This window comes from Cocleimonas sp. KMM 6892, from assembly GCF_035798195.1.
GTDB lineage: Bacteria > Pseudomonadota > Gammaproteobacteria > Thiotrichales > Thiotrichaceae > Cocleimonas > Cocleimonas flava.
Genome location: NZ_JAPFBV010000006.1, coordinates 346,028 through 401,713, shown reverse-complemented (window position 1 = coordinate 401,713; position 55,686 = coordinate 346,028). Strand labels below are relative to the sequence as shown.

At 40.1% G+C, this 55,686-nt stretch carries 47 protein-coding genes (1 of these 47 running past the window's edge); 24 read left to right on the top strand and 23 right to left on the bottom strand.

Annotated features, from left to right (window positions below):
* Together OO007_RS17590 and OO007_RS17585 are read right to left on the bottom strand one after the other, a co-directional pair.
* The coding region (locus OO007_RS17590) for a hypothetical protein (protein WP_325809784.1) at positions 1-211 on the bottom strand (211 nt) is incomplete at its 3' end.
* A gap of 146 nt (positions 212-357) precedes the next feature.
* Positions 358-1,131 (bottom strand): ferredoxin--NADP reductase, encoded by a 774-nt coding sequence (locus OO007_RS17585; RefSeq protein WP_131906362.1) that lies wholly within the window; start codon positions 1,129-1,131, stop codon positions 358-360.
* A gap of 300 nt (positions 1,132-1,431) precedes the next feature.
* On the opposite strand from OO007_RS17585, the gene OO007_RS17580 reads away from it, so the two are divergent.
* A complete protein-coding gene (locus tag OO007_RS17580) occupies positions 1,432-2,994 on the top strand; it encodes a choice-of-anchor I family protein (protein WP_325809783.1) in 1,563 nt (520 codons plus the stop codon).
* A 157-nt stretch (positions 2,995-3,151) separates the two neighbouring features.
* Here the strand turns inward: OO007_RS17580 and OO007_RS17575 are convergent, their stop codons facing one another.
* On the bottom strand, positions 3,152-4,042 hold the full coding sequence (locus tag OO007_RS17575; protein ID WP_325809782.1) for an EamA family transporter: 891 nt from the start codon (positions 4,040-4,042) through the stop codon (positions 3,152-3,154).
* 333 nt (positions 4,043-4,375) lie between these two features.
* Between OO007_RS17575 and OO007_RS17570 the strand changes: the two genes are divergently transcribed.
* Positions 4,376-5,191: an HAD-IIB family hydrolase gene (locus OO007_RS17570; protein ID WP_325809781.1), complete on the top strand. Its 816-nt coding sequence runs from the start codon at positions 4,376-4,378 to the stop codon at positions 5,189-5,191.
* Between the two features lie 61 nt (positions 5,192-5,252).
* A complete protein-coding gene (locus OO007_RS17565) occupies positions 5,253-6,467 on the top strand; it encodes a glycosyl transferase (RefSeq protein WP_131906366.1) in 1,215 nt (404 codons plus the stop codon).
* A gap of 49 nt (positions 6,468-6,516) precedes the next feature.
* Here the strand turns inward: OO007_RS17565 and OO007_RS17560 are convergent, their stop codons facing one another.
* Positions 6,517-8,292, bottom strand: a complete 1,776-nt coding sequence (locus OO007_RS17560) for a sugar phosphorylase (protein WP_325809780.1) — start codon at positions 8,290-8,292, stop codon at positions 6,517-6,519.
* A 433-nt stretch (positions 8,293-8,725) separates the two neighbouring features.
* Here OO007_RS17560 and OO007_RS17555 point away from each other — a divergent pair, with 433 nt between their 5' ends.
* Entirely contained in the window at positions 8,726-9,592 is an 867-nt protein-coding gene (locus OO007_RS17555; RefSeq protein WP_325809779.1) for a hypothetical protein, read from the top strand.
* A gap of 201 nt (positions 9,593-9,793) precedes the next feature.
* On the opposite strand, the gene OO007_RS17550 is transcribed toward OO007_RS17555, so the two are convergent.
* Complete coding sequence (locus tag OO007_RS17550; protein WP_325809778.1) at positions 9,794-10,582, bottom strand: DUF1287 domain-containing protein; 789 nt, start codon at positions 10,580-10,582, stop codon at positions 9,794-9,796.
* Positions 10,583-10,765: 183 nt separating this feature from the next.
* Between OO007_RS17550 and OO007_RS17545 the strand changes: the two genes are divergently transcribed.
* Entirely contained in the window at positions 10,766-11,479 is a 714-nt protein-coding gene (locus tag OO007_RS17545; RefSeq protein WP_325809777.1) for a hypothetical protein, read from the top strand.
* 29 nt (positions 11,480-11,508) lie between these two features.
* Positions 11,509-12,216: a hypothetical protein gene (locus tag OO007_RS17540; protein ID WP_131906371.1), complete on the top strand. Its 708-nt coding sequence runs from the start codon at positions 11,509-11,511 to the stop codon at positions 12,214-12,216.
* 71 nt (positions 12,217-12,287) lie between these two features.
* Here OO007_RS17540 and OO007_RS17535 read toward each other — a convergent pair whose 3' ends face one another.
* A complete protein-coding gene (locus OO007_RS17535; protein WP_325809776.1) occupies positions 12,288-13,751 on the bottom strand; it encodes a hypothetical protein in 1,464 nt (487 codons plus the stop codon).
* Between the two features lie 415 nt (positions 13,752-14,166).
* On the opposite strand from OO007_RS17535, the gene budA reads away from it, so the two are divergent.
* Positions 14,167-16,050 (top strand): acetolactate decarboxylase, encoded by a 1,884-nt coding sequence (budA, locus tag OO007_RS17530; RefSeq protein WP_325809775.1) that lies wholly within the window; start codon positions 14,167-14,169, stop codon positions 16,048-16,050.
* 226 nt (positions 16,051-16,276) lie between these two features.
* Here budA and OO007_RS17525 read toward each other — a convergent pair whose 3' ends face one another.
* A complete protein-coding gene (locus tag OO007_RS17525) occupies positions 16,277-16,870 on the bottom strand; it encodes a hypothetical protein (protein ID WP_325809774.1) in 594 nt (197 codons plus the stop codon).
* A gap of 308 nt (positions 16,871-17,178) precedes the next feature.
* On the opposite strand from OO007_RS17525, the gene OO007_RS17520 reads away from it, so the two are divergent.
* The gene (locus tag OO007_RS17520; protein ID WP_325809773.1) at positions 17,179-17,667 is read left to right on the top strand and encodes a YcxB family protein; all 489 of its coding nucleotides are present in this window, start codon (positions 17,179-17,181) and stop codon (positions 17,665-17,667) included.
* Positions 17,668-17,725: 58 nt separating this feature from the next.
* On the opposite strand, the gene OO007_RS17515 is transcribed toward OO007_RS17520, so the two are convergent.
* The 3 genes from OO007_RS17515 to OO007_RS17505 form a co-directional block, all read right to left on the bottom strand.
* Positions 17,726-18,928, bottom strand: coding sequence for a DUF1287 domain-containing protein (locus OO007_RS17515; protein ID WP_325809772.1), 1,203 nt, complete (start codon positions 18,926-18,928; stop codon positions 17,726-17,728).
* A 185-nt stretch (positions 18,929-19,113) separates the two neighbouring features.
* The gene (locus OO007_RS17510; protein WP_325809771.1) at positions 19,114-19,779 is read right to left on the bottom strand and encodes an AP2/ERF family transcription factor; all 666 of its coding nucleotides are present in this window, start codon (positions 19,777-19,779) and stop codon (positions 19,114-19,116) included.
* 443 nt (positions 19,780-20,222) lie between these two features.
* Entirely contained in the window at positions 20,223-20,636 is a 414-nt protein-coding gene (locus tag OO007_RS17505; RefSeq protein WP_325809770.1) for a hypothetical protein, read from the bottom strand.
* A gap of 438 nt (positions 20,637-21,074) precedes the next feature.
* Between OO007_RS17505 and OO007_RS17500 the strand changes: the two genes are divergently transcribed.
* The gene (locus OO007_RS17500; RefSeq protein ID WP_325809769.1) at positions 21,075-21,653 is read left to right on the top strand and encodes a pseudouridine synthase; all 579 of its coding nucleotides are present in this window, start codon (positions 21,075-21,077) and stop codon (positions 21,651-21,653) included.
* 144 nt (positions 21,654-21,797) lie between these two features.
* Here OO007_RS17500 and OO007_RS17495 read toward each other — a convergent pair whose 3' ends face one another.
* From OO007_RS17495 to OO007_RS17470, 6 genes are all read right to left on the bottom strand, one after another.
* The gene (locus OO007_RS17495) at positions 21,798-22,097 is read right to left on the bottom strand and encodes a type II toxin-antitoxin system RelE/ParE family toxin (RefSeq protein WP_325809768.1); all 300 of its coding nucleotides are present in this window, start codon (positions 22,095-22,097) and stop codon (positions 21,798-21,800) included.
* On the bottom strand, positions 22,098-22,367 hold the full coding sequence (locus OO007_RS17490) for a type II toxin-antitoxin system Phd/YefM family antitoxin (protein ID WP_325809767.1): 270 nt from the start codon (positions 22,365-22,367) through the stop codon (positions 22,098-22,100).
* 405 nt (positions 22,368-22,772) lie between these two features.
* Complete coding sequence (locus tag OO007_RS17485) at positions 22,773-24,089, bottom strand: phospholipase D-like domain-containing protein (protein WP_325809766.1); 1,317 nt, start codon at positions 24,087-24,089, stop codon at positions 22,773-22,775.
* A gap of 113 nt (positions 24,090-24,202) precedes the next feature.
* Positions 24,203-25,621, bottom strand: a complete 1,419-nt coding sequence (locus tag OO007_RS17480; protein ID WP_325809765.1) for a UvrD-helicase domain-containing protein — start codon at positions 25,619-25,621, stop codon at positions 24,203-24,205.
* Positions 25,618-27,474 (bottom strand): ATP-dependent nuclease, encoded by a 1,857-nt coding sequence (locus OO007_RS17475; protein WP_325809764.1) that lies wholly within the window; start codon positions 27,472-27,474, stop codon positions 25,618-25,620. The genes OO007_RS17480 and OO007_RS17475 overlap by 4 nt, the downstream gene beginning before the upstream one ends.
* 157 nt (positions 27,475-27,631) lie before the next feature.
* Positions 27,632-28,396 (bottom strand): hypothetical protein, encoded by a 765-nt coding sequence (locus OO007_RS17470; RefSeq protein WP_325809763.1) that lies wholly within the window; start codon positions 28,394-28,396, stop codon positions 27,632-27,634.
* 427 nt (positions 28,397-28,823) lie between these two features.
* On the opposite strand from OO007_RS17470, the gene OO007_RS17465 reads away from it, so the two are divergent.
* From OO007_RS17465 to OO007_RS17450, 4 genes are all read left to right on the top strand, one after another.
* A complete protein-coding gene (locus OO007_RS17465; RefSeq protein WP_325809762.1) occupies positions 28,824-30,569 on the top strand; it encodes an Ig-like domain-containing protein in 1,746 nt (581 codons plus the stop codon).
* 311 nt (positions 30,570-30,880) lie between these two features.
* Complete coding sequence (locus OO007_RS17460) at positions 30,881-31,420, top strand: RNA polymerase sigma factor (protein WP_325809761.1); 540 nt, start codon at positions 30,881-30,883, stop codon at positions 31,418-31,420.
* A complete protein-coding gene (locus OO007_RS17455) occupies positions 31,417-33,726 on the top strand; it encodes a vWA domain-containing protein (protein ID WP_325809760.1) in 2,310 nt (769 codons plus the stop codon). Before OO007_RS17460 ends, OO007_RS17455 begins: the two co-directional genes overlap by 4 nt.
* Positions 33,727-34,098: 372 nt before the next feature.
* Positions 34,099-34,707 carry a hypothetical protein gene (locus OO007_RS17450; RefSeq protein ID WP_325809759.1) on the top strand — a complete coding sequence of 203 codons (609 nt, stop codon included), beginning with the start codon at positions 34,099-34,101 and terminating at the stop codon, positions 34,705-34,707.
* Between the two features lie 131 nt (positions 34,708-34,838).
* Here the strand turns inward: OO007_RS17450 and OO007_RS17445 are convergent, their stop codons facing one another.
* The gene (locus OO007_RS17445; RefSeq protein WP_131906389.1) at positions 34,839-35,525 is read right to left on the bottom strand and encodes a winged helix-turn-helix transcriptional regulator; all 687 of its coding nucleotides are present in this window, start codon (positions 35,523-35,525) and stop codon (positions 34,839-34,841) included.
* A 181-nt stretch (positions 35,526-35,706) separates the two neighbouring features.
* Between OO007_RS17445 and OO007_RS17440 the strand changes: the two genes are divergently transcribed.
* On the top strand, positions 35,707-35,931 hold the full coding sequence (locus OO007_RS17440) for a tautomerase family protein (RefSeq protein ID WP_325809758.1): 225 nt from the start codon (positions 35,707-35,709) through the stop codon (positions 35,929-35,931).
* A gap of 252 nt (positions 35,932-36,183) precedes the next feature.
* On the opposite strand, the gene recD is transcribed toward OO007_RS17440, so the two are convergent.
* Together recD and recB are read right to left on the bottom strand one after the other, a co-directional pair.
* Complete coding sequence (recD, locus tag OO007_RS17435) at positions 36,184-38,100, bottom strand: exodeoxyribonuclease V subunit alpha (RefSeq protein WP_325809757.1); 1,917 nt, start codon at positions 38,098-38,100, stop codon at positions 36,184-36,186.
* Entirely contained in the window at positions 38,100-41,843 is a 3,744-nt protein-coding gene (recB, locus tag OO007_RS17430; RefSeq protein ID WP_325809756.1) for an exodeoxyribonuclease V subunit beta, read from the bottom strand. The genes recD and recB overlap by 1 nt, the downstream gene beginning before the upstream one ends.
* A 154-nt stretch (positions 41,844-41,997) precedes the next feature.
* Between recB and OO007_RS17425 the strand changes: the two genes are divergently transcribed.
* The 5 genes from OO007_RS17425 (at position 41,998) to rlmB (ending at position 47,004) form a co-directional block, all read left to right on the top strand.
* The gene (locus OO007_RS17425; RefSeq protein ID WP_325809755.1) at positions 41,998-42,777 is read left to right on the top strand and encodes a sialate O-acetylesterase; all 780 of its coding nucleotides are present in this window, start codon (positions 41,998-42,000) and stop codon (positions 42,775-42,777) included.
* A gap of 265 nt (positions 42,778-43,042) precedes the next feature.
* Entirely contained in the window at positions 43,043-43,414 is a 372-nt protein-coding gene (locus OO007_RS17420; protein WP_325809754.1) for a hypothetical protein, read from the top strand.
* A 149-nt stretch (positions 43,415-43,563) separates the two neighbouring features.
* A complete protein-coding gene (rnr, locus tag OO007_RS17415) occupies positions 43,564-45,951 on the top strand; it encodes a ribonuclease R (RefSeq protein ID WP_325809753.1) in 2,388 nt (795 codons plus the stop codon).
* A 9-nt stretch (positions 45,952-45,960) separates the two neighbouring features.
* The gene (locus tag OO007_RS17410; protein ID WP_131906396.1) at positions 45,961-46,263 is read left to right on the top strand and encodes an antibiotic biosynthesis monooxygenase family protein; all 303 of its coding nucleotides are present in this window, start codon (positions 45,961-45,963) and stop codon (positions 46,261-46,263) included.
* 3 nt (positions 46,264-46,266) lie between these two features.
* Positions 46,267-47,004, top strand: coding sequence for a 23S rRNA (guanosine(2251)-2'-O)-methyltransferase RlmB (gene rlmB, locus OO007_RS17405; RefSeq protein WP_131906397.1), 738 nt, complete (start codon positions 46,267-46,269; stop codon positions 47,002-47,004).
* 100 nt (positions 47,005-47,104) lie between these two features.
* On the opposite strand, the gene OO007_RS17400 is transcribed toward rlmB, so the two are convergent.
* Complete coding sequence (locus OO007_RS17400; RefSeq protein ID WP_325809752.1) at positions 47,105-47,710, bottom strand: hypothetical protein; 606 nt, start codon at positions 47,708-47,710, stop codon at positions 47,105-47,107.
* A gap of 301 nt (positions 47,711-48,011) precedes the next feature.
* On the opposite strand from OO007_RS17400, the gene OO007_RS17395 reads away from it, so the two are divergent.
* The gene (locus OO007_RS17395; protein WP_325809751.1) at positions 48,012-48,677 is read left to right on the top strand and encodes a glutathione S-transferase N-terminal domain-containing protein; all 666 of its coding nucleotides are present in this window, start codon (positions 48,012-48,014) and stop codon (positions 48,675-48,677) included.
* Positions 48,678-48,700: 23 nt separating this feature from the next.
* Positions 48,701-49,555 carry a sulfurtransferase gene (locus OO007_RS17390; protein ID WP_325809750.1) on the top strand — a complete coding sequence of 285 codons (855 nt, stop codon included), beginning with the start codon at positions 48,701-48,703 and terminating at the stop codon, positions 49,553-49,555.
* A 127-nt stretch (positions 49,556-49,682) separates the two neighbouring features.
* Here OO007_RS17390 and OO007_RS17385 read toward each other — a convergent pair whose 3' ends face one another.
* Together OO007_RS17385 and OO007_RS17380 are read right to left on the bottom strand one after the other, a co-directional pair.
* A complete protein-coding gene (locus OO007_RS17385) occupies positions 49,683-50,603 on the bottom strand; it encodes a helix-turn-helix domain-containing protein (protein ID WP_325809749.1) in 921 nt (306 codons plus the stop codon).
* The gene (locus OO007_RS17380; protein WP_325809748.1) at positions 50,590-50,790 is read right to left on the bottom strand and encodes a hypothetical protein; all 201 of its coding nucleotides are present in this window, start codon (positions 50,788-50,790) and stop codon (positions 50,590-50,592) included. Before OO007_RS17380 ends, OO007_RS17385 begins: the two co-directional genes overlap by 14 nt.
* Before the next feature lie 85 nt (positions 50,791-50,875).
* Here OO007_RS17380 and exaC point away from each other — a divergent pair, with 85 nt between their 5' ends.
* Positions 50,876-52,396, top strand: coding sequence for an acetaldehyde dehydrogenase ExaC (exaC, locus tag OO007_RS17375; protein WP_325809747.1), 1,521 nt, complete (start codon positions 50,876-50,878; stop codon positions 52,394-52,396).
* Between the two features lie 243 nt (positions 52,397-52,639).
* Here the strand turns inward: exaC and OO007_RS17370 are convergent, their stop codons facing one another.
* Positions 52,640-53,119, bottom strand: coding sequence for a rhodanese-like domain-containing protein (locus OO007_RS17370; RefSeq protein WP_325809746.1), 480 nt, complete (start codon positions 53,117-53,119; stop codon positions 52,640-52,642).
* A gap of 395 nt (positions 53,120-53,514) precedes the next feature.
* Here OO007_RS17370 and OO007_RS17365 point away from each other — a divergent pair, with 395 nt between their 5' ends.
* Both OO007_RS17365 and OO007_RS17360 read left to right on the top strand, forming a co-directional pair.
* The gene (locus OO007_RS17365; protein ID WP_325809745.1) at positions 53,515-54,360 is read left to right on the top strand and encodes a 5-bromo-4-chloroindolyl phosphate hydrolysis family protein; all 846 of its coding nucleotides are present in this window, start codon (positions 53,515-53,517) and stop codon (positions 54,358-54,360) included.
* Between the two features lie 197 nt (positions 54,361-54,557).
* Positions 54,558-55,686 carry the 5' portion of a toxic anion resistance protein gene (locus OO007_RS17360; RefSeq protein ID WP_131906405.1) on the top strand. Its footprint extends 74 nt past the window's final position, so only the first 1,129 of its 1,203 coding nucleotides appear in the window; the start codon lies at positions 54,558-54,560; its stop codon lies off the right edge, out of view.

Below are 55,686 nucleotides of genomic sequence, written 5' to 3'. Positions count from 1 at the left end.
TTTCTGTTTCTGTTTCTGTTTCTGTTTCTGTTTCTGTTTCTGTTTCTGTTTCTGTTTCTGTTTCTGTTTCTGTTTCTACAGGAGTATCGACTTCGTCTTCTGTGTTGCCAGTTATTTCGTCAGAATTGACACTACTGGAATTTGATCCACCACAGGCTATCAGTAATAAAAACAGTGGTAGAACTAACCATTTATGATGAGAATGATTCATTGCGAAGCCCGTGCAGTAAATTGATAAGGTTAATGACTAGATAATGTTAAGGCACTAAAGTTCAAACATACACCAAGCATTGCTAATCTAAGCAAAGCCACCCCCCTACTTACAGGGCTTTTTTTAGCCGGTATTAACGAAACCCGTTAACGCTCTACAAACGCGCGTTCAATCACGTAATGTCCTAATTTACCCTTGTTAAATTCCACAAAGCCCATGCCATCAAGAATGCCACACATCTCTTCTAACATTGATGGACTGCCGCACAACATAAAGCGGTCGTCTTCCGGATTGGCTTTGGGTAAACCGATATCTTCGAATAATTTACCCGACTGAATCAAATTGGATAATCTGCCCTGATTGCGAAATTCCTCGCGGGTCACAGTGGGATAATAGATAAGCTTTTCTTTCACTAAATCGCCGAAGTATTCGTTATTCGGTAATTCGTTGGAGATGTAGTTTTCATAAGCGAGTTCAGAAACCGTGCGCACGCCATGTGTAAGAATCACTTTGTCGTAACGCTCATAAATATCCGGGTCTTTGATAATGCTCATAAACGGTGCTAAACCGGTACCGGTGCTGATTAAATACAGGTGCTTGCCGGGGAGCAAATTATCCGCAATCAACGTGCCTGTTGGCTTGGTGCTGACTAATACCTCATCACCAATCTTAAGATTACGCAGTCGAGACGTTAACGGACCGTCCGTGACTTTGATGCTGAAAAACTCGAGTTCTTCTTCGTAATTGGCACTGGCAATACTGTATGCACGGGTTAACGGTTTCCCTTCCACCTCTAAACCAATCATCACAAAGTGACCATTATGAAAACGAAAATTGTGTTCACGGGTGGTTTTAAATGAGAATAAAGAATCATTCCAGTGATGAACATCTGTCACTGTCTCAGTTACGAGTTTAGCCATAATAAAAGTCTTCTTATGTTTGAATTAGGTGTTGATTTAGGTTTAGAAATAAAAAATAAAGATTGGGTTAACGATCAAATAAACAAGGCGGGCGATTATCACTCATTGATTAAACGGTTTCTAGTTCTATTAAATACAGTGATGTTTTAACTTTTGTTTTAACTTTTGTTTTAATTTTTTTTAAACTTAGTTTAGTTTCGCTTTGTTACCGACCCTTCCCTATAGGCGATTACATTCTTGTTTTTATCCGCGACTGTCATTAAACGTTAACAATAACTCAGTATGGTGCAGCAATTTTTAATGAGTAGGATAATAACCATGCGCTTAAACCGAAACCTTCCCCCTCTAGCAGTTTTACTGCTCTCATCTACACTGATTGCGTGTAATTCATCGAGCGACGATAAATCCGCAAAAATCGAAGGATACGTTGATTCTGTAGCAACGTTGGACTTTCAATCATTCAATGCTCAAGAGAACGCTTTGGAAGCTAAAGGCTTACGTGTTTTTGGACCAAATGCCGATTTAGCCGCTGACCTTGAACCAGAATATGTGACAGTTTCTGCCGATTCCACAACAGCATGGGTCTCATTACAGGAAAATAACGGTATCGCAAAAGTCGATCTACTGTCAGCGACAATCACAGATATATTCCCATTGGGTTTTAAAGACCATGGCGCCGCGGGCAATGAACTAGACGCCAGTGATAAAGACGACGATGCCGTTATCCTGCGTTCGTTCCCAAATCTCAAAGGTATGTATCAACCAGATGGTATCGCCAGTTTCGAACAAGATGGCGTAACGTATATCGTTTCTGCTAATGAAGGTGATGCACGCGAATACGATGGCTTTGCAGAAGAATCTCGCGTTGAAGATATCACTTTAAATGCGAGCGCATTTCCAGATGCTGCCACCCTTCAAGACGAGACAATTTTAGGTCGTTTAAACATCACTCAAAACCTGACATCTGCAGTTGCTCAAGGCACGCCTTATACAACTTTGAATAGTTATGGCGCACGCTCATTCAGCATCTGGAATGGCGAAACAGGTGCACTCGTTTTTGACAGTGGTAGCGACTTAGCCAAACAAGCCGTGACAGCAGGTGTCTATCCTGATGGACGAAGCGACTCGAAAGGTACAGAACCTGAGAATGTCGCAATCGGTACTGTCGCCGGCAAACGTTTGGCATTTATCGGATTAGAACGCGCAAACGCAGTCGCTGTTTATGATATTAGCGATTTAAGTGATGTAACGTTTGTGGAAATGCTCACCCATGCGGATGATGTAGCCCCAGAAGGTATTTTATTTATATCTGCTGCTGACAGCCCGAATGAACTTGCAACACTGATCGTTTCTAATGAAGTGTCAGGCAGCATCACCATTTATGAAGCAGATGCTGATGGTAAATTTGGTACGAATACAGGACGTCTTGTTCTTGTGGGTGGTGAAGCAGCGGCTGAAATCAGCGCTTATGACAAAACCACTAAACGTTTATTTGTACTCAATAACGGTGAAGACTTAACGGCATCACAAGTCGATGTAATCGACATCAGCGATACTGCGAATCCTGTTCTCGAATCAAGCATTAGCACCAGTACGCTAGGCGGTGGAATAAACTCAGTGGCCGTATCGAATGGTTTACTCGCTGTGGCAATTCAGGCAGATGAAAAAACAGATGCGGGAAAAGTAGCCATCTACGATGCCGACACGCTCAGCCTGATTGATTCTGCAGTTGTTGGTGCGCTGCCTGATATGGTTACATTTAGTAAAGATGGAACCATGATCATTACTGCTGATGAAGGTGAGCCAAACGATGATTACAGTATCGACCCAATAGGTTCGGTGTCGATAATTCGCTTAAAATAGAAAGATACCAATTACGATCAGCAATCAACTTAATGCTAGCGCTTCGTTCTGAAGCGCTAGCAACACTTCAATAGGCACCCCCCACCTTTGGGGCACTTTTTTTCAAAGACATTAACTACAAATCGTTAATACTCAATTTGGCCGGATAACGTTTTCATTAAGCCACTTTGCTAACTCGGGTTTTTCTAACCGTCCTGACTGACATATAAATATTCAATGCAAGGCCTGTTAAGATCAGTAACGCTGCAATAATTTTCCAGATCGGCATGGGTTCACCTAACATTAAATACGAAGCCATCATTCCGGATACAGGAACCAGTAACGCCCAGGGTGTCACCACCGAAGCATTGTAACGACTGATTAAATAATTCCAGATGCCATAACCGATCAGCGTATTTCCGATGGTTTGCCACAACACCACGTAAACGCTAGTCATTGATGCCGATTGGATACTGCTTTTCATCAACGTCCAACCTTCAAAATACAGCGACATTGCAAACAATACAGGCACGGTAAACAACGACGAATAAGCGAGAAACGCAATAATATCAACCTTACCCGCTTTCTTGATCACCATATTCCCCATGGCCCAACTCATCGCCGCAATCAACACCAGAACCAGACCTAATAGTGTTGTGTTGTCATCGACCTTACTGGCGATTAAAGCGATGCCAGAAAAACTAATCAGTAATGCAATCCATTGCGCTGGCTTTATCGTTTCTTTGAACATAAAGATCGCGAAGATAATACTGAAGAAAATCTGCGTTTGTACCACCAGAGATGCAAGGCCTGGCGATATATCATTTTGCATCGCATAAAACAGCACACCAAACTGGCCGAAACCAATTAACAATCCATACGCCGCTATTAACCCCCAACCCGCTTTGGGACGCTTCATAAAAAAGACCAGAGGGAATGCCACTAAAAAGAAGCGAATCGCAGCAAATAAAAATGGTGGCAACTCATCCAGACCGTATTTAATAAATACGAAATTTGTACCCCAAATCAAGGTAACAAAGAAAGCGAGAAGCTGATGTGATTTACTCATGACAATGCTCGGGGTAACGTCTATAAACCCAAAAAAGTAATTTGGATGAAACTAATTTTGTAAATTAGCACCAAGATCTGCTGATAAATAGACACAGTTGCGATTAAATCTGTACTTGAACATGGCGCATATCAACTTACTTATTTGTTTAAATGTTCTAAGCTATAAATAAATGTTAAGGTGAAGTCATTCACATCAAACAAGGGTTTCTAATATTTTTTTATAGAAAAAGTTCTGTAAACACCCTGTGAGCAGCTCCGTGAGAGAGCTCAGTAAAATAGCAAAAACACTATGAAACACTTAAAACTAACCTAAAAAAACAGCTTTTAATAAATGGATTTAACAACACTTCCCGACACAAAAAATTGGTTAATTTTTACTGATCTCGATGGTACTTTATTGGACCATCATGATTATAGTTTCACTGCTGCCCAACCGGCATTAAAACAACTCAAACAACGTGGCATTCCGGTAATTATAAACTCCAGTAAAACCCTTGCGGAAATTGCACAGATTTCCAGCGATTTAGACATGAATACCCCTCAAATTGCAGAAAATGGCAGTATCATTTTCGACCCTGAAGAAAAGCAGACACATATCTTAGGCGCAGATTACACAACAATTTGTCAGGTGCTAGATGCCCTGAGACGAGAACATGGATATTGCTTTAACGGTTTTCATGACTGGAGTGCAGAGCAAATCGTTGAACACACTGGCTTAAGCCTTCAGTCAGCAAGAAATGCAGCCCAACGCCAAGGCAGTGAACCCTTATTATGGGAAGATGACGAAGCGCTGATCGAAAATTTCCGTCAACACTTAAAACAACATGGTCTAGAATTAAAACGGGGTGGACGTTTTTGGCATGTGATGGGACAAACCGATAAAGTTGAAGCGATGCATTTTGTGCAGAAACATCTAAATAATAACTCGAAAGCTTTTACCATTGCCCTAGGTGATAGTGCGAATGATAAAGACATGCTGACGGCAGCCAATGTCGCGATTATCGTTAACAACCCCAAAGGTACAGCGTTTACTATCGACGCGAATAAAAGACCAACACCCAATCACCTGATAAAAACCACATTAGAGGGCCCTGCTGGTTGGAACGAAACAATAATGCAACTCTTGCAGGGATCAACAGCAAATTAACAGATAGTCAAAATACAGAAAGAATACAGAAAGAAACTCACTCAAAAATAAAAAGGATGTCATGTCAGACTTTAAACAAACAGGACCAATTACAACACTTCACAAATTACCGGGTGCGTCATTAGAAAAAATTGAGAATGAATTAAGACGCCTATCCAAAAGACATCCAATGACTCTCATCCTGCCCTCCTTATTTTCTGAACTGGAAGGCCCTGCATTATCGGGAATTTTAGATGAGCTACAACATGCCGATTACATCAATGAAATCGTCATTGGTCTGGATCAAGCAGATCAAAAACAGTTTGATTATGCACGTGAGTTCTTTTCCAGATTACCCCAGAAAAAACGTATTCTTTGGAATGACGGACCTCGCTTAAAAGCGGTTGCTAAAATGCTGGAAGACAAAAAACTGGCGCCCGATCAACCCGGCAAAGGACGCAATGTCTGGTACTGCATGGGCTATATTCTAGCTGCTAATAACAGTAAAGCGATTGCCCTACACGATTGCGATATTCTTACCTATACCCGTGAAATACCTGCTCGATTGTTTTACCCCATTGCCAACCCTGCACTGGATTTTGAATTCTGCAAAGGCTATTACGCCCGCGTAAATGCTAAACAACAACTCAGTGGCCGTGTCACACGTTTATTTGTACAACCGATGTTGCTGGCGCTGAAAAAGGTCTTAGGTAATATCGAATACATCGAATTTCTCGATGCATTCCGCTACCCATTATCAGGTGAATTCTCCATGAGTGATGACATGCTCAACTCAATGCGAATCCCGAGTGACTGGGGACTGGAAATCGGCATACTCTCAGAAGCTTATCGCAACACATCGCCACGACGCGTTTGTCAGGTTGATATTGCCGATAATTACGATCACAAGCATCAGGAAATGGGTGGCGAAGATCACACACAAGGCTTGTCTCGCATGAGTCATGAAATTACCAAAGCGCTGTTTAGAAAATTAGGTACTGAAGGCCATGCGATGAATAAAGCCTTCTTCCGCGCGGTAAAAGCCACCTATCTACGCGAAGCATTAGACTTGCTGGATAACTTTAACGCAGATGCGCAAATTAATGGTTTAACCATGGATATCCATGCCGAAGAAAAGACCATCGAACTCTTCGCCAGCAGTATTATTGAAGCGGGTGAAACCTATTTGAAAAACCCGATGGAAGTACCCTTCATCCCTAACTGGCGTCGTGTATTCAGCGCTGTACCAGATTTAACCGATCAAATACTGGAAGCGGTTGAACTTGACAACGCCTGATAATTAAATGAAAAGAAGCGAATCAAACGTCGCTTCAAATACGGATTAGTTATACAGACACAGCCAACCAAAGACAGGCATACGGCTTTAACACCAGCATATTGCCTTCTCTTTCTGGTTCTATGTCATAGAGAACATTTTTCCATTGGCCCGGTTCACCAAGAATCGGGCGTATTTTTGCATCATCCAGATACTGATTCACTTTACTGAAATTATATAAAGCCACGATCTTCTGTTTACAATCCAGCGAAACACGCACCACGCCTAACACCTTGTCATCCAGATCTAGCACATCCTGCGTTGCATCTGGGTGGAAAGCAGCTTGCTCACGGCGCACTTTTATACGGCGCAAATACTCATTCATTAAAAGATGCGTACTACTCTCTGGTACTTCCAGTAATGCTTCTAGCTCATCAATATTCCATTGATGACGATTGATAGAACGCGTCGTACCTGTGACTTCGACGTGTTCGTGATCGTTCGGCGTAGCGAGTAAGGAATGAATATAAATACCCGGAATACCACGCATCGACAAAGCAACTGTTTGTGACAGAAGAAAACGCGCGACTTGCCATGGTGCAGACTGATTACCCGGATTTCTAAACGCATCGAAATACGTTACATTGATTTCATACGGGACATTCTTACCTTCAACATTCTTACGGGTAGAAATATACGCACCACCGGCACGCATATCCTCAAGCAACTGTTTTAGCTCATCTTCAGGAATCAATCCTTCCAGTGGACGAACACCTATTCCATCGTGCGATGCCGTAAAATTAAAATAGGTACAACCCTCTGGTGGTGGCGTTAGATGTTTCAACCATTCATACAAGTAAAGGGTATTACTGGTATGAATCGCGTGCAGCAACAACGGTGGCAAACTAAACTGATACACCATCTGGGCTTCATCGCCCTCACCAAAATAACTGATGTTTTCTTCGTGCGGCACATTCGTTTCTGTTAATAGAATTGCCCCTGGGCTTACCGCGTCCGTCACATCGCGTAATAGTTTCACCACCTCGTGTGTTTGAGGTAAATGCAAACACGACGTGCCCTCTTCTTTCCATAAGAAAGCAATTGCATCAAGACGCGTAATGCGCGAACCCTGGCTGATATAAAACAGCAAAATATCCAGCATTTCCAACAACACTTTGGGGTTCTTGTAATTTAAGTCGACCTGATCTGCACTAAAGGTCGTCCAGACATGGCGTATACCGGAATGTGTTGGGATATCCGTCAACAGCGGCGTACTTCTAGGACGCACCACATGAGACCAGTCTTTATTTGGGTCTTCGTATATAAAGAAATCTTTGTAAGGGTCGCGATCAGCACGAAAATCAGAGAAATACAGACTTACGCGCGAACAATGGTTCAAAACGAAATCAAACATCAGATTGAAATTTTCACCGAGCTTATCTACATCATCCCAGGTGCCTAAATCCGATCGAATCACACGATAGTCAGCAACAGAAAAACCATCGTCAGACGTGTAAGGAAAAATCGGCAATAAATGAATCACATTAAAATAATCACTGAGGCGTTTATCAGCAAATTCTTTAAGGGTTTGTAGCGATGCTTTTTCAGGCGTACCTTGATTGGTACTTTCCTGCTGTGAGCTCGATTGAATCGAGTCACCATAACTGATCAGGGTGACGTCTTTCTCATCCCAATGGCTTTTGAAATGGTGTTTATCAATCGATTTCTGATATTTCTGTATGCGCTGTTCTAACTCGGGAATAAACCATTCTGCGACCTCCTCACCGTACAAAAAATTTAAACGGGTAACTATCTGGCTGATAGTGTCTGCAGGAAGTTTCTTCATACTTAAGTACTTTCTGGTGAGTTAGGAATTTAAAATATATCTTAATTAAACATTATAATCTTGGTTAAAACGCAGTTTGGATATAGAAATACTAACCCGCTTGTTTAAATTAGATAACCTGTAATATTAGTTACTTAATAATTTTTTATATATTTTTAGACGTTTTAAAGTCATGTATCCAATAGACATCAGACTTTTTTCTCTCAAAAAATTCTGGACGAATATTATTTTTGCTTCTATAAGAAATACTGATACATCGTTCAAATCACTTATATACACAACAATAATACGTATTTCGTTGTATCAAATAACAGACTTAATCGAGTTATTGAAAATATTGGATTTGACTGTTAGTTGGACAATGTCAGAAAAAACAATGTAAGCAATACCTGTCAGAGCAAGTCTAAACATCTATCAACTTGAGGGAAAAACGATGCGACTTAAAATAATCTTACTACTTAGTATTTGTTTCACTTTTGTGGCTTGCGGTGGCGGAGGAAGTAACTCTGACACAAATGACGACATGACCGAAGATATGACATCTGAAGAAGGTACAAATCCTGAAAACGACGACGATACTGAAGAATCTGATGACAGTAACAATGACGACGGTTCTGATGATGGCGGTGAAACAGGCGGCGATGATACTGGTGGCTCTGCAGGAAATTGCATCACAATACCTCGCCCTATTGTAGGACAAAAAATCACCCTGAAAAGAACCAGCGATCAAGATAGTACCGTTAGTACAGAAACTGAAACCGTGACTGTCTCTAATAATACAACATTATCTTTAGATACCACCTACGAACAAAATGTTGCTGGCTTTAATATTTCCAGCACGGGTGATATGACATTCACCTATACCATAGCCAATAACTTTCGAGACATTACCAAATTAGAAACCAACTTAGTGACCAATAATTCACTCACAGGTGAAATTGAAACCAATCTGGTCAATGAATATTCACCTTACTGGCGAGTTGCCTCTGATGAAATTTGTGAAGGTCAAACGTGGACAACAGATTCGGTCGTAACCACCACGGTAACATCTAGTGCCGATCCATCTGCTAACACCATGACAAACAACCAAAATATCATATTCACCATAGAAAGCGTAAACATCCAGAAAACGGTAACCGCAGGAACCTTCTCGACTTATCAAATACGTCAGGAAGACGCTAATGGGGTAAATACCATCTGGTTTGATAAAGCCACGGGATTATGGGTAATTAGTGAAGGCCGAAATTCAGACGGTGATCTCATCGGAACAGCCGAACTCATTTCAATGGAACAACTATAAGGTATCGTATTGATACATTAAAGACCATCCGACAAATGCCTAACAAAACGCATAAAAACGTCGGATGGTTTTAACTCAATTGTCTATTCAACTGACCACGTATTTTATTATAAAAAATCATCGTTTATTCGAATCAGTATTTATTGGCGCTAATAAATATATCTAAGCCACCCCCCTACTTATAGGCAGTTTTTTTCAGCATCAATCTGGAGATAATGCCTCACTCTTGTAATGCCCAATAATCTTGAAATCAAACAACATATCATTCATTTGTGGACCGCCACCAATGTTGTGAACGATTAAAGGATTACTGGTATGTTCAGATACGTAATTCGATACGATGCCGATATGTACCATGTTTGTTCCTTTCGCGTTACTGCCACTTGGTTTACTCAAATCCCAGGCGACGACATTACCTGCTAAGTAATCCATCGGGTCATCCGAGATGGGTAATGATGCGCCAGCGCGTTCGAAGAATGTCATTAAATTCGGCACACGCCGATGATCGATATTGGTATCCGGTTTAGACAGCTTCCATTTATTCGGATAGCTTCTGAAATTACGTTTCATATCCTCGTGGACACGTTGTTGCAAATCGATCCCTAGGCCACGAAATGAGCGTATCACCACATCGGTACAAACGCCGATATCTGCAGGAACATCACCCATAGGATATGCAATTTTGCGATAACTACCGTCGTATCTGACATTGGATTGAAGGCGCAATTCAGCTTGAATCGCCAAATGATCCTGAAACGTTAATTCTCTCTCTGGCTCCACATCGATTTCTTGCTGATCAGTAGTGAGTTGAGTGTGGCTGGGCTTTGTACTCTGGTCGATATTCACATCGTCAATAATTGCATCGCCATTAAGGGTATCGTCTTTAAATAGGTGAAGTTTGATCGATGAAAGCTGCACAGTAGCAACTAAACCAACCACTAAGGCGAGTAATAATATTGCTGTTCGGAAATGGTGTTGTGTGCTTTTCATAATTACGTTTGCCACCCCCTACTTTGAATGATAGTTACGTTTTACCAGGATATTTTTTTTCATTAATTTCTAAAAATGTAAATCGATCACATTTTGAATCCTGAGTCACGTTTAAAATAACGACTAATAGCATACGCTGATATCGCAAAACAACGCAAATGACAACATTCAAAAAGGAATAATATGTGCGACATATTACCGGGAGGTAGAAGAGTCAGACACAGGATGCCAAGGCATCCTCAATGTTATGAAACCAATCCACCGCCAGAAAATTCACCAACAACGCGTGGTACAACAGGTACTAACAGCAACCTTCAGCGACAATATCAAAGACGTTTCGAGCTTTCACTGGAACGTGCCGGCATCAATGAAGCGATAGAACGACTTCATGCCACATTACTCTCCGAAGCCCGCCGTATGAGTGCCAGCATGTCATACGAAAGCTTCACCACACTTGATGCTAACCCAAATCAGGCTATACGGTTGTTTCAATCAGTGCTTCAAAACGTACTAGAGAATATCCGCGATGCTGGCTTATCCAGAATGCTACCCCAATTCGTGATGAGATTAATGGGATCACCACTGATCTATCTAACTGGTCTTCAAAGCGTTTACGATCAAAGCCGCTGGGACTCTCGCGATGCAGGTCGACGCAATAGTTTTCGTACTCAACAGGTCTATGCGCACCTCATTTGGGTGTATGCCAGTAGCGCTTCAGACAACAACCTGCAACGCGCCATAGAGTACAACCAAACACTCGTCACTCAGGGACTAAGATACATACGCTGGAAAGAGCAAGAGTTACCGCGTCTTCGCGCATGGGTATTACAAAACACCACGGCCATAGATCGCGGCGGAACATGGGATGTACCTTCAACAGGATTAAGACATTACTGAAAATTTAACGCGATAAAGGAGTATTAAAATTGAATAAAGTTGATGTTGAAAAAATTTGGACAGATGTTCAAGGAGAAGCTGGCAACCGCTCTAAAGGATCATTCAAACGCGCGCTCTGGTACGGAAATAACAGCAAGGTATTCGGACAAAACAAAGGCGCACGAAAAGCCATTCGTAATGCACCCAAGCAAATTGCATTAGGGTCGCTGGATTTTGCAGGCATGGCTCCGGGGTTAGGCGCTGCTGTTGGCATGGTGGTCGATCAAGCCTTATCCGCAGGTAAGGACCTTTATAGTGCTGAGGTTAAGCCCTACTTAAAGCAAAAACCCACTTCAGCTGATGAACAATTGCGTAAACAGGTTAAGAGCTCCGTTAAGGACATGAAGTCTAATGCCTTTCAGGTAATGGATAGAAATCTGGTAAAACTGAAAGACTCCGGCAAAAAAGTAAGCCCATCCATTAGAGACTTAATGGCCGCAGCCCCAAGCGCGACGTATCAGAATTCATCCATGGGAGTTTCAATTGGCGGATCATCAGATGATGAGAAGCAAGCCAAAAAAGCACACGATGCTTTGCGCCAGATTGCAGAAACTGAATATTATATAGACAAAGAAATGGGCATGGTTAAGGTCCTACAAGAAGCTTTGGTAGTTCTTGAAAAAGACCTCAACAAGATGCAAGTATCAACTCAGAAAGTGCGTAAAGAAGTGATGGATTATATTGAGAGTGCTTTATAGCTTAAAACGAATAATAAACAGGTAGGTTAGATAAGCACTGCACCATCTGACTAACCTACCTCACTAATCATCTAAAAAACTGGCACCAGGGTTAACTTCGAATAATCAAGGTATTGCAATGGGTTCTCTTGCAAACCTGTATTTGTATAAAATCGGCTTAAATCATTTGAGCTTGAAGCAACCTCAATCGCCGCGCGTTGTGGGGCTGAATGGATCGCTTCCCTCATATTAAAAATGATGTTGTTATAGTCTGGTTTAAAGCCATTTATATTATTCGTAATTTGGCAATTCGACATATTCTTGAATTCAAATTCATTCGACACATTACCCAGAATTCTACAGTTTTTATTTTCAAAAACTTTGATCGAACCTGTCGCCTGTCGTTTATTTTTTACCTGATCGACCAACAACACAAAATTACCGGCAACCACATTATCAATCCCTCTGGATAGCGTCACACCATGATGTTGATTAGAGGCGCAGAAATTATTGATGATCTTTATATTGGCGTAAGGCAAAGACCTAAATCGTCCAAAAAAAGAATCTCCTTTTTCATCACGCGTAAAAAAGCACTGCCAACCCGTTAAATTAGGATTCCTCAACGGTGTCTTACCCACCAGCGAAACATTATTACGAATCGTGATATTAGTGTTATTGCGCTTCTGTTTACTGGTATATAACTGGATCATATCGCTATGCACATACTGTGTTTTGCGAAAGCGTTGTTTATAAAAAACAGGGGTTCGGGTATGCATTAAATTGGAATCGAATAATGCATTATTCACACCACCACCAGAAAACATATCGCTCGCCACTCTTACGGCTTTATTGGCTACCGCGTAAAACCCATTCATATCATGAAATTCAACCCCATGAAATAAATCGGTAAACAGCGTTCTATCGATAATAATGTTGTTACTTTGTTTGATCAGCAGACCTGACTGACTGGCCAGAATCGTATCGAGTTTTCCGCGTTTTAATGCAACTAAATTATTGTTTTTATCGCTGAAGTGTATATTGCTTAAACGAACGTTATTTGAATTCCTGATCTGCCAGGAATAATTATTTCGGGCGGTATCCCATAAATTACTGACCTTAAAATGACTGATGGTGACGTTGTGCAGATTTTCCCAGGTTATGTTTTCCAGAAAAGGCGCCCTATTATGACCCAACATACCAAGGATAAGCACCGGCGCATTAAAACGGCGCTTTTGTTTGTAATGATAACGCTTATCTCTGAGGTTGCTTCTTACGACAATAATCTCGCCGCCCGTGGCATTATCTAAAACCTCTGACAGTTGCTGAAAATTAAACACGTTGAAGACAATATTATTATTGATAATGTCAGCAGCATTAATTTTATCCAGCTTGCTTGAAGATAAGCTTGGCATCTCGATTTGAAATTGAGAATTGTCCTTGGCATAACCCTTGGCGAAGGTTACAAACTCTTCTGCATAAACGTGACTATTTGTGAAAAATAAAACGATTAGCAGAATGGAATTAGCAATGTTTAAGTGACGGAATAAGTGTTTCATATTGCCTTGTTGATTATTGTTATTATTAAAATCAGACCAGCTTTTCTAGTAAAAATTCAAAAATAAATATTTACTGAATAACTAAGTATATCTAGCCACTAATTAAGCAGAGCTTAATACGACCCCAACCCTAAAAATCAATATCGTAACATTGACATATCAGAGTGATGACCGCACTACGTAATTCTCACAGCACCTCTACGTAGATGTCCGAATGTTCATCCTTGTCTGTCTATTCCTATAATTCACCGTCAATACGTAAACTGCGAAGCGACTCGCTTTACCGATACCTAGTTTGTGCTGTTATGCAAAGTTCGTAATTTTTCGCCTAAGTAAGCCTTTTTCGCATCGACGCAAACACCTCTCTAAAGGGGACTATGCAATCTATCGTTAATTTGATTATTAGGAGTAAGTTATGATCGACGCAAAAGAAAAGAAGCAGTTTTCAGGGATAGGAATCTGGAAATTTTTGAATGAAATTCCCGCGGGTACAATGTTCATACCACTGGTTTTAAGTGCCATCATTGTAACCATTACCGCACACAGTAGTCTGGGAATGTCACTATGGGATTACCTCGGTGATCCGATGAAGAGTTTATTTGGTCCTTCCGGACAAATGCTCGTCATTGGTCTGATGTTGTTTTGCACAGGCACCATGATTACCGGTCATGATTTTGTAGAAATTGGCGAAAGAGGAATCTGGATTATCCTCGCACGATTAATCCCTGCCTACGCAATCAGTGCTTTCGTCTTTGTCTACTTCGGTGCAGAAGGATTTGCAGGCATTGATGCGATTACCTTGGTCTGTTGCTTAACATCCGCAAATGCGGCCTTATACATGGGTATAATTCAACCCTATGCTGATCAACCTGATCGGGGAACATTCCCAATTATGTTGATCTTCTCCATGCCTCTTCTCCCTTTTATATTCTTATCTTATTTCGGCAGTGGCGGTGGAAATTTCACCAGTCAGGTTATGCAAGTAATCTCTTTACTCATACCATTCTTGCTAGGTATCGTACTGGGTAATCTCGATCCAAAAATCAAAGAAGTATTCAAAGGCGGTAACACCATATTGCTTCCCTTCCTTGGCTTCCAATTTGGTTCAACCATCGATTTAGTCAACGCATTTCAAGCGCAAATAATTCTAGTAGCGATTTTACTCACTGGCATCTATTGGGCAGTGACCATTGTTATTCCATACATTGTTGATCGTTACCTTCTTAAAAGACCAGGCTATGCAGCAATGGGCTCTACAGCCTTAGCAGGTGTTTCATTGGTGCTCCCAGCGATGGTTGCTACATTCTCATTCGATGGTCAACTTGGTGCAAAGGTTGCAGCCAATACCGTTTCCATACTCGCATTCGTGTTGTTAATTACTAATGTTTTATCTCCCTTCTTCACTAAATGGACAATGAACGCCTATTTCAAACACAACAAAGCGGATGCACAAAGAGTCTTCTCAGAAACACATCCAGAATTACTCGCCGCAGTTTATGATGAAAACGGCAACTACAGGACCCATCACCACAACCATGAAATCTTCAGAAAAATATTCCATAAAAGATCACATCATGACGATGGCACTCTCGTTCAGGTATCAACCTTAAATGCGCTAATGGAAGGCGACTACAGAGGCAGTAAAACCGTTAAAGAAATCTTGAAAGATACAGACACTGGTGTGGGTACTTACAATGGACTTGATGGCGAAGCAATCATTTACAATGGCCACGCATACGTAGGCAGAGCCGATGGCGTAGTCAGCGAAATGGGGCCAGATGAAACCTTTGCCTTCTCCATAACCACAAAATTTGATGATAGTGTTGATGAAGATAAACTCTCATTTGCAAGCATTGAAGACTTGAAAACAAAACTCGAGAAATACCTGGATTCACATAACTACTTCTTCATGATCAAAATGGAAGGAACATTCAACGTCAGAGTAAGAAGTAACTTCAAACAAAAACAACCTTACGAGCCTCTATACAAGGTTGCAGGTGATCAAAGAGAGTTTGAATATAACGATATTGAAGGCAGTGTCGTTGGCATCTACTCACCAAACTATGTTGAAGGCATGAACCTACCAGGATGGCACGTACACTTTTTATCAAAAGATCTTACAAAAGGTGGACACATTTTAAAAATTGCCGGTAACGATGCAAAAATTAAAGTGAACAAACTTCAATCCTGGAAAGTGTTAATGCCCGATGACCCAGATTTCAGACAATGGAATCTTAAAGAAGATTTACAAGCTAAAACAGAAGCGGTTGAAGGTGCCTCTAAACAAAAAGCGGCATAATAAATCATCGGTGTTTCTTAACTTCGAAACTAAAGTAGAAATGAATATGGCTCATTAAAAGATGAGCCATGTTCGCATACTCAAATTAGTAAAAAAGATCAAAAGCCACCCCCCACCTTAGGGGCACTTTTTTATGAATTATTTTCAATGAATTAATGAGGTTAGGTCGAATATGCATTGCGCCATCCGAGATACTTGATTGACGCCTACAAGTAAACGCGCAGGCTCATTGATCAAAATCACCGTCTTGGTATTTCTGTAACACCGCATCATTTGCTAACGATGCCGCTTCAACCAAAGCCTTTCCGTCACAATCACCATTGATAGCCCAGTATTCATTATCTTCATGCACTACCGTTTTTACACCGGGTACTTTAGCAAGTGACTGATAAATCTCATTGTTGAATGCGGTTGCAACATCTCCACTTCTAAAAAACTCTCCTGAGGAAACCATCACCGACCACTCAAACTCATCACCTATCGATTTTATTGCAGAAATTCCCTGCAGTGATTTATTTAACTTAGTTCCGACTCTAGCCCACACCTCTAACACTTCATCGTCATCGACGTTCTGTTTTTCAACCAATACCTCATCAATGGATGATGCACAGATACAAGGTCGCGCATCCTCTTTTTGTTTCTGGCGTTGCATATAATTTCGCCAAATCAGCAATAAAGCGCCACCACCAAAAAACAGCAAGGATAACGCGCCAATCAGCTTTGGTACTAAACCGGTTTGATTAAGCAGAAAGATACCAACCGCAGCAAACAGTAAACTGCCGAGAATTAAACCAAGGGGTGTCGATAAGAAATGTTTCATAATGGATCAAGTCTAGAACATAAATGGAAACATTGATAAGTCACTTGAGTGTGAGACTCAGAAATAGCGAAAAAAAGGGTTCAAATAGTTTATTAAGCCACCCCCCGGCTTTTGGGCACTTTTTTACAATGATTACTTTAACTTCGCTTTTACATAGCATTTACATAACTTTATTTAGTTTCTATCTGGAAATATTAACAAAGCATCCATCCCCCCAGAAATTTCGGATATGATTTACTCGTCAAGAAGATAGCATTGAGTTATCTATGATAAATACCTATAAAAAAGCACGAGGGATTTAATCAACCATGGAAGCCAAATTCAGAATAACTGAAGCAGATTATGTAAATGCCGGAAAACTCTTTAGCAGAACGACCACCAAGGTAAAACTCATTCTACTTCTGGGTGTGGTGCTTTTAGTATTGGGAGAAGTTTTTGGTCCGCGCAGTTTGTCGGGGGCATTAATCGGCGGATTGCTGGGAGGCACTTTAGTCGCGGTACTAATTAAATACATCATCTCGCCCTACATGCTAAAACGTCATTACCGCAAGTACAAAGCCATGCATGAAGAATTCACCATACAGCAACAGGATAATGGCGTATTCATAGGCTCATCAAGTGGCGAAGGCATAGTCAAATGGGACAATATTCTGAAATGGCGGCAAAACGACGACTATATTTTGCTCTACCCGATGCCGCGTTTGTATCATATCGTGCCTAAATCAATCGCTAAGCACGGCTTTGATATTGATGGACTAGTCGAAAGTCTTAAGAAACATGTCGGTAGCGAAACCTGATAAAAAACTGATAAAAACGAAAAGAATAATTGCCACCCCCCGGCTTAGAGGCACTTTTTTATGAGCCGGTTTCACCCTCGTAATCCACGTAATCCACGTAATCGACGTAATCCAAGTAATCTTTGTTTTTCGCAATCGACTTCATTCTCGAAGAGGATAAAGCAGTACCGTAATTAAAATGACCCGTAATCCTGTGTTTAAACAACATGTCGTTTAACTCAGGGCCTGCTCCGATATTATGCACAATTAACGGATTACCCGTAATCGCAGAAACTGAATTAGACACAATGCCAATATGCGTCAGCCCTTGACCCAAATCCCAGGTCACGATATTCCCTACTTTATAATCCGCAGGGTTATGCGTAACGGCTAAGGATGTGCCAATACGCTTAAAATACGTGATCAAATTGGGAACACGCCGATGATCAATATTGGTATCAGGTTTAGATAATCGCCAATTATTCGGATAACGATGGAAATTACGTTTCATATCCTCATGCACACGTTGTTGCAGATCAATCCCTAAACCACGAAATGATCGAATCACAACGTCGGTACATACGCCGATATTTTTAGGCACATCACCCATTGGATAGCCGATTTTCACATAGCGACCGTCATAGGTAACATTCGATTGCAGACGCAATTCAGCCTGTCTCGCAAGGTGATCCTGAAAAGATGAGATGGCGACGATAGGTGATGCTTGAATGTTAGGTGCAGCTGTAGGGATTGAGGCTTTTTCCAGCGCATATTTAAGATCGTTTTCAATACTTTCTGTGAATTGCTCTGCGATTTTAAACTCAGAGAGTTTAAGTGCTGCAAGGTTAGCTACATCTTTATTTGTATCTTTTTTTAGATCAACACTTTCATTATTTTCATCGCTCGCTAACTCAGGTAAAAAATAATAAGACTGATCAATATCCTGATGCGCTAATCCATTTTCAGTTTCAAAATCAGTTTTATCTGCAAGAGCATCATCCCCGATATTCCATGATGAGGGTTTCGCCTGCGTACCTTGAGTAGACCATACGTAAGTGGTCGGTAAAGCATATTTTGCAGAGGATGTTTGCTTATTGATCGGTTGTTGATGAGCTACAGAATCGTGTGATTCAATTGTTTTCGACGCATCCGAAACACTTGGCAATGGTTGTTTCAGGCTGCCCACTTTATTCAGCAATATCGTTTTGGCAACACCTAACAAACCGACGAATAAGGTCAGTAAAAGCAGTGTTTTCAAATAGGGAATAGTGAGTTTTTTCATTACCCTTACAGTAATAAATCATCCACACGGAATTGATAAGCGGCATAAGAATAGAAGGTAGTAATTATGCTTTGAATTGCTTTTATTAAGCCACCCCCTACCTTACGGGCACTTTTTCTGAATGAATAATAAAATAAAGTAGGTTGGATAAGCGCAGCGCCATCCGACTTATCCCACTAATCTCTTTAAGTCATACTTAAAAGCTCAGTATCTTTAATATTATAATCGCTCATATATTTTAATACTTCCGCTTTAAATGGTTTGTTATTTTTAAACTGCATCAATAATTGTTTAAACCATGACACCAAAATATCTTCTGAAATCACAGGTGCAAGTGCTCCAATATGTACTGCCTGCTTTTGCGTAAAATATAAATACCTGAAAACGATTAACAGCCTTTCCTTAACCGGTATATTTTTATAAATCGAATCGAATAAAGCATAGTCTTTATTTTTTTGTAGAAACTCACAGGCTTTAAACCATGCCATTTCATAACCGTATTTGTTAATACTAAAGTTCTTATGAAAACGAATATTATTTGTCGTACCCTGCACATGAAAATAACAGGTGTTGTACGAAATTCTAAACTTAATACCTTTAACGCCGGTAGAATAAGGAGAACTGATTCTTCTCAATTCCTTAGCTGCAATATCGCGTTTACTGCTTGCCAGATTTTTTTCCATCATCCATTTTGCATGGAGTGATTTAGCATCTGATAAAATCTCATCTTCTGATTTATCCGTCGATTTAAAACTATAATACTTTTGCATTAATTTCGAATCGACCATAACAGCAACACGGACGCCGATGAACCCTGCCTTATGCTCGTCTTTTCTATACGTTCTAATCATATCTCTAACGATGTTAACTATTTGCAATGAGTAAATTCACATTATTAATTTACACAGATACCATCGAAAAACATAATTAAAGTATGGAAAGCCCTTAATTACTTATTTTAATTAGTTTTTATGTTAATTAGTTGTTTATTGGGCGTAGAAAAATCAGAAAGTCACCCCCCTACTTAGCATGAGCTTTCCATTTCGTTTTTTGAAATGGACAACTCAGCCGAGGTGCAACCGGGACAACGTTGGAACGCAGTGACGACGACCCGAGGGGTGAGGCCTTAGCCGAATATTTATGCCAGAGCTTAGGACTAGCTCGTCTGTATAACGACTCTAAACCTTACGCGTGTATCTAGGCACTTTTTTCGATGACAATTAAAAGTTTGCAGGTCGGATAAGCAAAGCGCCATATAAGCTATTTGAACATTTTTACCCGGATCACGCGTTTCCTAGCGAAGCCTCTCTTTAAATTTTTCTAAGAGTTCCATATCATCCCGCCCTACTGTTGGCACTATATTGTTATCCGCATCAAGCATGAATATCTCAGGGTTTTGAGGATCAGGGCTGGAATTATCTTGAATATTCTTAGGATCACTACCAAATATTTCTGGATCCAAAGTATTTTTATCAACATCATCATCTATTAGTGCATAAGGTTTTACTTTGTTATTTTTTCTAGCATTTGCTGTAGATTGACGTCTTCTTTTAGTTTCTTGTTTCTTTCTCTCAATCTCAGCGACTACCTTATCTAACTCTTGAATCGCAGCCATTTCACTCTTACTAAATAGCGGCTTAGCAAAAGCAGGTGCAGAAAACGCAAACATCACCATTAAAAATAAACTGAAGGATTTTAAAAGTTTCATAGTTAAATATTAGTCCATATTTTAAATATGTCTAATCAACCAATAAATATCACCGCCTGACTATCACGCACTTTTACTCAATGAACAATGAAAATGTACCTTGGATAAGCCTAGCGCCATCCGACATGACCATGATAATTTTCATACTATAGCTCTCATACAATAGCTCTCGTACTACAGCGCTCGAAAAAAACCGGATGGCGTACCTTATCCGACCTAAGTTGCTTTCAATGGTAATTCATACACAGTAGGTATTTCGCGAAGCTATTTTAATAACGTGTGTTACAGTGATTAAGATAACTGCTTGAATCCACATTTTCTCTCCCGCCCTAATTATTGATTTCACATCTATTTTCAAGCACAGGGAAACTCGCCATTATTTCGTTTACTCAAAATAATCTCACTTAAGTGTGCAAGAACACCCACTGAAAAAAAACAATGAATACAGCAGCGAACGATTCGAGAAAACTGTTGGCGCTCAATAAACCGAAGGGTTATGTCGTCACACGCTCTGATGAACTAGGTCGAAAAACAGTCTACGACCTTTTACCTCAATGGGTTTTTAATGATGGATGGATGCCCATCGGGCGCCTAGACCTGGAATCCAAAGGGATTCTATTATTCACAACAAACGGCAAAGTGGGCGAAAGGCTCACCAGACCAGGTAATTGCATCAAAGTTTATGAGATTTGGGTCAGAGGTCACGTAACAGACGAGCATATTGCAGCAGCGCTGAAAGGCGTGGAAAGTAGAGAGGATATCCTGAAAGTGCTTAGTGTTGAAAGAAAAGGCACAGGAGGCGCGAAAACAAAACTTTGGGTAGCGATTGACGAAGGAAAGAATCAGCATATTCGTCGGCTTTTTGGCGCATTGAAAGATCCCAAATTTGCGACCGCTTTAAAAGTCTTAAAACTTACACGAATCAGCATTGGTAGTTTTAGACCAGACATCGAAAGCGGTAAATGGCGCTATCTATCTTTAGCGGAAGAAATATTGCTAATTAAAGATCTTGGTTAATATAAAAAACGATCTTTGGCACCCCCCACCTTTGGGGCACTTTTTCTCAATGACTAAAGGGCGTAACCGTCGATTAAATATTGCTTATGAACGGTTGATTATCCTATTTATTTAGTATAATACAAACGTACTAAACACAGTAATTTAGTCATCCTGCTCATTGATACTTAACAATCTTTCACTACGCCAAACGCGAATAACCTGAATTAACGACTTGCTACGCAGATAGACGATTCTAAAAGGTGGATGAATGAGCTCACGTATATGCTCTTCATTAAACTCGGGAACCATCCTGCCAATATCAGGATGTACAATTAGTGATTCAATATGCTCGAAAATGGCTAAGACAAAATCATCCCCAACCTCAGGAACATCCAAATCAGCGTAATAGTGTTTGATACTTTCTAGGTCTTCAAATGCAGATTGGGATAATGTGACGTCCACTTATTTAAGGCCTAATTTTTCTTTAACCTCTGCTAAACCGATGTTTTTACCCTCTTCTATCTCTACCAAGCCCTGAGCAATGGCTTTAACAAATGCTAATTCTTCACCATGTTTTTCAAACTCTTCAAGCCCCTGCACCACAGCCACTCCACGACCACGACTGGTTAAAAGAATGGGCCGATGAGAGTCCTTGGCATGATTGACAACCTTGCCAGGATTAACTTTAAGATCAGATAGAGAAATCACATCTTCGGAAAATTTAGTTTGCATAGCCTTGCCTTAAAGAACAGAAAGACCTGTTTATAGCACCTATTTAATGGACATGTCAAAAAACTTGGGAGGCTTACAAATGGCTTGTTGATAACACACAAAGATACTGACATCAGATAATAATTGGCAATATACCAACGATTATAAAAGGGGTGTCCAGTTACATAGTTACATAGCTAAATAGGAATAATGAAATAGCCACCCCCTAGTTTTGAATGATATTACGTTTTTGTCGTTTAAAAACGTAAATAGAATTTATGCTTTGCGAGGCAGTTTTTATCAATCAGAATCTTCCTTGGTTTCATGAGTAACCGTTTGTCGAGGATATATCAATAACTTACAGGCGCGACTACCGGTTGAATATTGCTTATGAGCGTTTGGTTGTCCTATTTATTACAGGCTGTATTAAATTTCTAAAATATTTAAAGCATTTATGCTTTTCAAAGACTTCATTCCTTTATCTATAAAACCTTTCTTCCAAACTTGTTTGTAACTATCTTTAATCTCTTGAAAGCTTTCTCCCTTTTCAAGACGGTTATAAAGTTTTTTTGAATAAAGAAAGTGATAAGCCATGTTAGATTTTATATAGTTATTTGTGGGTATATCTCTTAGCTTCTTAGTAAGAAAATCTGTATAGGCAAATAATTTTTCACCTCTAGATTTAGCATTTGTATCTATCCCTAATTCATTACATATTATATTTAAATCCTTTAGTTTAAAAATAGGGAAAAATTTATCTGGATAAAAGTAAGAAGCTAGTCGTATTGGAAGTGCTTCTGAATATTGAGGAATTTCAAAATCAAAAAGTCCTTTACAAAAAATCTGAAATGAATTCTCATCTTCAAAATTCCAAGGTTCCATTTCATGCATATCAGGAAATATAAAAGAAATTACTTTATGAAAGTCTGGATGCTTAAAAACATCTTCAAACTGACTTTCCCTCAAGCCAGTATTCGCTAATTTTTCTTCTTCAAGATAAACAAAATCATAAAAAAGATTCTCTCTTCTTTTATCATTACCTTTTGGAGCATAAAACAGAGAGATGTCAAATTTATTGACACTCAAACTTCTTTTAAAAATATTTCTTTTCTTGTTTGCTTTATAGATCAATTGTAATTTTGAATTACTTATAATTGTGGAATTAAATATCTCATCAAATAACTTATCCACATTCAACGTCGACGTTTGGTTTTCATCGCTAACTTCAACCTTAGTGCTATTTTCAAATTTCTGTTTTTTCTTTAAGACGTTATATTTTTCAATATTCTCATCTAACAGTTCTTTTGTAATTACATTTGGTTTGGATGTTTCCCAAAGATCATCAAAAACTTCAGTGCTTTTAAGTAAATTCGTTTTGTCTATTTCAACTGTAAGCTCAATATTTTTTTCAAAACCACCCTTAGTCAAGTTTGACGATGTTATGAATGCCCTATTATCAATTATGTAATGTTTAAGATGAATATCGTTGTTGAAACAAATTTCAAAACCATTATCCAATAGGTATTGGAGTGTTGGTATATCAAAAGTATTTATATTTGAATCATCAAATTTTGTAATTAATCTTTTGTCTTTTATATTATTAATTTTTTCTTGTTCTAAAACTTTCCTAGCATATGAACTAATAAATGGCACTGCTATTAATAATCTATTGCTCGAATTTTCAATTTTTTCTGTTATCAAATTTGTAATTGGATTTAATATAATTTTTTCATTCGTACTCATAGGTTGGACACTTCAATTTGTGGAGTTATTTTTTTAATGCAGGAAGCTTGAATTCACACCCCCCTACTTTTAGTCACTTTTTTTACAAATTCTGTATTTTTATCGAATAATTACTAACCAACTATATTGCTTGCAGAAAAGACACTAATCGACTTAGCTCCACGCGATAAAGCAACATACAAATGATTAGCATTCATATTACCAGCATCTAAAATTAGAATATGGTCAGCCTCAAGCCCTTTCAACAATAATGTTGAGCCAATTGCCAACCGAGGTACCCGTCTATCACCATGATGTCGCCTTTTTTCACGAACAATTTTTGCAGATTCTTTCATACTTTTATTAGGTTCACTGATAGAAACTGCAATCGTGTCTTTCAAAGCTGAAAATGCTCCTCTTCGAAACACCTTGCTCTCAGGCTTATTTTCAAGCTGAATTAATAATTTTTGAAGGGATTCTCTACCTCCTTGTTCGACAAAAGTTTTAGCGGCTAATTCTACAGGAATGGCTGGAACGCGGTTTCTTCCAGCAAGAATCGTTTGTAAGCGTTGTAATAACCTCGCTCTATCAACTCCTGTCATCATTTTAGCTATTGCTGTCAATAATTGTTCAATGAGTTGTACTCCCTGCATTACATCTATACTTGATGCCAAATTGATAACATCACTAAATTCAACTGGTTCTACAACATCAATACCATGAGCAATTTTTGCAAAATTATGCCTTGAAGCCACTCTAAGTGAATCACCAATTACTAAAAATTTTTCATTATCAGATTTATCATTTCGTATTTGGAATTGAACATTATTTTGGTTTTGTAGATCTACTCTTTCATTTCCTGTTAGTTGATACCACTTAACATAGTTAGGACATGTTTGCAGGTTGATCTGATTTCCTTGAATTAATGATTGCCTTGCAGTTAAGATCCATTGGCCAAGTTCTGTTGTATTGGCATTTTCCCAGCGCCAAGGAGTATCTAATTCTAAAACTTGGGGAAATTGTCTAAGCACAACTTGTCCCCAATTAGGATGAACAGTTGTACCGAAGTTAAAAATCGTTTGCATTGGGTCACCAAACACAACTGTCGGTAGAATAACCGAAAGACTACTTACCAAATTGTGTTGATCAAGACCGCAGTCTTGATATTCATCAACTAATAGTCGTGAGTAGGAAGCACGAAGAATTTCTATAATATGACCTGCAAGGAGAAAACCATTAACAACTTGGCGTAGTTCTGGATAGAAGGCTTGTGGATTATCAGGGGATGCTTGTATAGGACATGAAAATGGAAACATTTTCGCAATCCTTAACGCCCAGCCATCAATAGTTGCAACTCGGTAATTCTTGTTTGGTACACCTTGTTGTTTTAATCTTTGTTTAAGTGCTGCAACACCTGCTGTAGTGTGAGTCAAGACCAAATAAGGCTTTTCAGCTTGCACATTTAATGTCTCAGTAATCAGGTGTGTTTTTCCACAACCAGCAGGAGCTACAACCAATCCTTTTGGGGAATTAATGACAACATCAACACTCATCTAAAATCACCATTTAAATCAGCCCAATGAATAATACTATTTATAATCTCTGAAAAATGCTCATTATAATTAGCTAAGCTTGGGCCAATTACTGTTCTAGTTAGCTCCTCAGCTTTTGAAATATCTTTAAACCATTTATACTGACCTGCTGCATTTGCCAGGAACGGACGCATAGCATCTGTCGGGTTATCAAGACATGCTCTTAAATCAAAACTATTTCCCGAGCAATTGATAATATGTTGATTTATTTTTTGTTCATCTTGTAAACCAATAGCAAAACTAATTAATAATGGAATTACGTTTAGTTGACACCAATTAAATAGCGCACCTTCAGTAGATTGACCATGACCCCATTCAAATACGTTAATACCAATATCTCTACAATGTTGTGACTTCGCTAAATGAGCATCAGTATTTATATCTGAGTCTTGTAAAATTGACGTGGGATAACCTAAAGACTTAAATATCTCTGCTCGTTTAAAGTAGTTGTCACCACCTCCTCCATCAGTGCAGGATGCTCCTTTAGCATGAATACCTGTATTACCAATATCTCGATAAAAGAGATCAATACCTTTTATCAAACCAACCTCAGTTTTACCTTCACCTACAATTACTGCACGACTAAAAAAAGCCTCTGCACATGCTCGCAATGTCGCTTGCTGCTGATTACCACCCTCTATGTGATATATGTGATGACTTCTTATGGGTTCTTCTTGAGGAACTTGTGCTACTGGGGCTTGTGCTACTGGGGCTTGTGCTACTGGAGCTGGTGCTACTGGAGCTGGTGCTACTGGAGCTGGTGCTACTGGAGCTGGTGCTACTGGAGCTGGTTGTGGTGGAGCTGGGAAAATTTGGCGCATAACATGCAGTTGTTCAGCTTGTAGCTCACGCAACACATATGGTGAATGAGTTGTGATAAAAACTTGTTTTGTGGGATGTTGCTCTTTAGAACCTAATTCATTTAATAGTCGAGTAATACGAAATGGCTCTAGTCCATATTCAGCCTCATCAACAATTAATATTTTAGAAGAAGTAGCTGCTTTTTGTAATCCACTTATTAATAGGCGTGTTGATCCCGTTCCTAATTGCCATAATGGAATATTATTACTGTCATGTAAGCTGATAGCTCCGCTAGAAAGAGATACCCCTTTCACATCAAGCAATGCTTGTAAGTCACCCACAGGAACACCAAGGTCCTCTGCAACTGCTTTCACCTTTAGAAGAACTTCGTTTACTTCTGGAAGTGGTTGATCAGCAAAAGTTTGGCGAGTCCGTCGGCTAATAGAAGCTAATACTGAAGATACATCTAATGAATCTTCTGATAGCTTGTTTAAAACAGAACGATTTCCCCAAGCTAAGTGCTGATGAGCTGCTGTGCCGAGCCGGGCTGGTGTAACTAATTCTCGATGCTTCCAAGGTAACCTTCGCTCCAAACCTTCCGCTTCCGCTCTTAAAGAATAAAGGAGCCAGTCGGGATTTAAATCCTCTCCAACTGTTAGCTTTATTGTTAAAACTGATTCCAAGCCTTGCTGTGGTTCATCAAAAATCTGTTTTGTAGTTGAATTATAGCTTCTTAAAAAATCACCATACGTATCAATACTCATTAACTGATCATCTAATGCACCCAAAGTTACAAAAACTTCGATAGGAATAGTAGTATCTAATTTATAGAAGTCGGCATCAGTAAAAGGGTAGAAACGCCTAGCACCAAGCGCAAGATCAATCGCATCAAGAATAGTTGATTTACCAGAATCACCTGGACCAATTAAACAATTCAGTCCAGAGTTTGGATACCAGATTAGTTCTTTAATTGATCGGAAGTTTTTAATATATATCTGTCTAATTACTGACATTTAATGAAGCTCACTCAATAGTTTATTTTATAAAAAATATCTAATAAGGTTATTAATAGACTAAAATTATTGGGGGCAGAGTAACATTAAGTATTATAAAAAATACCACCTGCTTTTAGCCACGTTTCTATATAATCTATTAAGTTAACCTTGAATATTACAACTTCCCACCATCTTTCAAAATAGAATTACTCGTTCGTTGTTTCATATCGTAAGTAATCTCTCTTTTATTCTGTGACACTAACGGTCTGTATTGATAAGTCAGCTCATAAGACATCATGTTTTGATATTTTTCTTTGTAGTTTAAGGTCACTAAATTATCAGTCTTTACTCCCCATGCCTGTAAATTTCCCACTAGTGATTCCTGAATACTTTTTGCAAAAACACCGCCTAAACCCTGACTATTTCTTTTCACATCTTCTCTACTTATATTGTTAGCTTTCCCATATTTTTCAGTGAGTTGAGCATGTAGCGCTTCATAGAAATATTTTCTTTCTTCTGGCTTCAGTAGGTTGACATGAAAAATGACTTTTACCTGATACAGTTCTTCCGTGGTCTTAGTAAAGTAAAGCCTTACGGTAGTTGTCTTATCCATGATTTTTGATCTATAGGAATACACCCTTGCATTAGGTTGGCGATTGATCACTTTGGCATTGTATTTAGCATGAATCGCTGATGTACCAGGAGTCATGGCTAATTGCCGCTGTCGAGCGATCTGTTTTGCTTTGTGAATACTGGTGCCAAACTTCCAGCCATCAAAACCAAAAGAGGATTGTGCGTTTTCATTCGTTTCACTAACAGGACAAGGTGCTGATTGGTATATTGTTTTCCCATCTATCGTGCATTTATTAATTTGAGCAGTAGCGATATTTGGTAGGATATTTAACAGAGCAAACAGAATTATTATTTTTATTATATTCATCACACACCCAATTTACAGTCGAAGATCGTTGTTATATTTATGATATAAAATTTCTACACCGATTAGTAGAATTTATTGCAAAATAAATACACCCCCCCTACTTTGGGGCACTTTTTGATTACTAAAGAAAGATCAATAGTAGTTAATTGACCTTTGTACATCGACGATTCCTAACAGAATCTACGATGAGCTTTCTTGGCTCTTGCTGAGCCTCAGAAAGCTGCTTTTTCGATTAATCTGAAGATTATCGTTTTATTTGATCTGCTTGTTATCATTTTAAGAGTCCTATTCAGTGGACTAAGAAATATTCTATATATATAAGTTTTGTTTAACCGTTTACTTATGCCTTTTATCGTTAGAAGCACTATTACTCGCTATTCAGTGTTCTAATCGCTTCTACTACTAATAATTATTCAAATAAAAAATCATGATATCTCTCTTAGTTTTTAAATCCCTAAAATCTTATCTCTTAATTCTACTGATTGGTGGATTACAGATAACATCTCTTTACGCTGAAGAAATTTCAAACCCTATCAACGTGGGTGATATTGAAACTAACTCTAGTATTAAAAGTGATTGGCTTGGCTTAAATTATTTTCCACTTGATGATAGTGATGATATCCCTCAAACAGAGTCTGAAAGAATCAATTGGAAAGTCGCGACGATGGCTGATGATGAAAATAGTTTATTTATTTTCTATGAAAATAACTTTTCCAATATTAGTGAAACAACTACCCACGGATCACGTTTAGGCTTTTCCTGGGGCTATCAGGTATTTCTTGATACGGATGATTCTTCTGACACTGGATTTCAACTAAGTAATGTATTCGGCGCTGATTATGTGATTGAAGGCAATGTATTAATGAAATATGAGGGTTCTGGTTCAAACTGGAATTGGTCTACTCTAGGTTCACTTTCCTCAAATTTCTCTGCTACCAAGGTCGAATATAAACTTTCTAGAGTTTCGATTGGTAACCCTAAAAAAATAAAAGCGGTATTTCAGGGAAGTAATTATGCATTCGGCGGTGTTACTACTGATCTGTACCCTAATGGTGCTTTCGATGATAATGCCAGCACTCGATATTTCACGTATAAATTAGCTGATTCTCCAAACATAGGAGCTAATACCCCACCTGTTTTGAATGATCTACACTTCGTTGTCCCGAAAAACAGTCGTGAATTAGGATACAACATTGATGGAACAGATGTTGATAGTCAGTTTTTAACTTACGAAATTCTTTCAACGCCTCAAAATGGTAGTTTTTGGTTCAGGTGGTTTGGCGATGTCGATTACGTAATTTTCTATTCACCCAATCAGGGTTTTGTCGGTGAAGATACGTTTACTTACAAGGCTTCCGATTCAGTAGATGATTCGCGTATAGCAACGGTTACCTTCAATGTGGTTGAAGATAATTCACTTGATTCATACTCAAATGTAGTTGATGACGAATTTATGGTGATTGATGGGCAAATCACTGAATGGGATTCTGTAAAGGCATTTACTGATATAGATAGAATTGTTCAAACGGCTTCAGGACCTGATTGGATAAACGCTAGCCTTGCTCATAGCAATGACAATCTGTATTTATACCAGAAGAATCGCAATCCAATCGTTGCTGATGAATTGAGCGGTAATTACATCCCTTGGATTTATCAAGTTTACTTAGATACTGATCAGAACAAAGACTCTGGATACTTACTGAGTGATGGTATTGGTGCTGAGTACATGATCGAAGGTAACTACTTATACTTTTACAATGGGTCTGGAAGTGATTGGAATTGGCAAGAATTGTCTGAACTTGAAGCCTCATTTGCAGGAAACTTATCTGAGATCAAGATTCCTAGAAATTTAATTAGCTTTACTCAAAGTAATTTCAATCTGAGTTTTTACGGCAATGGCTATAGCAGAGTTATTTATCCATCTACCAGCAATCGCTTCTTTGAATACAGCATTGGCGCTGGAGTATCTGCTCCTGAATTGAATATAGCGGATAGACAAGAAGGTTTAATCAAGTCACCTTTAAGCCATCAACCTGTAGCATCAACTTCTATCGAAAATAGTACGGATACAACGACAGGAACAAGTTCAGGTGGTGGATTATTTAGCTATTGGTTTATACTTTTTGGCGTTTCATTGTTAGTTACCAGACGAAAATTCAACGCTAAATTTTAAGATAAAATCTGACTATGTGAGTATATAAAATATCGGCTGTAGATTTATCGCCGATATTTTAATAAGCATTAAAAGCCAGAACCAGATTAAATATCAAAAGTGCTAACAAAGAAGTCAGTTCCCCTAACCTAGGTTTTAATAACACCCCCCACCTTTGGGGCACTTTTTTCTCTGAACCATCAAATAGGTAGATTAGATATGCATAGCGCCATCGGATCTCCTGCGCTTTATGCTTTCTTCTTATTGTTTTATTCTTTTTGGTTAATAATATTTCCAAGGAAATTCCCACAGGAAACGTCATAATAACAACAATGAATGAAATCAAAAGTGACATTGAGCTAATCAAAGCTATAAACAACGGTGATGCAGTTGCATTTACAGCTTTATTAGAGCGCTATTACGATCTCATTTATCGCGTAGCTTTTCGTACTTTGGTCAATCAACAAGATGCTGAAGATGTAGCTCAGGAAATTTGTATAGCTTTACCTAAGAAACTTTCGACTTTTCGGGGGAAATCGAAACTGACAACATGGATTTATCAGGTCACTCTCAATCAATGTCGTGATTTGATGAGAAAATCAAACCGTTCAAAATTAATGATGGCTGATTTTAGTGAGATTAGTGAGCTTCAAACCTTTCAAAATGAAGAGCACCGTAAAACGGTAGAGTGGGCATATAACGCAATAGATTACTTAACAGAGCCATGGCGGGAAACAACATTGTTAGTAGTGGCTGAAGGTTTAACGCATGCCGAGGCTGCCGAAGTATTAGGTATTAAAGAGTCCACCGTTTCATGGCGGATGATGGAAGTAAGAGAAAAACTAAAAGCGCGAGAGGAGGTAACTAAATGAAAGATAAACTTGATAAATTAAAGCAAGCATTCGAACAGGAGCCTGAGATAAAAGCCTCTGATCGTGCTAAAAAAATCGCGATGCAATCGGCCATGCAAGCGTTTGAAAAACAACAAAACAAAAAAAATGAAAATAATTTCCAAGGAAATTCTGAGCACGCTCGTCAAAAGGATGAAGACCGCAAAAAAGCAGGTCTATTTAACCTTTTAGATTGGAGCAAACTCATGAAGTATTCTTACTTATTCCCAGTAGCAGCGGCTGGCACTTTAGCTGTATCCGTCCTTGTTTTGAATCCGCAAATTTTTCAAAACAGGGAAAGAGATGACTATCTGTCACAAAAAACATCTAACGAATTAAATGAAACACTTAATTCTAATGTTAAGTCCAAAACAGAAGTAGCTAAAAATATAGAAGAAAAAACCTTATCTACCGTTGTAGATCAGAACATTGCCGAACCGGCATTAGCAGAAGCTCCTTCTGTAAAAGTGACCCCAGTACAACCACAACATAAGATTGTTCAGAAGCCTCAAGACGCCAAGCAAGTAAATAAAGCTAACCCTGAATACGTAGGTGGGAAAATAGGTATGGGCGTCACAGATGATGATGCTACTGATGTGCAGTTTAACCAGATACTTTCTGAAAGTGAAAATCAATCTACGAGTAGTGGTTTGTGGGCTGGAAATAACAATAAAAGAAACGAATCAAGCGCTAGAGAAAGGAGTGCTCAAGTTAACCACAATTGGGTATCTAAAGAGCCTACGCGTCATATTAGTAGTCTCAAACAACCCTCTCCGGAAAGCGATCGAAAGACTGTTAGTCACCAAGCATCTCCAGTAGGTAATGATAAGTTTGAGCCTATCAAAACTAATTCGCTGAAACTAACAAAGTATAATCCTGTTTCAACGTTTTCTATTGATGTTGATACTGCTTCTTACAGTTTTATGCGTAGCTCGCTCAATCAAGGTCGTTTACCGCAAAAAGATGCGGTTCGAGTAGAAGAGCTTATTAATTACTTCCCTTATGATTACGAACAACCAAAAGATGCGACACTGCCTTTTAAAGTTTCAACTACTGTGACACCAACACCATGGAATGAAAATACTAAATTGTTACATATTGGTATCAAGGGTTATGACTTACCTAAACAAGAAAACCCAAAATCAAACCTCGTTTTCTTATTGGATACATCGGGATCGATGAATCAAGAGAATAAGCTCCCATTATTGATTAATTCTTTCAAGCTGTTACTCAGCACGTTACAAGATGACGATACGGTTTCAATTGTTGCTTACGCGGGGAGTGCAGGTCAGGTACTCGAGCCAACTAAAGTAAAAGAGAAGGCAAAAATCATTCTAGCCTTAGAACGCTTAAGAGCGGGTGGTTCTACGGCAGGTGGACAAGGTATTCGTCTCGCGTATCAACTCGCGGAAGCTAATTATGATAAGGATGCGGTAAACCGGGTTTTATTAGCTACAGATGGAGACTTTAATGTAGGTATCCGCGATAAAGAAGAACTTAAAGGCTTTGTTGAACGCAAGCGTAAGTCAGGTGTTTATTTATCCGTATTAGGTTTTGGCAAAGGTAATTATAACGATGCTCTAATGCAGAAGCTCGCTCAAAATGGTAATGGTAATGCAGCCTATATCGACAGTTTAAGTGAGGCGCGTAAAGTACTAGTAGAAGAGGCTTCATCAACATTGTTTACCATCGCAAAGGATGTAAAAATCCAAATGGAATTTAATCCAAAAACTGTCGCTGAATATCGACTTATTGGATACGAAACGCGTGCTTTGAAACGTGAAGATTTCAATAACGACAAAGTTGATGCTGGTGATATAGGGTCAGGTCACACGGTGACTGCAATTTATGAAATCACCCCAGTAGATTCTGAGAACAAAGCAATTGATCCCCTTCGTTATGGTCAAGACATTGCTACTGAAATAAAGGCTACTGAAAAGAAAACTGCTGAAGACAAACAAGAAACTAAAGTTAAACAGAGTGAATACGGATTCTTGAAAATTCGCTATAAGCTACCTGATGAAAATACAAGTAAGCTAATTCAAACACCAATACACATCGCGGATGCCGTAGAAAATATTAACTCGGCCTCAATTGAAACAAAGTTTGCAACAGCGGTGGCAGCTTTTGGCCAACTGTTACGTGATGGAAAGTACACAAAATCATTTAGCTATGATGATGTTATCGAGCTAGCACAGAATGCAAAAGGTAAAGATCCATACGGTTATCGTGCTGAGTTTATTACACTAGTGAGACTTGCTAAAACTGCTCAGGCTTTACCGCAGTAAATTAAACAGTTCGAAAGCCTTCTCATTGTAACTCCTACTTAACATAAGTTGGGTTAAGAACACCACCCGACATTGATTATAGAATCAATATGATCATGTCGGATGGTGCTTTACCTATTCGTTTATGACCTGCTCTTTGTTAGTGAAAAACATTAACAGTGATAGATTTACTTTCATATATCCGGATTCACAATGGGACTATTTTAAATGAATAGGATCAGAGTAACGTGAAATATCGTCAATAATGTCACCCCCCTACTTATAGGCACTTTTTAAATCAAGTATCCACTGATAAAAATATAATTAAGCTTGTATTCAAACTATTTATGCGAGAATTAATATTCTAACTAACAATAAAAATAGGAATACCCGATGGATAACAGCGTTTACAGACCACCTGAAGCGAATCTCATTCTGGAGAGTGCTGCTGAAACTGACGAGAATATGTTTTATGTGGTTTCACCTAAAAAATTCCTATTGTTATTTATTGGGACTTTAGGAATGTATCAACTCTACTGGTTTTACGAAAACTGGAGAAAATATAAATACGAAAATAATTTGAGTCTCTGGCCTGTCCCACGCGCTATTTTTTCTATATTTTTTACTCATTCATTGTTTCGTAAAATCAATGAGGAACTGGGATTTAAAGAAGGAAAAGAAAAATGGGATTACGCGACTGCGGCTACCTTATTTGTCTTATTTACCCTGATTTCCAATGCTGACGGCCTATTTGATAGAGTGTTTGGTGAATTGATTTCAATATTGATTGTACTGGTTATGGTTCCCCTGACAGCGTGGGTTTTGTACGGCGCTCAATTAAAAATCAATCTGGCATGTGGATCTGTAGATGGAGAAGAAAATAGTAAAATCACTGGCGTGAATATTATTTGGCTGGTTGTTGGTGGTTTACTTTGGTTGATGTTTATCTTTTTTATTGTGTTAGCTATCAACCCTGAATTGTATCTTTTATTAGGGGTTTAAACAGGTAGAAATGCCACCCCCCTACTTTGGGGCACTTTTTTTCAACGAACAATAATATGTATCTTGGATAGGCATTACACCCTTCGAGATGAAAGCTGTTATTTATACGAGCTACTGTATAAATTAAAACTCTAATCGATTTCGACCGCTTCGGGAATACCTGCAAAGATACTGTAGGCCATCCAGCGCGATACATTACTCGTCAGTTGCGGTGGTCCTAACAGTTTTAGGCGGCTTTCTCGAATTGCTTTCTTGTAGGTGGTATCTCCCATCCACACTTCGATCATGGTGCGTAGGTCGGTATTAAACCAAACGTCTACGTCCCTGCCGGGGTCTTCAAGGCACACATCTACTTCGTCATTCTGTACAACTATCCACCATTTTTTTAGATTTTCTAAATCGGTAAAGTTGAATTGAATCGTCGTTTCATTGCCTGCGAGTTTCTCGGGTTTAATACTCCTTACCAGATAGATCATCAATAGTTCGACATCGAGTTCAGAGTTCTGCATTTGGCCACGCGCCCATTTCATTCCCCAGTCGCCCAACTGCATTATGACGGGGTAAAGGTCTTTTCCGGCTTCAGACAAAAAGTACTCGTAACCTTTCTGCATATTGATTTTTTTGCGAACCATCAGGCCGTTTTCTGTTAGCTCATTGAGCCGCTTGGTTAGCATGGTTGGAGATATCAGTGCCATGCCGCGTTGAAATTCATTAAACCTTGTAGCGCCCATCAGGGCTTCTCTAATAATTAGAAAGGTCCACTTTTCTCCCAATAACTCGGATGCTTTTGCAACCGGACAAAACTGTTTGTACTCCATCACAACCTCCTAAGTTAACTATGTGTAGTTGCTTACTACACAATCTGTAGTGCATTACTACAGTTTACGTCGCATCTTTTTTTGTCTGCGAATTCTATTATTTCCTCACCAACACAAACTGTTTGGTTTTATTTATACACTTTTTTTTAACAACTTTTTATTAACTATAGGAAAAAATATTATGCCACTTATCAACGTAAAGCTAATTGAAGATGTATTCACACCCGCACAAAAGACACAAATCATCGAGAAACTTACCGGTGCCATGGTAGAAATCGAAGGTGAAAACATGCGCGGAGTGACCTGGGTATATATCGAAGATATCAAGCAAGGTGATTTGGGTATCGGAGGAAAACCCCTCCACGCTAAAGATGTTCACAGCCTTCAACGCGGCGAAGCTGCATAAAGCTTGAACGGGCATCGGCTGTGAAAACAGCTGATGCCTAATCTATTTAGAAAACAGATTTTTTATTACTTTTTAGGCCATAAGGTATCATAAGCCACAAATAGGAATAGTGAGAGAATAGCGCCAGTCGGAACGGCTATAAATTTCACAAAAAAGTATCCTAAATTTTCTCCGAAAATAAAATACACACCGAAAGTTAATAAAGAACCAATGACTATTGTGCCTAGTGCAATAACAAGAATATATTTCATGTTATGCGTTCGATAATGATTGCTCTATCCGAGTCGCCTTAACCACCTCAGCCTTAACCCCAGTTACCAACACACTCTCACTCGCCACAATACTCACCTGCTCTTTTGCACGGGTGATTCCGGTATAAATTAATTGTCTTGTTAGCAGCGGCATTTCTTCGTGTGGCAATATCAAAACGACTTGATTAAATTCTGAGCCCTGGCTTTTATGGATGGTCATCGCCCATGTGGTTTCGTGTGCGGGTAGTCGCACTGGAGAGAAGCTTTTGTATGCGTGTTCTCCTGATTTGTCAGCTGAAGGAAAATACACTTTTACTTCGCCATCTCTAATCAGGGTGATTCCGGTATCGCCATTAAACAGACCTTTGCCATAACTGTTTTGGGTAATCATAATGGGACGACCGTGATACCAGCTTTGGTTATTGTTCGAGAACTTTTTACGGAAGTGTATCTGATTCTGTTTTGCCAGTGCGGTTTCGATGCGACTGCTCATATTCACGCTGCCATTTGGTCCGCGACGTAAAGCGCATAACACTCGGTATTGATTGAATGCCTGAAAAATTTCATCGTAGCTAGCGTCTGGATTATTGATAACGTCGATATACATTCGCCATGGTTTGATGAGTTCAGCATCCCTTAATGTATCTGGTGCGATAAGTTTACAATTCTCACTGTTGCTATCTTTGAGTAAGCTGAGTAATTTCCTGCTATCACCCTGATTGGCGGCTATCGCGCTTTGTCCAATGTCGCTGTCTTTGGAGAAGCGCCAGTTTTTCTTTAACGTCACCAAGTGCTCGCTTTTATCCTCTTCTAATCCGCTACACATATCGGCAAATACCGAGCCTGTTTCTACGGATGAGAGTTGATCTTTATCGCCGATGAGAATCAGTTTCGCATGAGCGGGAACGGCTTCGACAAGTTTAGACATAAGCGCGATATCGATCATCGAGGCTTCATCGACCAATACTACATCGGCATTCAGTGGGTTATTACGATTGTGTTTGAAATTTACGCTGCCGTGTTGGTAGCCAAGTAGTTTGTGGATGGTGCTGGCTTCGCTGGGCATGAGTGCCGCTGCATCTTCTGTCAAACCCAGACCTGCTTGCGCATCGCGAATCGAATCGAGCATACGAATCGCCGCTTTACCGGTTGGCGCGGCTAATAAAACCTTGAAACTATTTGTTAAGCCACCCCCCACCTTTGGAGCAGTTTTTTCATCTGATGGTGACAAATGCTGTTCAATCAATAATGCCAATAAACGCGTTATCGTGGTTGTTTTACCTGTGCCCGGGCCACCTGAGACAATCAGGAATTGATGTTTTAATGCCAGTTCTACAGCGCGGCGTTGCCAATTGATTTCTTTTGACTCTTTTTCGTTTTCACTATCTTCATCGTCAGAGAACAATTCATCAAGCCGTTGTTGCGCCCAGCTATCCTGATTTGACGACTTGGTATTGGAATCAATATCTTCATCAACCGTCATACGCGCGCGTATTTGTTTCGCCAGTTGGTTTTGGTATTGCCAGTAACGTCGAAGGTACAAATAGCCCTGATCAATTATCAGTGGTTTGTAATCCCCTGCTTCGCCACCGACATTAGTTTGCAGTAATACGGCTTGATCTTCTTCTGATACCGGAATCGCAATTTGACCTTCGCGGGTGTGTTTGCTGATCTCTAAAGTGCAGCGTTTGATTACTTTGTTTTGTGCTATTTGTAAGTCGCTTTCTTTATCTTTCGAGCTGTTTAGCTCTTGCATGAGTTCTGCAAGTTGCTTGTCTAGTGCTTCGTATTCTTCTGCTTCTGGTGGAGCTTGTTGCTGCAAATTTGTCGATGGTGTTTCTACTGTTTCTGGCAGTACGTCACTTGCGTCCTTTTTCGAATCAGCGGAATCACCGAACATGGAGAGTTGCTCTGACATTAGCTTGCCTCCTGTGTTTCGGGCTGTACGTTGTGGCTAGGTAAACGCATAAACAAACCATCTAATGCATTAATCAAATCGAGGCTCGGTTTATGGTAAAACACACCCCCCCACTTTGAGGCACTTTTTTGTGAGTCCTGATCCACTTGCTCAGTTTTTGTCATGCCACGAATAAACAGGTAATACGCGCCACCGAAATGTGTTTCCCATTGATAGCCGGGTAAACGCTGTTCTAAATAGCGATGCAACGCCACGCAGTAGATGAGGTATTGCAGATAGTAATGCGCCTCAGCCATTGGCGTGAAGAGCTTTTCGGGCGCATAGTCTTCAAGCGTATTGGATTTGTAATCCGCCAGATAGTATTTGCCATTGTATTCGAAAATCAGGTCGATAAAGCCTTTTAGATAGCCCTCAACTTCTTCGAAATACAAGGTGTCTACTGCTTCGCGGATTTGACGCCACTTCGGTGTTGGGTCGGATTCTTCATCAACCGGTAAATGCTGAAATAAGGTTTGTTTTAGCTTTTCGATATCGAGTCGTTCGAGTGGCAGATAGAATTCCATCTCATCCAGACGTTGCGCTTTACTCAGCTTATTAAGTGACAGGGTTTCGGTTTCTGCTGACGCATGATTCTGATGTAGTTCAGCCTCAATGCTTTCCCCAATCAAACGCATCGCGGCTTGTTTGTGCTTTTCTTCGAAGCTGTATTTTTCGAGGATTCTATCGAAGGTTTCTGTTTGCTCTTCCAGTGGCTGGGTGAAGTCGATATTCTCGTAAATTTCGTGCAAGGCAGTACCCGCAGTTGCGCCTTTGGGAAAGGCTTCTACGATATTTTCTGCGCTGTCATCCGCCTGCGCTATTTGTTTATTATTGATTTCGACAAAACTGTCGTAATCGGGCGTTTCGGCGTGTGCGCCAGCGGTCAAGCCACTAAAGCTGGTGATTTGCGCTTGTGATTTAATCTCGGCGGTAAATTCACGGGCTGTTAGGGTTTGATTTGTTTCAATCGGCTGATACACCAAATCCTGTGGATACTCGGGCAAATCATCGAGTGAGATATTGCCGTTACCAACCGTTTCGAGTTTCAGTAAGTTTTGCTCGTACGCCAGTTTAAATTCGGCTTTCTGTTCTTTTTCTGCTTTGCCAGAACCGGACGGATTACTTTTACCATTGGTGAGTAACCAACCCAGTGCAGAACGATCGGGACTGCCACTGATGGTTTCTGGGAACACCACAATATTACACTGATATTTTGCGCGAGTTAATGCCACATATAATAGGCGTGTGTCTTCTGCCAGTTCTTCCTGTTTTTTTAGTTCTTTATGCTCATCACTTTCTGATGAGCCAATTTCTAGATAACTGCGTTCGTCTTTGTGAAAGGTGAATATTTTATCGCTATTCGCTTTCGGGCTTAATCCGACATAGGGGCAATAGACGATGGGGTATTCCAGACCTTTTGATTTGTGAATGGTGACGATTTTGACGAGGTTTTCATCGCTTTCTAAACGCAATTCACTTTCTGTGGCGCTGCTGTTTTCTTGACGCTGTTTCAACCACAACAGCACTTCTTCGATACTTAATGATTTCTTACGAACCGCTTGATGGATGATTTCTGCGAGGTGCAAAGTATTGGTTATGCGGCGTTCGCCATCCATAAAGTTGAGCAGATGCTGATGCGTGTTTTGTGATTTCATCAAGGCGCGCATCATCGGTAGAAAGCCATGATGCTTCCATTGGTATTGCCAGTTTTGGAATAACAATAGAATCTCTTCCCAGGCATTGCTGTCTGACTCTAAATCTAACAAGTCCTGCGCTTGATAACCCATAAGTTCGGTGACTAAGGCACGGCGCACATTGTCTTCGCGTTGTGGATCAGCAATCGCCGTGAGTAATCGATGAATTTCTACCGCTTCGTGGGTTTCGAAAATACTTTGCTTACTACTTTGCACACTGGCGATTTTACGTTGATTAAGCGCTGCTTTGATCATATCGCCTTGCGTGTGCGAGCGGATTAAAATCGCGATATCTCCACCACCGATGGGCTTGCCTTCAATGCATGCCTTACCCTGATTGGATGCATTGAGTAATTCTGCAATATCACCCGCTACTGCATCGGCGATTCCTTTGCGGATAGCATCGGCTGATTGAGGTTCTAGTTTGCCATCAGGTTTTTCGCCAGGCGTTTGATTAAAGCGCCACAGTTGCAATGGAGTTCGCGCCTCTGGTGCTTGAATATCATTGAGGTCTTTTCCCGACTTGACCTGCACGTATTCGATGCCTTCATCCTGAAAGGGATTATCAGACTGAGCGTATAAGGTATTAAACGCAGAGATTAATTTGTCATGCGAACGCCAGTTAGTTTTAAGTGTGTGATGATTGCTTTCATCCGTATCGGCTTTGGCTTTTAGATAGGTGTGAATGTCGCCACCACGGAAACTATAAATCGCCTGCTTCGGATCACCAACTAAGAAAACAGCGTTATCCTGTGTGTGCGGATCATTATAAATAGTACTAAAAATATCGTATTGTATCGGGTCCGTATCCTGAAATTCATCAATCAGTGCAGCTTGATATTTCTTGCGTAAATCTATCGCCAGTTGTGGGTTGGTTTTTAACGCCTGTTGCAGCTGTAATAGCAGGTCATCGAAGGATAAAACACCGAGGCGTTTTTTCTCTTTCGGGAGTTCTTCTTGTAAATATCTCAGTAGCTCGATGCGGGTGTTATTGAGAAAATCATCTGAGCCTTTATTAAGTTGCTCCCAAAGTTCTGAAAAAATTTCCCATGCAGAGAAAAAGCTGTGTTCTGGCGGGGTGCATTTTGCTTTAGTCCCTGTCTCTATATATGAGCGTTTAAATTTCTGTGCGCTTTCTATGAAATCTGCATTGATATCAAACAAGGCTTTAATTTGATTCATTTCGTTGCATAACTTTGCAACCGTGGGTTTCCTGAATTTATTACCGTTTAAGTTTTTATCTTCTAATAATATTTGGGTGATTTCAGCACCCTCTGTTTGCCATTGTTTAACAATGTTCTGCAAGCCTTGTTCCAGAATGTCCCATTTGTCTGTTTTTTTACTTTCATTCGAGCTAGCGTCATTTGAGCCATTTACATTGTTTTCTGGACCGCATAATTCAAGATACGGTTTACCCACAGCATTTCTAATATCTTTGAGTAATGAGTCGGGCGTGACACTTTTCTGGTGTAATTTGAAGATTAATGATTTCGGTGCGTTGTCGGTATACCTACGCCAAAAATCATCCGTGAGTTTTTGCATTAACTCACTGTCATCATCCATTAGTTCGCTTTCAAACGGTAGCCCTGCTTCGAAAGCATTTTCACTCAAGGTGCGTTGGCAGAAACCGTGGATGGTAAATATCGCGGCTTCATCAAGGCTGAGCTTGGCCCGATTTAGACGGCGAATTGCTTCTTCGTAATCAGATTCACGTTCGATGAGTTCCAATACTTCGCCATATTCTTTTTTAAGTGCATCTGTCAGGCCGTGTTCGTTGATTGCTTTAAATGCCGCTAATGCGCCGACTAATCTTTGACGCACATCGTCTCGCAGTTCTTTGGTAGCCGCTTCGGTGAACGTTACGACTAAAATCTGGTCAACTGTGAGATTCTTTTCGAGTATCAAACGAAGGAACAGCAAGGTTACAGTCCACGATTTACCCGTGCCCGCGCTGGCTTCTATTAAATTTATTGAGCATAAGGGAATTTCGTAGGGATTTAGGGTTCTCATGAAAACCAATATTACCTTGTTTTTATGTCAGATATCAGTAATCTTGAACTAAAGGAAGCTCAAAATACCCTTAGGCTTATTCAAGAATAACTTACATGTCGAAGTGGATGGCATAAGAACTAAAATACTTAGCTAATTAAGAATAAAACAAATTATGTCATTTCAAAAAACTCAAGGTAAGTCATTTACTTATCTATTTGCATTCGCGCTTGTCTTTTCGCTGTCGTTACTTGTTTCAAGTAATCTATCCGCCAAGGAAAGAGTGTATATTTTAGCCGGCCAATCGAACATGATGGGCAAAGGCAAAACACATCAATTACCAGCATTTTTAAAACGCCAGCCTAGTAATGTTGAGTTTTATTACCAAGGTCGTAAACGTGAGTTGGCAAAGTTTTCACACTTCGGTCCTGAAGTGAGTTTTGCCCATGCCATTTCCCGTGCTTTCCCCAACGATAAACACATTATTATTAAACATGTGGCGACAGGCAGCTCGATCAATCAATGGTTGCCCGGTTCTGGTTTATTCGCAGGTTTATTACGCCAACGCGGTTTTGTTAAAGTCGGCACACAAAGCAATAATATTGTAAATACAAAAGTAGATGCAGTGATCTGGATGCAAGGCGAACGCGATGCGCGTTCAGAACATAATGCTTACAACTACGAATCAAATCTTAAACGCTTTATCACAGGCGTGAGAAGACAATTAGATTCGCCGCGTAGCGTGTTCATCATGGGTGAAGTGAATCCCGAAGACCCTGCATTCTTTATGCTCGATACCGTGCAACAAGCGCAGGTTAATACGCAAAGAACCCTACCCGGTGTGAAACTGGTATCGACTAATGGTCTGGGGAAAATTTATGACCATGTTCATTACGATACACAAGGCCAGCTGGAATTAGGCAAGCGCTTCGCCAGAGCGTATACCAATAGATAATCAGAGCAGCAAATCCGTTCCATTAAACGTCAGTCAATTCAACTTAAAACCTACACCTTAGATTTGAAATCACTGCAGTTCAGTTTAAATTAACTATTTTAGTACCGTTAGTCTGGTACTTCGAACAAGGTTTAACCTCACACCACTTACAGTCAGTATCAATGCGATAAGCAATATAAAAATTATAATTATCCGTGTTGATTCAATTATTTAACGTTACTCTTTTTTTACTGAGAATTGACGTTTTTGGAGACTGAAAATACACATGCAAACGCACCAAATTATCGATTCAAATCATTTAGAAACCTGCCTCTTCAAATTTTGTCGTTCAGGTAGTACAGGTACTGTTTTTATTACCACGGATAAGAATCAATCGTGCCAAATCATTTTAGAAGATGGCGAGGTAAAGGCTGCTGCTCTTGGTCAGAAAAGAGGATTTGAAGCTATTTTAGAGCTTAAGGAAACTCGTGTTAAACGATACTCTTTTATTCAAAACATGAAGTTTCCCCTTTCCATATACGCCAATATCATTTGCAGTGACACTGTATTGGAGATTCTTGGATACAATGTGAATGATATTTCAAATTCTCGAATGTATGCAGAAACACAAGATACGTTCTACGCTCGTCAATTATAGAAGAGTCATTCAAGTCTAAGCCAGACATTACATCAAATATTAGGCTAATCTCAGCTAATCCCAAACTCGTTTTATTGAATAATTTAAACGTTATTATTTTTTGACTTTAATTAGATAAATTATCATTAAAAAGGCGTAGAATGCGCCTCATGAAAAATTATAAAGATCCGCACAAAGAACGCGAGGCGAAAAAATACGATCGCCCTATCCCAAGCCGTGAGTTAATGCTCGATGTCATGGACAAAACGGGCCACCCGATGGGATTCAACGAATTAGCCGATGCTCTCGGCGTCACCGAACAACCAGACCTCGATGCAATGAAGTTCCGTTTACGCGCTATGGAGCGCGACGGCCAGATTTTATTTAATCGCGGTAAAAAATACGTACCAACTACCAAAGCCGATTTAATAGCAGGTCGTGTTCAAGGACACCCTGATGGTTTTGGCTTTTTAATCCCTGAAGATGGCTCTGACGATCTGTACTTGCACGGCAAACAAATGCGCAAGGTCATGCATGGCGATAAGGTACTTGCCAGCGTTACCGGTATCGACCGTAGAGGTCGTCGCGAAGGCGCAGTTATCGAAGTTTTAGAAAATAATACCGAGTCTGTTGTCGGTCGTTATTTTGTCGAAAGTGGTTTGGGTTTTGTAACACCCGATAATTCACGTATCGCACAAGACATTCTGATCCCACCCGAAAACAGTGGCGATGCTAAAAGCGGCCAGATTGTGGTTGCGCGTATTGTTGAACATCCAACCTCTAGACATCAGGCAATCGGTAAAATTATTGAAACACTGGGTGACCACATGGCACCGGGTATGGAAATCGATATCGCATTGCGATCGCACGATTTACCGCATGTGTGGCCTGAAGGTGTTAAAACCGAAACTGACAAACTCAGCGATGAGGTGTTAGAAGAAGATAAAAAAGGCCGTGTTGATTTACGCAAAATGCCATTAGTTACGATAGATGGTGAAGATTCGCGTGACTTTGATGACGCGGTTTACTGTGAACAAAACCAGCAAGGTAACTGGGTACTTACAGTCGCGATCGCTGATGTTTCACACTACGTTCGACCAGGTACTGAATTAGACAAAGAAGCGATTGAACGCGCTACTTCGGTCTACTTCCCTGCGGAAGTGATTCCGATGCTGCCAGAGAAAATCTCTAACGGTTTGTGTTCGCTTAACCCCAAAGTTGATCGCCTGTGTATGGTATGTGAAGCCACGATTGATGGAAATGGTGAAGTCACAGATTACCGCTTTTATAACGCGGTTATGAATTCTGCTGCGCGCCTAACCTATAACAAAATGGCGGCTATGGTCGTTGATCAGAATGCTGATTTACGCAATGAATATGCGCCGATCATTGATCATTTAGATGATCTTTACAAACTCTATAAAGTATTACGCAAAGCGCGTGATGATCGCGGTTCGATTGATTTTGAAACTACCGAAACGCAAATTATTTTTGGTGAGAATCGCAAGATAGAAAACATCATTCCAACCACACGTAACGATGCCCACAAGATCATCGAAGAGTGCATGGTTACCGCAAATATGTGTGCCGCACGTTTCTTGAAAAAGAACAAAATTCCAGCATTGCATCGTGTACATGCAGGGCCAGAAACGGAAAAGCTGGCTAAGGTTCATGAATTCCTCAACGGTTTGGGCTTAAAGTTGGGGGGTGGCGATGATCCACAACCCAAAGATTATGCCGAGTTATTGAGAAGCGTTTCAGATCGGCCTGATGCACGTTTGATTCAGACGGTCATGTTGCGCTCTATGAGTCGCGCACAATACGCACCAGAAGATAAAGAACACCCAGATAATACGCGTCACTTTGGTCTTGCCAGAAAAGACTATGCTCACTTTACATCTCCGATTCGACGTTACCCTGATTTATTGGTACATCGTGCGATTTTGCATATTCTGGAAAATAAAACGGCCAAAGGTTATCGATACGATTACGCCGCGATGAAAAAGCTTGGCGAACACTGTTCGCAATGCGAGCAACGCGCTGATGATGCAAGTCGTGATGTGATGTCATGGCTTAAAGCTGAGTATATGCAGGATAAGATTGGCGAAACGTTCAAAGGCATTATTTCAACGGTAACCAGCTTTGGTTTATTCGTTGAGCTTGATGATGTGTTTGTCGAAGGACTGGTTCATGTATCCGCATTGAAGAGTGATTATTACCACTTCGATGCTGCACGACATACCATGACAGGTGAAAATTCAGGCAAAACATTCCGCCTGGGTGATTCAATAGAAATACTGGTTGCTCGTGTAGACCTTGAAGATCGTAAGATTGATTTTGTACTTCCTGATTCTGGTGACTCGAAAGATAGTCATGATCAAGGATCAAGAAAACCTCGCAAAAAGAAATCTGGAAGCTCTTATTCGAAAAACGCGAAAAAAGACACGAAAAACTCCGAGAAGACTTCTGGTAAGAAGAAAAAGAAAACCACACCGAAAAATGTGAAAAAATCCAAAAAGAAAGCAAAGTTAGCGTCTAAGCGAAAAGGCAAACAATAAGGAATTTATATGTTTAAAGACATTATCACTTATGAATTAGACGACGACGTCGATGAAGCCTACCTGCTGAATATTGCCGGTGAAATCATCGAAAGCTGGATGAGCAAACAACCGGGTTTTATTCAGTGGGATATTCATAAAAACACCATTGGCGACGGGTATACCGATATCGTCTACTGGGAAACGCGCGAAGCAGCACAAGCCGCCGAGCAACAAATGGGAAATATCCCAAATGCTGCTGACTGGTTTTCCTGTTACAAAGAAGGCTCAATTGGTAGCCAGAACTTACAACAATTAGGAAGTTTCAAATAAAGCATGAAGACATTGATCACTGGCATTCACGCGGTTGAATCTGCACTAAAAAATGATGCAGATAATATTACTCAAGTGTGGATTGCAGAAAACAAACGCAATCAACGCGTTAAAGAATTAATCAACCATGCACAGAAACGTGGCTTAATTGCACATCGCTCTGACCCTGCAAGTCTAGATAAGTTGGCTAAGACTCATCAGCATCAAGGTGTGGTTGCAGAATACAATGCACCGAAGAGTTTTCAGGAAGATGATCTTTTCGATATTTTGGAAAATATAGAAGGCACCCCCCTACTTTTAGTGCTTGATGGCGTGACAGACCCACATAATCTAGGCGCTTGTTTAAGAACAGCCGAAGGTGCTGGCGTACATGCCGTTATTGCACCGAAAGACAACGCGGTTGGTTTGACACCTGCTGCACGCAAAGTGGCTTCTGGCGCAGCCGAAACTGTACCGTTTATTCAAGTTACCAATCTGGTTCGTACTATTGAAAAGCTTAAGAAAGAAGGTATCTGGTTTATTGGTACAAGTGATAAATCATCCGGTGACTTATATACCTACGATTTCAAAACACCGAGCGCGATTGTGATGGGTGCTGAAGGTAAAGGCTTGCGTCGTTTAACCGAAGAGCATTGCGATACACTGATATCAATCCCAATGGCTGGTCAAGTGTCTAGCTTGAATGTTTCGGTAGCGACTGGTGTATGTCTGTATGAAGTAGTTAGACAAAGACAAGCTTAAAAAATACAACTTATAGAAACAAAAACAGCCCACTATTTAGTGGGCCGTTTTTGTTTTGTCTTCTTTTGTCTTCTTTTGTTTATATGATTTTTACCGTTTATTACTCTGCTGGCTTAGGTAATAAGGGCGTCGGTAAATCTTCAAAGATATCAATCAAGGTAAATAAGATATTAAAAGGTAATTGCGGGAATGCATCTCCACTGCCTCGGATTAGGCCTACTGGTGAAGGAATATTAAAGACTAAATCACCACCTTCTAAAGTAACATTGGCAAAACCACTGTCATCTGAGTTATACGTCGTCGAGTCATTGGCTATATTAATTATCGATGCAGTAATCAGGATGAAGTTACCCAATGGGTTCTCTGTCTGACGCGTTAGCAACTGATCCAATGAAGAAACCAATGTGTAAACACCAGGTCCATTGTCTTTATAAGACAGAGCTACGATCGAAGTCACGATCTCACCATCTTCATTCAAACCAAGACTCGTTGTGGTTAACACATCATAATTAGCAAGGCTGTTTTTCTTCGAACTACTGGCCGCAAACTTCATGTCGCCGATCGTCCAACGTGGCAATGTATCAACAACGTCGTCGTTTGCATCAATAATTGCATTAACAACAGAGCTAGTACTGCCGCCGCCACATGCCGTTATCATAAACGCTAACAAAACCATTAATGGTGCTCTTGTTAATAATTTGATCATATTAATTATTTCCTGCTGAATAAAATGATGAGTGAAGCTATTTAAGGGCTCTCTTTAAGTGAGAATATTGCTGTTATAGCTTGATATTAAAAGTGTTTAAAAATTAACTAAACATGATTGAAAAAAGTACGGACGAAAATTACAAATTGCTGAATAAACAGGTTACTATCTAAAATAACAACTATCCCAATTTATAAACTCCTGCTTCACTAAAATACTGATTAAAAAGTACTTAAGATACAGCACTAAGGAGTATGCAACTGGGAAAGGTTCATTTATTTCCACTGGGTTTACTTTATTTATGATCACGCTTTACCAGTTTCAATCTTGCCCTTTTTGCAGCAAAGTCCGTGCCTTACTTGCTTTTATCAAAGAACCTTACGAGATTATAGAAGTCTCTCCGTTTGGCATGAAAGAACTGGATTTTACTGACCATAAGAAAGTGCCGGTACTAAAAGACGGTGACGAGGTTATTGTAGAATCCGCTACCATCATCGAACATATCAATAACAAATACGCCAAGTTTACTGTAGATGATAAAACCAAAGAATGGACAGACTGGATCGACCAGACTTTAGTACATTACTTGCCGCCTTTGATACACCCTAATTTCAAAACGTCATTACGAAACTTTCAACGCATTATAAAACCGGGTCAATTTGGCTGGTTAAAAGGCAAAGTAGTTCGTTTTGCTGGCGCAATTGCAATGCCTAAAGTCGCACGAAAAATGAAAGATAAATACAATATTGTCGACGCCGAAAAAGAATTTCTGGCCGCTATTGATCACTGGACAACAGAGGGTCTTAAAGGCAATGAATTTTTTGGTGGAGAAAAACCCAATTACGTTGATTGCAGTGTTTTTGGCGTGCTCAATTCTTGTCACGAATTAGGTGTGGTAAAACGTGCAATGCAGCACAGCAAGGCATTCGCACTTTGGTATAACCGATGCCATCCCCTTATGACCTGAAATAACCACTCAAGAGAAAATCAATGAAATACACGAACATTGTTTCTACACAAACGCTTGAAGATAATTTAGACAATACTGACTGGATCATTTTTGACTGTCGAACGTCATTAATTGACCGCAGTCTGGGTTTAAAAAACTATCAAGAAAACCATATTCCTAATGCGTTTCACTGTCATCTAGAGAAAGACCTGTCCTCAGAAATCACCCCGGAAAGTGGCCGTCATCCACTTCCTGATTTCGATGCACTCATACAAAAGTTACACGCCTGGGGTATTGGCAAAAACACACAGGTTATCGCTTATGATGATGCTAGCAATGCATACTCAGGAAGGCTCTGGTGGCAATTACGTGCTTTTGGTTTTAATAATGTTGCGGTACTCGATGGTGGCATTCAGCAATGGATTAAAGAAGGTCGAAAACTAACGACTGAAATCCCTGTCGCTGTTGCAAAATCAGACGCCGATCAATTCAACTTTGAACTTGATCCTGAAGCTATTATCAGCACCGCACAGGTTCTGCAGAATATTGAAGATAAAACATTCACCCTGATTGATGCCAGAACACCTGAGCGCTATAGAGGTGAATCTGAACCATTAGACACGGTAGCGGGTCGTGTACCCGGCGCTATAAATAGAGCCTTTCAATTAAATCTGGATGACAATGGTCGCTTTTTACCTGCAGCAGAATTAAAAGCGCAATTCGATGATTTGTTACAGAATGAGAATGATCAGCTCGTCAATATGTGTGGCTCTGGCGTCACCGCTTGCCACAATATGCTCGCCTTGGAAATAGCTGGAATCACTGGCTCTAAGCTCTATGTTGGTTCATGGAGTGAATGGATTCGAGATAAAAAACGCCCAGTAGGTACTGGATAGCTAGATCATAACTACATCTTAACTACATAATAGCTAGGAAATAACTAAATAAGTCACCCCCCTACTTTGAGGCACTTTTTTTACAAAAGTGCCTCAGATCTTTAAAAACTATGGAATTACTTTGGAGCTACGATAGAGACTTTATATCTTCTTCGTTACCTCGTTGTTTGTATTCCGTTGCGGTACAGCCAAAGAAGTTTTTAAAGCGATAACAAAAATGGCTGGGGTTATTAAAACCAAGATCATAACTAATCGCAGTTATCGACTCACCATCCCTAATTCTTTCTGCGGCGCGCTTCAAACGTAGCTGCTGCTGAAGTTCTACCGGCGAACAACCAAGCTTTTCTTTAAATTCCACATAAAGACGACTACGACTCATCCCTGCATGTCGACATAGTTGATCGATATCGAGCGGCTTGGATAAGGTGCTATTAATCCAGTCCAGCGCTGCAATCAAACTATTCGCCTCTGGATCTTTACTGCAATACGTCAGCAGAAAATCACGGGTTTTATGGCGTAGCATGCGAATGATTAATTCAGATACATTGAGATCAATCAGGGTATCCCGATCTGGGTGATTCTCAGTGAAAAGCTTAGTCAGTCTATTTAGCAGTCTTTGTGTTTCTGATGAGTGATGTGTATGCAGAATCGGACAGCCAAATTGCCAGTCATTGGCCGACTCCAGCATAGGTATTGAATCACTCAATCGCTGGCTCACACGGCTTACCTTATCTTTTGAAATCTCAACCGTTAAACAGGTTGTTGGCTGATCTCTTCTGGCATCAGGAAAGTCGATAGCCACTACTTCACCCGGCGCCATGATAAAGGATTCATGCGGTAAAAATTCCTGACCTTTTGGCTCATTGGGGGAATGCATGATTTTGCGTCCGGTCATCATGCCACAGAATAATAATTCGCCCGCATCTAAACGCACGCGTTTAGCGGATTCATAGGTATCGTAAATACTCACTTCAGAACTCGGACCGGCAAAGCTTATTCTATTTTCGATTAAGGTTCGCGGGGTCCTTAACCGTTTAAGTTGCTTCATCTCCATCGTGATCTCCTCTTAACTCACTGGATAAGAAAGAGTATAGCTGGTTTTCCTTAAAACTGGGCTTATCTGATGACACAACCACACTGGCAGGACTCACACTAAACCTTTTAGGATTTTCATATAAGTGTGGCATCGAATAATCACCTAATTTACATACCAGCAAATCTAACACAACGCTCATCGAGCGAAATTTGCCAAAAAACTAAGCAGTACAAAACAATAATAAACGCTTAGTCATAACTTTAAATAAAACAATGAGGATAACCATGATATACCCAGATCCAAATACCCCAGAATCCGAGATTCAATTCAAATCACGTTACGAAAACTATATTGGTGGCGAATGGGTTCCGCCGCAAAAAGGTCAATACTTTGAGAATGTTTCACCAGTCAATGGCAAGGTGTATTGTGAAGTTGCGCGCTCATCAGCTGAGGATATCGAGCTAGCATTAGATGCGGCTCATTCAGCGAAAGACGCATGGGGCAAAACGTCAGTGACTGAGCGTTCTAATATTTTATTAAAAATTGCCGACCGTATTGAAGAAAATCTGGAACTATTAGCCATTGCAGAAACCTATGACAACGGTAAAGGCATCCGTGAAACAATGGCAGCGGATGTGCCATTAGCGGCGGATCATTTTCGTTACTTCGCAGGTTGTATACGTGCGCAAGAAGGCGGTATCAGTGAATTAGATGAAACCACCGTTGCTTATCATTATCACGAGCCATTAGGTGTTGTTGGCCAGATCATCCCATGGAATTTTCCATTATTGATGGCTGCCTGGAAAATACCACCTGCATTAGCCGCAGGTAACTGCATCGTCCTTAAACCAGCAGAACAAACACCTTTATCGATTAGCCTATTGATGGAAATCATTGGTGATCTATTGCCTTCTGGTGTGTTGAATGTGGTTCAAGGCTTTGGTCAAGAGGCCGGACAAGCCTTGGCAACGTCAGAACGCATTTCAAAAATTGCATTCACGGGGTCGACGGCTGTCGGTCAACATATCTTGAAATGTGCGGCGGATTCTTTAATCCCATCTACTGTAGAGCTGGGTGGTAAATCTCCGAATATTTTCTTTGATGACATCATGAATCATGAAGACGCTTATCTGGAAAAATGTCTAGAAGGTGCTGCGTTGGCTTTCTTTAATCAAGGTGAAGTATGTACCTGTCCATCGCGTATTCTAGTGCAGGAAAACATCGCCGATGATTTTATCGAACGCCTCATCGCTAAATCGAAAACCATCAAACAAGGCAATCCACTGGATACCGACTCGCAGGTTGGCGCACAGGTTTCTAAAGAACAGTTCGATATTATCCTGAATTATATTGAAATCGGTAAAGCTGAAGGTGCTGAAGTACTCACAGGTGGTTGCGTGGCGTTAACGGATGATAGCCTCAACAAAGGTTTTTATATTGAGCCTACAGTTTTAAAAGGCACCAACGATATGCGCGTTTTCCAGGAAGAAATTTTTGGTCCGGTAATCAGTGTAACGACCTTTAAAGATGAAGCAGAAGCCATCGCGCTGGCAAATGATTCTGAGTACGGTCTGGGTGCAGGTTTATGGACACGCGACATGAATAAATCTTACCGCATGGGACGAGCTATTCAAGCGGGACGCGTTTGGACCAATTGTTATCACCTTTATCCTGCGCATGCGGCATTTGGCGGTTACAAGAAGTCAGGTATCGGGCGTGAGAACCATGGCATGATGTTGAATCACTACCAGCAAACTAAAAACTTGTTAGTGAGTTATAGCGAAGATCCGTTAGGATTCTTCTAGACCTTAAGTAATTCAATAAGTAATACATTATGTTTTACTAACGGTAGATTGAGCTTCTTTGGAGGCTCAATCTACATCACAACGCTTTATTTGTATTCAGTTTAAATGACTTAATCACCCCCCTACTTTGGGGCACTTTTTTTCGATGATGTATATGCTAGTTTCATTCACTTCATCATAACTACTGTGATTTGTGATTAGTCACTAGGCCTTATTTCTAGCTCTTATTTCTAGTTCTTATTTCTAGTCAGCATTATTAACCGCTAACTGATCGTTTCTAATTGGCGGATTAACAAACTCATCAACCCAGTCAGGGTCTACCACATCATTCGCTTTGTTGATTAAAGGCAAGTCCGCATCATTCCACCCTTTGATGCCTGTTTTTAAGGAAACTACTTTCTCATACCCCATCAATGTCATGGTCAACGCAGCCAATACACTGCGGTTTCCAGAACGACAGACAACGATAATGGGTTTCTTTCGGGCTTTGACTAAGTCAGGTTCGGTTTCAGCATAATCCCAGTCACAAGCTTGCTCCAGAATGCCTCTTGGCACATGCAATGAGTTTTCAATATAGCAACCATCAAATTCATCATCCTCCCGAATATCCAGCATCAAGGTATCGGGGTTTTTCGCCCTAAACTCTTCTACATCCCATGGAAAGATTTCTTCAATATGAGCGGTTAATGCATCATTCACTAATTGCTTGAATGTAAGTGCCATAACGCCACCTTAACTCTATAATTAAAACGACTTGAATTATAAAAAGAGATAAGCAATGAAAATAGATTCATAAATGGGTATATTTTCATTATTGTTTATTTTTAAATGAACTGTGTTCATGTTTTATTAACTAACTATCACGTAAACTAAATTTTAGCGTAATAATTGTTTTGTTTAGTGCCACGCTCTTGATAAACGCTTGTACAGGCACTATATAATCTATTAATAACCCGTTTATTAAACACTCTACTACTGGATATCGATGCCTTATCTTATTCAAAAAATTATCGGCTTTATTTTATTGTCAGCCACTGTTGGGCTGGTGTCTCTTCAAGTTCTGTTTCATCTGAGCTAAGCATTATTCAACACTCTTTCATCCAAAGACATTAGACATTATGACCAAAGCCACACGCTACGATCCTGAAAACCAGATTTTAAACACGGTAAAAACAGGTATTAAAGGCACCTTGCTATTTTTGATGCCTTTACCGGTTTTGATTGGTGCGATTATCCATCTACTCAAAGGCAATGTTTTTTCCAGCATTGTCGCTGGTGCATTATTTGCAGCATTTATGATTACAGCAGTGATCGCACGCCATGGCTTCAAACTTGAAAGCCGCTTCAAACAAAAGCGATTAGCGAAAGCACCCGGCATGCCGTTTAAGTCATTCGCTGCTTCACTCTTAGGCATAACCACTGGCTTAACCGCATTCATGCTTTCTGGTTATACTTTATTAGCCAGTATTCTGATTGGTTTTGTAGCGCTGATTGGTTTCTACCTCGCCTACGGTGTTGACCCGCGTCAGGATAAAACGGGTAATATTTCCTTAGGCGTTGATCCTGATGAAGTGTTTGAGGCGCTGGAAGCCGCCGAAGCAAAAATTGCTGTTATCGAAAACGCACGAAAAGACATTAAGAACATCAAATTCGATCAGCACCTTAGACGTATTATCGAAAAAGCACGCGACATTCTAAAACTCATCGAAGATGACCCTAAAGACTTATACCGCGCGCGTAAATTTTTAAAAGTCTATCTCGATGGCACTGCCAGAGTCACTGAAAGCTATGCAAAGACGCATGGCAAAGATGCTTCAACCGCCGAGTTAGATAAGAACTTTCAAGAAGTACTGGATTCGATTGAATCAACCTTCGAAGAGCAGCACAAAAAGCTGCTAGAAAATGATCAACTTGATCTTGATGTAAAAATAGAAGTATTAAAAACCCAGTTAAAACATATTTAGTCAAACCTAAACGGGCGAAATGCTACATAGCCATTAGGTACACGTAAAAAAACAGGAACAAATAAAAACGTAGAGAGATACAAAAACGTAAGGATAAAAAATAAAGAGCGTTAAAAAATGCTCACCTATCCACTCTATAACTAATTTTGCCAACGTTAACTGACTCACTAATTCAACGCTTATAAAGGAACCTTTTCATGTCTGAAACTACCACACAAACAGCTACATCGACCGACGTAGCGATTCTGCCAGGTACTGAAATCGCAGAATACAAAGAAATCTCAAAAGAGATCATCGCTTACAGTAAAGCTGACAGTGATGAGAAAAAAGACATCGATCAGTTAATTTCAGAGATTAATGTAGAAGATAGAAGCACCATTTTATTCTTCGGTAGTAAAGCACAGGAAGAGATGAGCACCATCTCTGAGAACATGCTAGAAGGCGTTCGTAATAAAGATTTAGGCAAAACCGGTGCACCACTTAATGACATGATTGCTACAATTCGTGGATTCGATATCGACGAACTGAACCCGAATAAAAAATTGGGGTTCTTTGCGCGTTTATTCGGCAAAGCAAAACCTGTATCTGTATTTTTAAGCAAGTACGAAGATGTCCGCAAACAAATCAATAACATCACGGACAAGATGGAAGAGCAAAAGACGCAATTGCTGACTGACATCATCTCGTTGGATAAACTATACGATGCGAACTTAGAGTACTTCCACAAGCTCGAGCTTTATATCGCAGCCGGTGATGAAAAACTTCGTATGATCGATGAAAATCAAATCCCTGAGTTAGCTAAAGCTGCCGAAGAAGATGCTGAAAATATGCTAGCTGCTCAAGCGGTCAGAGATTTACGCAGCGCGCGTGATGACCTTGAACGTAGACTACATGATTTGCGTTTAACCCGTCAGGTGGCAATGCAGAGTCTGCCAAGCATCCGTTTGGTTCAGGAAAACGACAAGACCTTAATCAATAAGGTTAACTCGACACTGATCAACACCGTGCCACTCTGGAAAAATCAGTTAGCACAGGCAGTTACCATTTTCCGCATGAGCGATACGGCAGAAACGGTTAAAAAAGCCACTGACCTGACGAACGATTTACTCGAAAGCAATGCGGATAACTTACGTACAGCAAATGCCGAAGTCCGTCAGCAAATGGAACGCGGTGTATTCGATATTGAATCAGTACGCAAAGCTAACACACAACTTATCGAAACCATCAACGACAGTTTGAAAATTGCTGAAGAAGGCAAAGCTAAACGTGCAGAAGCAGCGAAAGAACTCGTACACATGGAAGGTGAGTTACGCGCAGCTTTGGTTG

Coding starts and splice junctions, on each gene's coding strand:
- OO007_RS17585 (WP_131906362.1), bottom strand. CDS start 1,131: ATGGCTAAACTCGTAACTGAGACAGTGACAGATGTTCATCACTGGAAT.
- OO007_RS17580 (WP_325809783.1), top strand. CDS start 1,432: ATGAGTAGGATAATAACCATGCGCTTAAACCGAAACCTTCCCCCTCTA.
- OO007_RS17575 (WP_325809782.1), bottom strand. CDS start 4,042: ATGAGTAAATCACATCAGCTTCTCGCTTTCTTTGTTACCTTGATTTGG.
- OO007_RS17570 (WP_325809781.1), top strand. CDS start 4,376: ATGGATTTAACAACACTTCCCGACACAAAAAATTGGTTAATTTTTACT.
- OO007_RS17565 (WP_131906366.1), top strand. CDS start 5,253: ATGTCAGACTTTAAACAAACAGGACCAATTACAACACTTCACAAATTA.
- OO007_RS17560 (WP_325809780.1), bottom strand. CDS start 8,292: ATGAAGAAACTTCCTGCAGACACTATCAGCCAGATAGTTACCCGTTTA.
- OO007_RS17555 (WP_325809779.1), top strand. CDS start 8,726: ATGCGACTTAAAATAATCTTACTACTTAGTATTTGTTTCACTTTTGTG.
- OO007_RS17550 (WP_325809778.1), bottom strand. CDS start 10,582: ATGAAAAGCACACAACACCATTTCCGAACAGCAATATTATTACTCGCC.
- OO007_RS17545 (WP_325809777.1), top strand. CDS start 10,766: ATGTGCGACATATTACCGGGAGGTAGAAGAGTCAGACACAGGATGCCA.
- OO007_RS17535 (WP_325809776.1), bottom strand. CDS start 13,751: ATGAAACACTTATTCCGTCACTTAAACATTGCTAATTCCATTCTGCTA.
- budA (WP_325809775.1), top strand. CDS start 14,167: ATGATCGACGCAAAAGAAAAGAAGCAGTTTTCAGGGATAGGAATCTGG.
- OO007_RS17525 (WP_325809774.1), bottom strand. CDS start 16,870: ATGAAACATTTCTTATCGACACCCCTTGGTTTAATTCTCGGCAGTTTA.
- OO007_RS17520 (WP_325809773.1), top strand. CDS start 17,179: ATGGAAGCCAAATTCAGAATAACTGAAGCAGATTATGTAAATGCCGGA.
- OO007_RS17515 (WP_325809772.1), bottom strand. CDS start 18,928: ATGAAAAAACTCACTATTCCCTATTTGAAAACACTGCTTTTACTGACC.
- OO007_RS17510 (WP_325809771.1), bottom strand. CDS start 19,779: ATGATTAGAACGTATAGAAAAGACGAGCATAAGGCAGGGTTCATCGGC.
- OO007_RS17505 (WP_325809770.1), bottom strand. CDS start 20,636: ATGAAACTTTTAAAATCCTTCAGTTTATTTTTAATGGTGATGTTTGCG.
- OO007_RS17500 (WP_325809769.1), top strand. CDS start 21,075: ATGAATACAGCAGCGAACGATTCGAGAAAACTGTTGGCGCTCAATAAA.
- OO007_RS17490 (WP_325809767.1), bottom strand. CDS start 22,367: ATGCAAACTAAATTTTCCGAAGATGTGATTTCTCTATCTGATCTTAAA.
- OO007_RS17485 (WP_325809766.1), bottom strand. CDS start 24,089: ATGAGTACGAATGAAAAAATTATATTAAATCCAATTACAAATTTGATA.
- OO007_RS17480 (WP_325809765.1), bottom strand. CDS start 25,621: ATGAGTGTTGATGTTGTCATTAATTCCCCAAAAGGATTGGTTGTAGCT.
- OO007_RS17475 (WP_325809764.1), bottom strand. CDS start 27,474: ATGTCAGTAATTAGACAGATATATATTAAAAACTTCCGATCAATTAAA.
- OO007_RS17470 (WP_325809763.1), bottom strand. CDS start 28,396: ATGAATATAATAAAAATAATAATTCTGTTTGCTCTGTTAAATATCCTA.
- OO007_RS17465 (WP_325809762.1), top strand. CDS start 28,824: ATGATATCTCTCTTAGTTTTTAAATCCCTAAAATCTTATCTCTTAATT.
- OO007_RS17460 (WP_325809761.1), top strand. CDS start 30,881: ATGAATGAAATCAAAAGTGACATTGAGCTAATCAAAGCTATAAACAAC.
- OO007_RS17455 (WP_325809760.1), top strand. CDS start 31,417: ATGAAAGATAAACTTGATAAATTAAAGCAAGCATTCGAACAGGAGCCT.
- OO007_RS17450 (WP_325809759.1), top strand. CDS start 34,099: ATGGATAACAGCGTTTACAGACCACCTGAAGCGAATCTCATTCTGGAG.
- OO007_RS17445 (WP_131906389.1), bottom strand. CDS start 35,525: ATGGAGTACAAACAGTTTTGTCCGGTTGCAAAAGCATCCGAGTTATTG.
- OO007_RS17440 (WP_325809758.1), top strand. CDS start 35,707: ATGCCACTTATCAACGTAAAGCTAATTGAAGATGTATTCACACCCGCA.
- recD (WP_325809757.1), bottom strand. CDS start 38,100: ATGTCAGAGCAACTCTCCATGTTCGGTGATTCCGCTGATTCGAAAAAG.
- recB (WP_325809756.1), bottom strand. CDS start 41,843: ATGAGAACCCTAAATCCCTACGAAATTCCCTTATGCTCAATAAATTTA.
- OO007_RS17425 (WP_325809755.1), top strand. CDS start 41,998: ATGTCATTTCAAAAAACTCAAGGTAAGTCATTTACTTATCTATTTGCA.
- OO007_RS17420 (WP_325809754.1), top strand. CDS start 43,043: ATGCAAACGCACCAAATTATCGATTCAAATCATTTAGAAACCTGCCTC.
- rnr (WP_325809753.1), top strand. CDS start 43,564: ATGAAAAATTATAAAGATCCGCACAAAGAACGCGAGGCGAAAAAATAC.
- OO007_RS17410 (WP_131906396.1), top strand. CDS start 45,961: ATGTTTAAAGACATTATCACTTATGAATTAGACGACGACGTCGATGAA.
- rlmB (WP_131906397.1), top strand. CDS start 46,267: ATGAAGACATTGATCACTGGCATTCACGCGGTTGAATCTGCACTAAAA.
- OO007_RS17400 (WP_325809752.1), bottom strand. CDS start 47,710: ATGATCAAATTATTAACAAGAGCACCATTAATGGTTTTGTTAGCGTTT.
- OO007_RS17395 (WP_325809751.1), top strand. CDS start 48,012: ATGATCACGCTTTACCAGTTTCAATCTTGCCCTTTTTGCAGCAAAGTC.
- OO007_RS17390 (WP_325809750.1), top strand. CDS start 48,701: ATGAAATACACGAACATTGTTTCTACACAAACGCTTGAAGATAATTTA.
- OO007_RS17385 (WP_325809749.1), bottom strand. CDS start 50,603: ATGAAGCAACTTAAACGGTTAAGGACCCCGCGAACCTTAATCGAAAAT.
- OO007_RS17380 (WP_325809748.1), bottom strand. CDS start 50,790: ATGAGCGTTGTGTTAGATTTGCTGGTATGTAAATTAGGTGATTATTCG.
- exaC (WP_325809747.1), top strand. CDS start 50,876: ATGATATACCCAGATCCAAATACCCCAGAATCCGAGATTCAATTCAAA.
- OO007_RS17370 (WP_325809746.1), bottom strand. CDS start 53,119: ATGGCACTTACATTCAAGCAATTAGTGAATGATGCATTAACCGCTCAT.
- OO007_RS17365 (WP_325809745.1), top strand. CDS start 53,515: ATGACCAAAGCCACACGCTACGATCCTGAAAACCAGATTTTAAACACG.